This is a genomic window from Spirosoma horti (genome assembly GCF_054776595.1).
Genome location: NZ_BAAHBQ010000016.1, coordinates 1 through 57,671, shown reverse-complemented (window position 1 = coordinate 57,671; position 57,671 = coordinate 1). Strand labels below are relative to the sequence as shown.

Genomic DNA, 57,671 nt, shown 5'->3' with positions numbered 1-57,671 from the left:
GATTTTCTTCGCCTACGGCTCGCTGCTCTATGCCCTCGACGCCCGAACGGGGAAACCGCTGCCCAGTTTTGGGAAAGGCGGAAAAATCAACCTGAAAGAGGGCCTGGCCCGCCCCGGAGCCGACGAGTATGTGGTGAGTAACACGCCGGGTGTCGTGTATAAAAATCTGCTCATCATGGGCCACCGCGTGTCGGAGATCGCCCCGGCCCTGCCCGGCGACGTGCGCGCCTACGACCTGCATACGGGGCGGATCGTCTGGACCTTCCACACCATTCCACACCCCGGCGAGTACGGGGCCGACACCTGGCCGAAAGACGGATACCGCAACTTCGGCGGAGCCAACAACTGGATGGGCATGGCCATCGACCGGCAGCGCGGCATTGTGTATGTGCCCACAGGAACGGCGGCATTCGATTTATACGGCAGCACCCGGCCCGGCCAGAACCTGTTCGGCAATAGCCTCATCGCCCTCGATGCAGCCACGGGCAAGCGACGCTGGCATTTTCAGACGATTCACCACGACATCTGGGACCGCGACATTCCGGCCCCGCCCAATTTATTCACCGTCGTTCATGGCGGAAAAAAGGTGGATGCCGTTTCGGTTTTATCCAAACAAGGGTTCCTGTTTGTCTTCGACCGGGTCACGGGGAAGCCGCTGTTCCCCATTGAAGAACGACCCATGCCCGCATCTACCGTTCCGGGGGAGAAAGCCTGGCCTACCCAGCCGATTCCCCTCAAACCCGCTCCTTTTACCCGGCAATCGTTTTCGGAAAGCGATATTAACGACTTTGTCACCGACCGCGACACGGTGCTGGCCCAGCTCCGGCGCTGGCAATCAGGGAAGGAGTTCATTCCACTCCCGCTGAGTCCTAACCGTACCGTGTTTTTCCCCGGCACCGACGGGGGCGCGCAGTGGGGCGGAGCCGCCGTGGACGAAGCTGGTATTATGTATGTTCCCGCCAAACAAATACCGGTCACTATGGGGCTGGTTCCGACACCCGCCGGTTCGGCGTCAGCTCAGGCCGTCGATCGCACTGGCAGCCAGCTCTACCAAACCCACTGTGCGTCCTGCCACGGTCAAAACCGGGAAGGCAGTCACGACGGAACCTATCCGACTCTGATGGGCATTTCTCAAAAACGCAACCCCACATCCGTGGCCCAGGTGCTGGCCAAAGGCCAGGGCATGATGCCTGCCTTCACCCACCTGAAAGAAACTGAGCGCAAGGCCATCGTGGATTTTCTGTTCGGCAAAACTACCTCCGTCGCCAGCAACGCGGGTCTGAACACGGCACCCTACCACCATACCGGGTTTACCCGCTGGTATGACCGGTCCGGGTATCCTGTGAGCCGCCCACCCTGGGGCACGCTGACGGCGATCGACCTGAATACGGGCGAACACCGCTGGCAAGTCCCGCTGGGCGAATACCCCGAACTGGTGGCGAAGGGAATCCCTCCGACGGGTACCGACAATTATGGCGCCCCGGCCGTTACGGCGGGCGGACTGCTCTTCATCGCTTCCTCCCGCGACGAGCTGATCCGGGCTTTCGACCGAAAAACGGGCCGTGAACTCTGGCGCGCCAAACTGCCCGCTGCGGGCTATGCATCGCCGAGTACCTACGCCGTTAATGGCAAGCAGTACGTGGTGATTGCCTGCGGGGGTGGCAAACTCAAAACAAAATCGGGCGATCGGTACGTGGCGTTTGCGTTGCCATAAACCGCTTCTTCGTCGTTCATAGGTTGTCTACCGTTTCATGAGAAACAGGAATCGGCCAGCTAGGGTTGGGCGCTACCCAACCCTCTTTTATCGGCCTATCCTACTTACTTTATTCCAGGGAGCTGTTTCCCTAAGATGGTATGGCGAACCATCCTGAATACGTGCTGCTTCGATTATAATTGGAGGTTTCAAGAGACGGATCTCATCTTAACTTGTTGCTCTTGTCGGGCTGGTTGCGATACGGGAGTCGAGTTCGTATTGCGGTGGCAACCCCAGGTAAGCGCGGAGGGTCTTTCCCTCGTGGCCGTCGTGGAAGAGGCCGCGTTCGCGCAGGACCGGGACGACGCGATCGACGAAGTCGGCGATCCCAGTGTGGAAGTTGTCGAATTTCGTCATGAAGCCGTCCGTTGCCCCGGCCTGGAACCAGCTACGCTGAGGAATGAATGATCGAGTTGGGCTAGCCCTCTCAACCGATGAAATTCGCTGATCGTTTTTATGCGTTGTATCGGCCGTTGTTGTATAGGATAAATTCAGGGCCTATTTTTCGTGTTGTTCTCAGCTTGACTGGTCATCTCGTCGGTACACGGGTTAAGCGTTCCCAATTGGCGAAAGAAAATTTTTCCTTGTCTTCCTGGCTTAAGTTGGTTGCTTCGACAAAGGTACGGGCCTCCCGGCCAGGCCGGTATTGGTAGGGATAATCAGTCGAAAAAAGGATACGGTCGATTCCGATAATGTCAACTGATCGTTGCAGGTACGAGGGACTGAACATGCCACTAGCCGTTACATACAAATTCTGGCGAATGTAATCAATAAACGGTTTGTCAAGCTTGGTGACTCGGTTCAGGGAAGCCAACCGTTCGGTGTAGAACAAAATCACTTCTCCCCAGTGGCCGAGGATGATTTGCAGATTAGGAAACCGGTCAAAGACCCCGGCTAATACTAACCGAACAAATTGGATACCCGCTTCGTAATGCCACCCAAGCCCAAACGTTGAAAAGGCCAGGTCCGTCAGCTCGTCAAATCCTGAATAGTAAACATCCCTGGCGGCTTTCTGTGGAATTTGGGGATGGATGAACAAGGGAACGCCGAGCGTTTGAGCGCATTCAAAGAGTTCCCAATAATCGGGATGGTCCAGATTTTTCTCTCGAGTTCGTCCGCACACCATCGCTCCTTTTAAGCCAAGATGCTTCACCGAACGGGTTAATTCGTTGGCGGCTTCTTTTGGCACGGCCATCGGCAAGGCGGCCAACCCTTGAAATCGTTCGGGCGTCTTTCTGACAATTTCCGCCACATAATCATTCGTCAATTTGGCGAGAGCTACACTATCAGGGCCTAGATTGTGTAAACTCGGACTGGTGAGCGAAAGTACCTGCACGTCAACGCCGGTTTCGTTCATCAATCGAAGACGCGTGTCGCCGATTTCATTTAAACGATTGCCGATCTCGCCGATATGTAATTTGTGAGTTGGGTCGTTGGGATCAGCAACGTTTTTCCACTCATCCTCGACGGCTTTAGTCAGAAAATGTTCTTCGATGGCGATTAGCTTCATGTTACATGGTCTTTTTTAGGAGCACAAAATTCGTTTCCATTTAAATAACAACTGTAGCCGAACACCAGCTTATTATAGTCGAAAAGAAAATGTGTGCTCTGAATAGAGCCACAAGATCCAGCACCAAACGACTTGCCGAGTTGTACCACTGGACAATGAACAGAATAGTAGGCAACTATTGTAAACGGCAGATGCTCACCAAACCCTCCTCAAAGTGAGATGAGGAGGGTATTTATGGTGCCTTCAATGAAACGGGCACTTCACAAGTATTTGGCCTAAGGTGGTATGCTTTGGCTAACAGAGTATATAGCTCCGCTATATCGACACTTGAGCAATTGTTTTTGAACTGAAACCATTTTCCTCACTTGACTGCCGAAGTATCTTTTTAGCTTTTTTACTGTCCTTTAGGTAAGCATCGAAAAAGGCTAATGTGTAGTGACACAAAGCCCAGTAACTATCCGTTTGATAGGAAGTAGTCGGCTTGATCGAAGCGTAGAAGGCCCAATAGGACGTGAACTCCGCATGGTCCAGTTTTTTAAGCCGGTATAAGTGCTTGTTAGTTGTTGCCAATGAACGAAAAAACGGGAAAGTAGACCAGTCCTCGTTTTGATTACTTAGATATAAGTAAGGCACAACTAATTTGGCCGGGTTGAAATCGCGTACGGTTTTGATAAAATCGTAATCCTGGTACTCGGTGCTGCCATCCCAGCAGGCCAATGCTTTTACAGTCGGATTGCGCATTTGATAGATGACATTAGCCATACCTCCCCAACTGAATCCAAACGTACCGATTCTAGACGTATCAACACTAGGGAGCCGGAAAGCCTGCGCCATGACGTATTCCATGTCCCTAACCTGAGCCATGATACCAGCGGTATCTTTGGTCATTGTTTGCCCTTGCTGACCGGCTGACGCGACGGAAATGATCACATAACCGTGGCTGGCTAAGTACTCACAGGCAATATGGTTTTGATTAGCTGGTTTGCTTAGCGAAGGCGCATAGATAATAACTGGAAACCGCCGATTGATAGGCGCTGCGTTATAAATCGCTTTGGTCGGTGCCTGTAATATATCCCATACGTTTATGGAAAGATTTTTCATGAACGTGGTGGCGTACTGGCGATAGCCCCCCACCATATTGGTACAAGACGCACTGACCTGGGCTGAATCGGCTAGAATAGACCCCTCGCGTTGAGTTTCTAACTCGATATACGTCCTATAGGACATGGGCTTATCGCTTGCTGCTTTCTGAGCAGGGTACCAAACATGCATAGATAAGGGTCGGTATGGTATGCCCCTGTCAGGCTTATAGCTTCGAATGCTATCATAGTGGAGCTCCGTTTTAAATCCAATCGGATAGGGTCCATAGTGGCCATTCTCAATTTGCCATTTAACCGGCTTAGAGATTGACCAGGAGATGATCAGACAGAATCCCAAGTACAGTACCTTGCCCATATAGAGGTTGTTTTTGGGGCAATATAACTATTTAATTAGTTATTAAACTAAAGATATAGTTATTAGTAACAATAATGGCATTCCGGGCTGTAAAAGTCATTAAATAGAAACTTGAAACGTGCTGAGTGCGAAGCCACCTTCGGATGCCCGCACGCTCTGATTGCGATGGACTTTAATTAATTCTCAGAGGGTATTTTGAAAAAGAATAATCTCATGAAAATACTCCTAAGTGAGAATAACAGTGGTTGATGGATTGTCTCAGATCATGGGTCCCTCTTGTCCTGTTTTTAGCGGATGGAGAAATTTCAACACGTATCTCTTCACTAACCACATGGTATTTCCTGAAATGAACTAGTAAAACGACACCAACAGTTAATTGAACCCTGCCCTGAATTGCAGCGGTGTCTGCTCGGTTTTGGCCTTGAACAATTTACTGAAGGATTGGGGATATTCGAACCCAAGGACGTAGGCGATTTCACTGACCGTTAAACTCGTAGTCGTCAATTTTTCTTTGGCCTCTTCGATAAGCTGCTCATGGATCAATTGTTGGGTCGTGCTACCCGTTAGTTGCTTCAAACAATCACTCAAGTATTTGGGCGATAGATGCAAGGCGTCTGCTACATAGTGAGCCGTGGGCAGGCCTTTGGGCTCTTCGGATTTGAAATAGTCGTAGAGTAACTGCTCAACCTTGTCGACGAGCTCGCTGCCGACGGCCTTTCGGGTGATAAATTGCCGGTTATAATAGCGATTACAATACGTCAGCAACAACTCAAGGCTAGCCATCCATACCTCCTGGCTGAACTGATCAATAGGCCGAATCGATTCTTTCTCCAGTTGGCCAAAAATGTGTTCGATTTCGCACTGCTCTTCTTCGGAGAGGATCAACGCTTCGTTGACGGCGTAGTCGAAATAACCATAGGTTTTTATTTTACTGCTCAGCGGAAACGTCCGCAGAAAATCGGGATGGACCGAGAGCTGCCACCCTTTTTTGGCCGGGGTAAAATCTTTATCCAGAAAGCTTACCTGCTTGGGGGCAAAGCAGGACATGACCCCTTCGTCAAAGTCAAATTGGCTTTGCCCATACTGGATCTTGCAAGGGCATTCTGTCTTTAGGGTTATCTGGTAGAAGTCTGTGATCAGCCGGGTACGTTGTTCGATCTTGATTTGGGGAACATCCTCGAACCTGATCAAGCTGATGAGCGGATGCTTCGATTTGGGGAGCTGCAATAACTGATGGAGCTGTGCGATCGATTGGATATGAACGGTTTCCGTCGTTTTCATGTCGGCAAGTTAGGGTTGCAACGCTAGTTTTTTACGATAGGAGCGGGCGATAGCACTGGTAATCATGGCATTTGGCAATAAGGCCAGCAGGCGGGATCCAAATCGGTTTCTGCTTCCCGATACATGAAAGGCTTTTTTTGCCGCCAGCGCGTTTACCAGTTCATCGGCAACATCTTCGGGCATTTGAACGGCAGCGGTATCATAATCAGCGCTGAGCCCAACCCCCTTCTCATTATTGATACCCGCTGCTTGATTAAAATTAGTCTTCGTCAATCCCGGTGAAAAAAGCATAACCTGGACATTGTAGGGTTTACATTCTTGAGTTAGTGCTTCGGTAAACGAACGGACAAACATTTTACTGGCCGCATAGGTGGCCATGTAAGGAACCGGCATAAAGGCCGCCATCGAAGCCACATTGATGATTGTGCCTTGCTGACGGGCTCTCATCGGTTGCAGGAAAAGATGCGTCATGGCGAGCAACGAAGCATTGTTGAGCTGCAGTAAGTCCAATTCCGATTGCAGCAACAGTTGGGCGAATTCACCTCCGGAGCCAATGCCTGCATTATTGATCAATAGATCAATTTCCCAGTTTTGCTTTTGAGTTTGTTCATAGATTTGGAAGGGTGCATTTGGCTGGGTTAGATCGGCCGCAATAAAGGGAGCCTGGATCTGGTATTGCGCTTGCAGTTGCTGGCTGATCTGGGCCAATTTCTCTTCATTGCGGGCCACCAGCACAAGGTTATGTTTATTTTGAGCCAGTTTTCTAACCAGGGCCTCGCCGATCCCGCCGGATGCTCCTGTGACTAGTGTGTATTTCATGTTGTGTTTTGCATCAAATTTGAGACGCAAAGTTCGATAGATATGCACCAGCCGACCGGAATCAAAAGTCGGTTGGTTGTATCCTAAAGTCGGGAAGAAATGGGGCGCGAAACGTCAATACTTATTTAGCCAGTTATCATACGACCAACGAGTACTAAAAAATTAAATGTTTTACAGAAGGCTTATTTTTTAGGTCTATCTATTTCAATCCGTCGCGTAGGCTATGTCGTGTACCTGCTAATATGACAATGCGACAAGTCTGTATAAGGCAGTACCGGCTATCAAGCCAAGCAATGCCCCGACTAAGACCTCCCATAAAGTATGCCTCCTTAACACCAGCCTGGAGCCGCCAATGAAGAGAGAGAAAACCCCCATCAGTAAGCCTAAAGGTTGATTGATACTATAGATCGCCCAAGTCAGAAAAAAGGAGAGCGATGTATGTAAAGACGCTTTGACATACCGGTTCACCCCATACGAACTGATCACCAACAGCAAAACGCAGGCTGTTCCATAGCAAAAAGGGCGGGGCTGATGAGTGGCAAACAGAAGGCCTGTCAACAGGGATATGGCCCCAATCAAGACGGGATAAAATTGAGCACGTTGCCGTTGATCGGACACATCAAAATTAGTGTATTGACCTCGCTTAACCTTTCGGTAATTATACCATGAGATCGGTAACACCACCCCACCCAATAGCCATGTGGAGATGATCATGGCATTCCTGATGGGTAACTGTAGGAACGTTACATAGAGGGCAAATAAAGTAATTGTAAGAAGGGGATGCCCCAGCATGGAGATTGCCTTTGATGCGCTAATGATAAAGGGGGAAACAGGTTTCATAAGTAAGCATCCGACGACTCAACAGGAGGAGGTAGTTTTTTGATCTTAAGCTGCTCTTCAAGTTCTTATGTTATCTAATCACCTATCGGATAGCCAATCTACAAAAACTTTAGTTTCAAGAATGAGATATCACAAATCGCTTCCTCCTGAGCCAAAAAGACGTTCAGGTATCTGCTTCTTATACAGAATGATTGAGCTGAAAGAGGACGTTGTAAAGCAGTACCCTTTGCTTCTGGCAATGCCGATCTGCTTAATCTTCAATGGGAGCGGCCAACGCTTCAGGAAACCCATGGGCGGCCAGCCGTTCGCACATGGCAATAGTCAGCGCAGTATCCAGGTAGGCATGTAAATACACCACTTTGCCCCAGCGCATTTTTATCACATGCACACCCTCATTCACATAATCTGAGCCATCGGCGGGGGTAGCCCGGTCAATCCACTCGACCGCAATGGTCGTGTTCCAGGGCCAGCCACTCACGGCTACATTCTGAATCTCGAAAGCCAGGCCAGGCGACAGACGAAACAGGCGTTGAAACCATTGGCGCATGGCGCCGATACTATGCCGGGTGCCACCCAGCGCGTGATGACCGCTGAACGTATGCGTGATGGCCGGTGAAATACTCTTGAGCACCTCTTCATAGTTGCCCCGATTCAGGTGCTCAAAACTCTGAAGGGCCAGCTTTTTCACGATTGAATGATACATGATTTCAGGCAGTTAGGGGGTGAAGAGGTAAGGACCGAGCAGCGGTTTTCCGACGCAGCAGGTGGCCTTTCCACAGCCAGAGGCCGGTTAGGCCCAAGCCGGGTATAACCACGATCTGCATCAGGAGGGTAAACCAGGCAAGGTGGTGCCACGGAGCGTATACATAGGTGCCGATAGCGGCTGCACAGAGCAGGTGAATCCACCGGGTCAGTTTGCGGAGTTGGGGAGTTTTCATGGGTTTGTGTCAGTTTCTTAAATGACTGATACAAAGATAAAAGGCCCCCGGAGCCCATGCATTGATGTATGGTAAGAAGCGAAATTGCCTATTTTTTCAGGCGGGCAACCTGTTGTTTAACCCGGCTTAAACTCTCTGGCGTTACACCTAAGTAGGTGGCAATCAAGTGCTGAGGCACTCGCTGGAGCAAGGCTGGCTCCTCCTGTAACAAGGCTAGATACCGGGTTTCCAGGTTGTGAAACTGAAAGTGACTCATCCGCCGATCCATCATCAGGTACGCATATTCGGCCATTAACCGACCGAATTTTTGCATTTGCGGGTACCGTTCGTATAAATCGTAAATGTCAGATCGGTAGAACGTTGTTACCTGGCAGTCGTCAATACATTCGAGGTAATAGTGAGAGGGTAAATCGGTTTTGAAACTGGCAAAGTCAGTTGCAAAGGCAAATGAATCGGGGAAGAAAAAGAAATACGTAATGTCTACCCCTTCCTGAATACGATACGACCGTATCGCGCCCTGGTGAATAAACTGCATCCGGTCGCAGACCTGGCCAGGTTCCAGCAGAATGCGTTTCTTTTCGTAGGTGGTTGGGTGAGCAATGGCGAGCACAGCCTCCCATACCTCATCAGAAAGGGGAACTAACTGGTTAAATGCCATCCGCATAGCAACCCAATCCTGCTGCATAATCCGTTAAGGTCCTACCTGCCGTTGATCTTATAGCCCAATTTATCAATCATTTCCCGAAATCAGAATTCTATAGCCAATACACTGCTTAGTTTTCCGAAAATGGCTCGATTGTTTTTTGAACTCGGAAGGCGTTTGATACCGCTACCTATGTGACTGATAGCCTCGAACAGATAGTAAAAAATCAGTGTCTTAAAAACCTCTTTCTGCAAGATTCAGCGGGCTTTCCACATGGCGATCCGGATTACCACTTTACATGCTGTGACACTTCAGCCTATAGGTATACTGATTTTCGAGTTCATCGACCGCCTTTAAGCGTTTTCAACTCAACGTAAAGAGGGCCATCTCCGATACGGCTGGCATAAGGAATTGGGCGAACATCAAATGCACAAGCCGTGGAGACCTTGACGCTACCTTCCGACCAGGCGTTGATAAACAATTTGCTTACCGCTGGGTTAAAATCCGGAGCTATACCAAGCAAAAACTCATAACTCGTTAATAAAATCAATAATGAAAATAGGAATCATTGGGGCCGGCTTCATCGGCAGTGCCCTGGCCCTTCGGCTCACTAGCCTCGGCCATTCAGTGGCTATTGCCAACTCGCGTGGCCCTGAAACGCTGGGTGAGGTGGCCCAAAAAACCGGCGCTACTCCCGTTACGTCCCATGAAGCGGCTCGCTACGGCGAAATCATCGTGGTGACCATTCCACTGAAAAACATTCCCGATCTACCCAAAGACTTGTTCGATGGCGTACCCGCTGAGGTGCCCGTCATTGATACCAGCAACTACTACCCTATGTTGCGGGATGGACACATCTCTGAACTTGAGCAGGGCGATCTGACCGAAAGCGAATGGGTACAGCAGCACCTGGGCCGGCCTGTGGTCAAGGTGTTCAACAATATCCTGGCCGACCACCTTGAAAAATTGGGACAGCCCGTCGGCTCACCCGATCGTATTGGGTTGCCAGTGGCTGGCGATGACCCGGCTGCCAAGCAAAAAGTAATGGCTCTGGTGGAGGAACTGGGCTTCGATGCCGTGGATGATGGTCGTCTGCATGAATCGTGGCGGCAACAGCCCGGCACACCCTGCTACGCAGCCGACCTATCGGCCAAGGAGCTACGGCAGCAGTTGGAAAGCCTGGGTACAGAGCGCACCCAGCAGCAACACGCGCAGTTTTTGGCCAACCACGCTGCTCTGGAAAAGCAAATGAAAGCTCAGGGCATCAAGCTGGACTAGCTTCTAACCCGCTCCCCTTAACACAAATAAGTGCTTGTAGGCGTATACCGACTTACATAAAAAGCCGCACTCAGTTCCTACTGGTGCGGCTTTTCAATGACACGATTTTGGGCTACAGGAAAGGATAAAGGGAATGAAAATCCAGTTTTGCGTTTTGTTTACATCTTGGATCGTGCCAGTCGCAATCGGACGATTAACTAAACGAGTTGAATAGAAAACCCTTCGTAAGTTTAAACGGCTGTCCACCTAAATCAGTCGCCTACGGAGGCTGATTAATTCAAAGAAGCCAACGTAATTGGCAACTACCTGGCCTTTATAAAAGACACATTTTGGTCTTAGTTTAGTCTTCAAAGAAATTAAAAGGCCGCTTTACGACTGATTTAATCCGTTACCTGAGACCTGCTCTACATAAGCAGAGTCGGCATTAGTTGGTATGGGGACCAACTCGATGGGGCGGATTCGCCAAAAAAACTACCATTAAACTCCTTCCCTTCTGTAAATCTACCAAGGGCCCTTGAGTGACCAGCTCATATCAATATCCGATTCTCCCCAAGGTGATCGACTGTACTTTTGACCCACTCATGGAGCCATCTTTCATGGACTGGTAATGGAATCAACTCCCCCTTCGTAATGACCAGCTTTCCTGATTCCGATAACGATCCAGCTTCTACTGGGATGAAATACAGACGATCTATTCTCAGGTAGTGATTCCTACTGCTTGGTTCTACTCCTCATCTGCTGGATAATCTAATCGCTGAGGTTTTGCATTTTTTTCATCCTGCGTGCCCCTCCATAAACTGTGTAGCCGTTTTGTGCCAAATAAATGATCGTTGTCTTGCCAGTTCCTGTCGAAGCGCCAGTTACTGAGACTGCTCTTTATGTCTATAAATCGGTAGAATGCCTGGATACATTTCATTCAAATGAATGAATGTTTAGTGTTTCTTTTTATCACTTTATATATACTTTTACCCTAAAATCGGTCGATTACGCTGAGCGAATAAATTTGTACAAAGGAATCTAGCCGTAAACGCTTCTTGGCTTTTAAACAAAGGTCTGATTGTCTTGCTGAGGTATCACAAGCATCCACTTAAGCAGAGGATTGATTGAACCTGCAAATAGGCTGTTTACTTACCTTTTCAGAAAAATACGTTGAATGCGCTTTCTTTGTTTGGTATTCTGGTTACAGCCTTTTTTTAGCCTCGCTCAACTTAAGGGCTGGCAGGAAATTACCATATCCGAAGGCTTGTCGCAAGGCATGATCTATGATCTCAAACAAGATCATAAGGGCTTCATCTGGGCAGCTACCAAAGACGGTCTGAATCGCTATGACGGCTATAATTTCACCGTTTTTACACACAATGCCTATAACAAGTACAGCCTGTCATCTAATGCCTGTTCCACCTTACTGGTTGATCGTCATGGGCGCTTGTGGGTAGGAACCTTGAACCGGGGACTCAATCTATATGATGAGCGAACGCAACGGTTCTACCCGATCGATATGAGTGATCCGGCCTATCCCGATGCAGGAAATTATGAGATTAACCTGTTGGCAGAAGATCCGGAAGGCAACATCTGGGTAGGTACCAGCCAGAATAAACTGGTTAAAATAACCTTGTCTGATTCGCTACGGAACGGTTTTCCCCAGCAGGCTGATGCTACGCCCCAGGTTCGATTTAGCCGATTTTCATTTCCGTTACATGGCGTAAGCGGTGGTAGTGCCCCAACGCGGATTAGCTTTCATGGTAATGGCCAGGCGGTGGTGAGTGCGGCCAGAGAGCTATACACACTGAATTGGCGGAAGCCGCAACCTGCCAGCTATTCGCAAATCAAACGCTTTGGGGCATTGGCCACACTGTTTGAGGCAACACCAGATGGGCAACAACCTGACTACTGGTTTGGATTCAGTGCGGATACACTCGTTGGCTGGCAACAGACGAAACGAAAGGTGATCAGGATGCCACCGACAAAAAACGACAATGTATATCTGGATAAACTTGATGACCATACTGTAGCTGTGGCAACGCCAGACTTTTTGTGGCTTTTGTCGCCTGCTCAACTCTATGCACAGGATAACCTGTCGGCCCGCAATGCGTTTGCCATTATGCCGCCGAATCTGTTTGCCATTACCAAACTCCTCATTGACCGAACGGGCAATATCTGGGTAGGTACGGCAGGCTATGGTCTGCGTAAATTTAGTCCCCGTATCAAGCAATTTAAAGCTTACCTGCCCAACCTCTCTCTCTCGTACTTATTTCAGGATAAACAGGGGCAGACTTATGTGCGGAGCCAGTTCGACTTTGGACGGCTAGATCGCTCCACCAATCGCCGAATTCCTATTCTACAGAAAAGCGGCATACCGGTAGAGGACCGGCCAGCTTACATCATTCAGGATCATAAGGGGTTTTTCTGGGCATCTATGGCTAACGATCAGGCCGATCCTCCGGCTCATCGACTCGTTAAGTTTTCCACGAATTGGCAACAAATCAAGACCTACTTGCTGCCGCCTGGCATTGCCTTCGGTTTATACGGGAACCAAACCCGGGAAGACAAAGCCGGCCATCTCTGGATCGGGGCGATGCATGGGAAGCTCGTAAAGTTCGACCCGGCGACAGAAACCTTTACCGTTTTTTCTTACCAGCGTTTGCTGCCCAGGCAGGCCGCCGAAACAGAGACCTACTCCCTGTATTTCGATGGGGCCGGTACGGGCTGGATTGGTACACAGAGTGGTCTTATCCGGGTCGATCATCTGCAGTCAACGCCGTCTTTTACGATTTATAAAAACGATAGTACTAAACCTGAAAGCCTGAGCAACGATTTTGTGTCAAGCACGATCGACGATCCTGATCGGCCAGACAACTACCTTTGGATCAGTACGAAAGGGGGCGGGCTGGATCGGCTCGATAAACAAACAGGGCAGTTCCGGCATTTCACCGAAGCCCAGGGTCTGCCCAACAAAGTGGTCTATGGTATTCTGACAGATGAGTTTAAAAATCTCTGGATAAGTACCAATCGGGGCCTGGCTCAGTTTAATCCCCGCACATTCAGGTTTCGTAAGTATACCAAAGCGGATGGGCTTCAGGATGACGAATTTAATACGGGTTCGTTTCTTAAAACTGTATCTGGCGAGCTGCTCTTTGGGGGAGTAAACGGGTTGACAGCGTTTCAGCCCAGAGACGTAGTGACTACGGCTGCCAGATCGGCTCCTCAGGTTCATATCATTGGGCTGAAAATCAATAACGAAGCCGTTGCTGTGGGTGCCGCTAACAGCATTTTACCGGAAAGTATTGAGGATACCCGACAACTCGAGTTGTCGCATACCCAAAACTTACTGACCCTGGAATTTGCGTTGACGGACTATACTAATTCGGCTAAAAATCAATATCGATACCGGCTGGCTGGTATCGATCAGAACTGGGTAGAAGCTGGCACTAACCGCTTCGCCAACTATGCCCAATTGCCCAGTGGCACCTATACATTTGAGCTGCAAGGCTCTGCCAATGGGGAGATTTGGAGCAAAGCTGTCCAGTTGACCATTCAGATTCATCCGCCCTATTACCGTACCTGGTGGGCTTATCTACTTTATTCCTTTGTACTGCTGCTGGTTGGCTGGCAACTGTACCAGTTCCAGAAACAACGATGGTTGTTGCAGCAACAGGTAACGCTTGAGCAAAAAGAGGCCAGTCGATTAGCAGAGCTCGATGCACTTAAAACCCAGTTCTTTACCAATATTTCCCACGAATTTCGGACTCCTTTAACCTTGATCCTGAGCCCCATCATGGATCTGAAACGTAAACTGCCCACCGAACCGGTACTGGAGATCATGGAGCGTAACGGGAACCGGTTGCTGAATCTGATCAATCAGTTACTCGACTTAAGCAAGCTTGAGGCCAACCAGTTAAATCCCCAACCCGAACCGGGTGACCTGGCGGTGTTTCTATGGACACTGACCAGATCGTTTTCCTCCCTGGCTGAGAGCCGCCGGATTCAATTTTCCTTTACCCAGAACGCTGACAGTTGGTGGACCGAATTTGACCACGATCGAATCGAAAAAATAGTGACCAACCTGCTGTCAAACGCCATTAAGTTTACTCCCCCCGGCAAGCAGGTTCAGATGCGGGTTGACTATCCTCTATTGAGCGATTCGGCAGAGGTAAGGATCTCTGTTGACGATTCCGGTATTGGTATTGCTCCTGATCAGCTGCCGCACATCTTCGAGCGTTTTTATCAGCGGTCATCCGATTCGGCCGACGGACAGATGAATCGTGCCTATGAGGGTACAGGTATTGGGTTGGCCTTGGTGAAGGAACTCGTTCGGGTACTGGGCGGAGAGGTAAGCGTAACCAGTACGTTGGGGGAAGGAACAACCTTCACCATAGGGCTGCCCATGACGATCCTGGTTAAATCAGCCGGAATACCCCTGTCGGTGGATAGTAGAATAAGCCAACTCGCCCAATTGAACCTGCCAACATCAGTAAGCGACTTAGCGGTATCCACGGCGAGCGTCCAGCCTGGTACGGAAAATAGCCTGCTCATCATCGATGATAATGCCGATATCCGGATGTATGTGCGCCATATTTTTGAAAATGAGTACCAGATTATCGAAGCCATGGATGGGGTAGAAGGGCTGGAGCGGGTGACGGAGATGGTTCCTGACATTGTCATTTGTGATCTGATGATGCCCCGGCTTGATGGTTTCGGTTTTTGCCGAGCCCTGAAAACCCAGGAAGCCACCAGCCATATTCCCGTGGTGATGCTCACGGCCAAAACCACGCCTGGAGATCGGATCACGGGCTTCGAACTAGGTGCTGACGATTACCTGACCAAACCCTTCAATCAGGCTGAACTCCGTGCCCGGGTACGCAACCTGATTGAAAAGCAACAGCGGTTATTCCGGCGTGTAGTAACGGACAACTCTATTCCGCTTCCTACCAAAGGGACTGCTGAAGCGGTTAACGTTGTTTTACCGGTTAGTGAGCAGAAATTTCTCGACCGACTGTCGGTCGTAGTCCATCAGCACCTGAGTGATCCGGACTTCTCTGTCGAAATGCTTGCCGAAGGTGTCAACATGAGTCGGACACAGCTACACCGAAAACTAAAGGCAGTTACCAACCTGACCGCTACCCTGTTTATCCGCGATATTCGGCTGGCAAAAGCTGCGGAGTTGCTGCATGCCGGAGAGTACAGTGTGACTCAGGTTGCCTATGCAGTCGGGCTTGATAATCTCTCTTACTTTGCCCGCGTATTTCAGGAGCGCTACGGGGTATTACCCTCTCAGTATGGTAAATCAGCCACAGCCCTGACAAACTCACAACGCAATGGTCTTTCAAAAACAACCTGATTTCAGCTGCTTTTTCAGTAAAATGAAACGTGAGTGTTAATTATTGAAACGTGAGTGTCAGCGATTAAATGGGAATTGGCGGTACTTGCATCCGTATTTAACGAGCATTTCGTTGCCTGGATCGATCCGCGTTGGAGTAGATCGTCAGGTGGTTCGGGAGGCTGTCGTTACGTGCCCTCTAGTACCAAAATCTAACCCATATTTACTTTATGACTTCACTGTTTACGTACGTTCAGAAGCTGTATGCTACTGGACACAGTCTTTTTATTGGCCTCCTTTGTTTGTTGGGTTGCCAAACCGTCGTTCTTGGTCTGTCACGACCGACTGGCCACAGCACCATTGATGAGACGATAAAAATCAGATCCGGCGTCAACCAACCAGCTGTAGCGGTCTTCTCACCTACACGATCCGTAGCCACATCCTCGTCACCAGGTTCTGTTTCTGTAATTGACGCCAACAAGTGCTATCGGCTGGTCTCCCGACTTAGTGGAAAAGTGCTGGCCGTCAGCGGCACGGCCCAGAATGACGGCGACAAGCTGACTCAGCAAACCGATGCCACCAAACTTACCCAGGGCTGGCGCTTCACAGCCACCGACGCAGGCTACTACAACATCCAGGGGTTGTCTACCCAGAAAGGTATTCAGGTAGCCAGTGGCTCGACGGCCGATGATGCCTTGCTGGAGCAGTGGACCTATTGGGGGGGCGCTCACCAGCAGTGGCGGTTGGTGCGCAATGGTGAGGGTTATTTCAGCCTGCTCAACCGCAACTCGAACAAGGCCATCACGGTTCGGTCCGGAAGTGTGGCCGAGGGTGGGCCGATCAGTCAGATGACGCTGGGAACGGGTCCGGAACAGCAGTGGAGTATTGAGGAGCGTAGCTGTACGACCACCGCCACCGCCACCAATCAGGCGCCCGTAGCTGTGGCCACAGCTACCTCCTTAACGGGCACTTCGCCCTTGAGCGTGACCTTTACGGGCAGCAAATCCTACGACCCCGACGGTGATCCCATCACCTACGAATGGAACTTTGGCGATGGGAGTAGCTATTCTGCCGAAGCCAACCCTGTGAAGGTATTCACGGCAAAAGTCGGTAGCCAGGGAATCGGTCTGGTTCTTAACTATACGGTTCAGTTAACCGTTATCGACAGCAAGGGGCTGCGAAGTCCGGTCCAGGCTTTTTCGGTCAAGCTCAACAATAGCAACCCAACGGTTCAGATCACCAGTCCGGTCAATACCACCAAATACGCCCTCGACAAGAGTACCAGTTATACGCTGGCTGCTACCATTACCAATGCAGGTTCTACTAATTCTATCCTGTGGAAGGTAAAATTGCGCCGTGGTAACAGTGAACAGCTAGTGACAACTCGGTCGGATAACAATCCGGTCATTGATATCTCGCCGGTGGGCTGCGATGGAGTGGATACGTATTACCTGATTACACTAACCGTGACTGGCGCTGGCGGGACAGGGTCGGCCCAGGATTCGGTTAAGATTTACCCTGATTGCAACTCGCCTAAATTGACCGTTACCGGGTTGACGGCTACAACGCTCAGTAGCAGCAGTGTGCGGCTTAACTGGACGAACTCCGCCCTTCCCTTCGACAAGGTGCTGGTTGTGGGTCGCACTGGTTCGGGTCTGACGGACATTCCCCTTGAGCCTACTTATACCGCCAATACCAGCTTCACAGGCAACGGTTCTGATTTACCCGGGGGCGGCAAGGTACTCTATCAGGGCACATCGAACTCCGTGGTGGTAACTGACCTGACAGCTGGGCAACTCTATTCTTTCCGGGTATATGCCCACGCTGGCAACGGCTGGTCGGGTGGGGTGGAGGTGAATGCGACCCCGGCAGGGGTTACCGCCAACCGTCCGCCCGTGGTCGTGGCTACAACTACTTCGTTAACGGGTACATCGCCCCTGAGCGTGACATTTACGGGCGACAAATCCTATGACCCCGACGGCGATCAGCTTTTCTATGAATGGGCGTTTAGTGATGGCACGTACTTGAACATAGCCAATCCGGTGAAGACCTTCACGACACAAGTAGGACAGCATGGCTCAGGTTCTATCACGAGATTTACCGCTCAACTCACAGTAACCGATAGCAAAGGGCTGCGGAGTACCAGCCAGGTATTCAACATCTCGCTCAACGATTCACCAGGTTCTGTTTCGGTGGTTGACGCCAACAAGTGCTATCGGCTGGTTTCCCGACTTAGTGGAAAAGTGCTGGCCGTCAGCGGCACGGCCCAGAATGACGGCGACAAGCTGACTCAGCAAACTGATGCCACCAAACTTACCCAGGGCTGGCGCTTCACAGCCACCGACGCAGGTTACTACAACATCCAGGGGTTGTCCACCCAGAAAGGTATTCAGGTAGCCAGTGGCTCGACGGCCGATGATGCCTTGCTGGAGCAGTGGACCTATTGGGGGGGCGCTCACCAGCAGTGGCGGTTGGTGCGCAATGGTGAGGGTTATTTCAGCCTGCTCAACCGCAACTCGAACAAGGCCATCACGGTTCGGTCCGGAAGTGTGGCCGAGGGCGGGCCGATCAGTCAGATGACGCTGGGAACGGGTCCGGAACAGCAGTGGAGTATTGAGGAGCGTAGCTGTACGACTGGAGCCAGAGTGGGTGCTATGGAAGCGGGGGTGGCGTTCAACGTGTGGCCTAACCCGGCCAGCGACCATGTGTTAATCGATTTAAGTCCCGCCATCGGCCAGCCTATGGGTCTGCAATTAAACGATCTCATGGGCCGTGCATTCGTGCAGACGCAGTTGGAGGCCGCTCCTGCGGAGCCCTACCGCATCAACACGAGTCAATTACCTGACGGCCTGTACCTGATTCAGCTTAGGCCTGCCGGGCAAGTGCCAAGTACGGTGCGGCTGTTAATAAAGCACTAACAAATAATGTAGGCTTCAGACTAAAACCAGAGCCTGCATCATGAGTATTTTCTAAATAAAAATCAGTCCCAAGAAACTCTGTTTTTTTAAACAGAGTTTCTTGGGACTGATTTTTTAATAACTATCCACGTCAATACGTAGCTATAGCGCCTGTAAGAACGGCACAGGCTCCATTTAGCCAGGTAGTAGTTATGTGCCTTATCCAGTGCTCAGTTTAGTGGCGCATGACTGAACCAAGCAGCAATATGAGTGAAAAGAGTACTGTGTATGCTATTTACAAGGTTTTAACTAAATGAAAGCAGGTCGCTGTGTTCATAAAATGTAATTTAGCGCCTGTCAACTAACGTAACCGGCTCATGATGAAAAGTATCACTAAAATAATAACCTCCTTAGTGCTTGTTGTCAGTGCACTACTTTTGTCTGGCCAGGCGAAGGCACAGTTTCAGGCTAATGTGACGGGTAACTATCTAGCGCCAACTGAATCAGGCTCTTCTTTCTCCGATGGTGTGTGGGGGGGTGGAGTTACACTACGCTACTTCCTGAGCCCAAATTTGGCCGTTGGCGTAAACGGCCGATATTTCACCACTAAGAATTCGGCTAGTTTCGATTTAGGTCCTGGACCCGGAGTTGTTGGATCTGCCAAAGCCTCTGCGAACCTCCTCATGGTGACCGGCCAGGCCGAGTACTTTTTCTCTACGTCAGCTTTGCGACCCTATGTTGGCGTAGAAGCTGGCTTGTACAGGGCCGCTGCCCGCGCTGAAATTAGCAACGGCTACCAGACCTTAAAATTTTCAGACAGCAATAGCAATTTTGGCGTTGCCCCTAAAGTAGGCTTGCAATATGCCATTTCACCTGCCTTCGGCGTAAATGCCGATGCGGGTTATCATATCGTTTTTAGCGATGGTGAAACGGGGAAGTCGCTTTTGCTCGGAGCAGGCGTCTACTTTATGTTTAGCCAGAGATAGAAAAGCAAAAACGTGTATCATAGCTAATAGGGCAAATTTCGTCTAAAATCATCGAACCCTTCCCAACATTTACGGATCAATAAGGCCGTAATTGCCGGGAAGGGCTCGATGATTTTGGGGGCTCTACGACTTAGCGGGCTAACTTAACACCCCGGCCCGCGACTCGGCCAAAATAATAGTTGACGCCAATTTTCAGGCGGCCACCTTTACCCCGGCTAACGGTTGGGTCAATTTTATTATAAAAGCTACTTTCATACGACACCTCGGCGCCCAGCCGGTGCAGAATCCAGGCCATGACACCAATTTCCAGACCAACGCTGGTGTATTTGTATTTTGTGTCGGCAGGCGTGTTTTCCGAAAACTCGCGACCGCTGTTCAAACTGGCACCAATGAAACTACTGATGCGCGTGCGAAAGGGATAATAACGGGCGAATGCACCCACTTGTCGGGAGTGGTACTTGTTGCCCACGAGCCGGTCAGCGTCATAGCGTAAGCCAGCCGCAAAACCTGGTTGAAAGAAATAGCCAAGGCGTGTATTTATACCCAGATAAACTTGCCCGCTGGTTGCCCCCATACCAAGACCTCCACCCAGGAAAAGGTTGTTGGGTTCAAACCAACTCAGTTGATTGGCCTGCTGATAACTGATGGATTTATTGATTTCCTCGTCCATCTTTTCGCTGGCCTGGTCTGCTTTTTGCCGAACATCCCGTTTCGTTTGCTCATCAATAAGCGGCCGTCCATTTCTGCTCGAATCAGACCTATTTTGGGCTACAGCACAAAAACTTAGGCCAGTCAGTAGCGTTACAGTTGTAAGGAGTTTCTTCATCATCGTTGAGTTAATACCATAAAAAACATCGTTGTATTAACCACGAAGCCTGGATAAGGTTTGTCGATGATGGAGACTGCGTGAAAATGGACCAAAAAATAACACCTTCCCAAAACGGAAAAGGCGTTATAAGAAAGCGACAAATGATGAGCCCTTTATTTTTGTAACTGCTCGATCAGAGAGCCGATCTGCTCAGCGGATACGGCGGGAAAATTGGCGATCCGAATCTGTGAATCTTTAAACTTTCCATAGCCACTGCCAACGATCATGTTTGCTGATTTGGCGGCCGAAATAACATCGGCCGATGACAAGGGCTTATCGTCCGATCCAACATTGGCCACGATGACCGTTTGGGAACGATGGCGTTCCTGCTTGACAAAAGAGCTGTAATTTGCCGAACTGTCCAGAAATTTATACAACATCCGGGCTTTCTCTTCGGTCTGCTTGCGGATGGTGTCGATGCCGATCCGGTTAAAGTCTTCAGCGATTTTGCCGAGTATATAAATGTACAAAACGTTCGGTGTAGCGGGTGTCTCAAACGTTTTATAATGCTTCCACAGCATGGGAAGTGTGTTGTGCGCTCCAATAGTCATCGCATCGTTTTTTTGTAAACGTTCGGCTTTGGCCAGACAAGCCTGGTTGGCAATCCAGACACCCAGACCGGCGGGCATGCCAAACGCCTTCTGAACGGAGAAAAACGCCGAGTCGATCAAACTGAAGTCCAGGTCCGGAAAAGGAGCCGACGAAACAGTATCGACACAAAAAAGCTTCTTGGGGTATTTGCGCTTGAGTTTATGCATCTCGGCAGGCCGCATCTGTACGCCCGACGAGGTTTCGTTATGCGTGAGGCAGACTAGCTCGGCATAAGCAGGGACCTCGATTTCAGCCGCGTCGAACCCTTCACCGAATGGCTTTTCCAGAATGTGGGCGTGCTTGTTGAGGGCATTGGCGTAGTCATAAAATTTTTGCGAGAACGAGCCATTGACCAAATGAAAGCTCTCATGTTCAACACAGTTCAGCAATACACGTTCCCACACTTCCGAAGCTGAGCCCGTAAAGAAAATACCGTGTGTAGCGGGAATGGTCAGCAGCGTACGCAGTTGCTCATCAGCAAACTTATAAATGTCCCGAAACCGCTGACTCCGGTGCGAAATAGAGCCGATCTGTTCATCCATTGCCTGTTGCAGATGCTGGTAGAACGTCGGGTAGAGTTCGGCCGGGCCGGGCGTGAAGTACGTGTTTTTCATAGGTCAATGGTTGAATGATAAAATGATTGACTGATTGAATAGTAGCCTTCCCATAACTATTCAATCAGTCAATCACTTTATCATTCACTCTTTAGTACAATAGTCTAAACTTGATTGTGTTATCAATGTCCTTTAATTCTTCGACGACCTCGTCGGCATACTCCTTTGCCACATCTGTGATGACGTAGCCAATTTTTTCATTCGTTTTGAGGTACTGCCCGTGAATATTGATGTGGTATTTGGCGAAAATAGTATTCATTTTGGCCAGAATACCCGGAACATTGGCGTGAATGTGCAGCAATCGGTGTGCCCCTTTCAACAAAGGAAGTTGTAGTTCGGGGAAGTTTACACTGCCATAAGTGCTGCCATTGTTGATGTATTCGAGTAGCTTGCTCGGCACGAAATTACCAATGTTGGCCTGGGCTTCTTCGGTGCTGCCGCCGATGTGGGGCGTCAGAATTACGTTTGGCAGATTACGGAGGGCACTCGCAAACTCCTCGTTGTTGGTTTTTGGTTCCTGCGGAAATACGTCAACGCCCGCACCCGCAATTTTTCCCCGTTCGATGGCATCGACCAGGGCTGGAATATCGACAATATGACCACGGGAGAGATTAAGGAAGATAACGCCATTCTTCATCAGCCCAAATTCACGATAGCTGATCAGGTTTTTGTTTTCTTTACGCCCGTCGGTATGCAGGCTAATGATGTCGGCAATGGCCAGTAGTTCGTCCAGCGTTTTGCATTTCCGGGCATTCCCCAGGGCTAGTTTATCCACGACATCGTAAAAATAAACTTCCATGCCCAACGCTTCTGCCACGACCGATAGTTGCGTACCGATGTTGCCATAGCCCACAAGCCCGAGTTTCTTGCCGCGTACTTCGAAGCTGTTTTTTGCCGATTTATCCCAGCCTCCCTGGTGCATCATGTTGCTCTTCGGTACGATGCTCCGGATCAGCATGATAATCTCGCCAATGGCCAGCTCAACCACCGAACGGGTGTTGCTGTAAGGCGCATTGAAAACCGCAATGCCTTTGTCGGTGCAGGCATCCAGATCAATCTGGTTGGTGCCGATGCAAAACGCGCCAACGGTCATTAACTTGTTGGCATGTTCCAGGACGCGCGCCGTCACATTCGTTTTCGACCGAATGCCCAGGATCGATACATCGCGGATGGCTTCTATCAATTCGTCTTCATCCAGCGCACCTTTCCGGATTTCGACATTAAACCCTTCCTGCTCAAATAATTGAACGGCGATCGGGTGTACATTTTCGAGTAGCAGGACTTTAATTCGGCTTTTCGGGTAGGATTGGCTGCGGCTCAGGTTGTTATGGTACAGAAATTCATCGAGCGAAGGGGCGATGTGGTCGGCTTTCTCTACCACCCGAGGGCGCATTACGTTCTCTGTGAACGCATAAAACCGGTTGGCCAGTCCCGACGCTTTGATTTCATAGTCTGTGTATCCGTCACCAATCACATAGACTTCTCCATCGAGTTGCAGATTCCGAATAACCTGTGATTTACCTCCATTGGCCGATAATGGATTTTCGACGTCGAACCCGACAATCGCCCCGGTCTCATCGAACACGAACGTATTGGCAAATACATTCTCTGCCCGAATGCCCAGCGACGTAACAATCGGTACAATGAATTCCTTAAACCCGTTCGAAACGATATAAATCATTTCGGCATTCTCGGTCAGAAATTGCCTGTTGCGTTGAAACGAATCGGAGATCTTGCCCATTAGGGTTTCAACGAGCGCAGGTAACTGGCTTTTGTGGGCTTTGAGCAGATTGAGCCGAAGGGTCAGCGAATCTGTAAAGGAAATCTCACCCGACATGCCCCGGTCGGTAATGGCCTTGATTTCGTTCAGCACATCATTGCGGTCGGGGCGGCCCGTCAGTGAGATTTCACCCAGCACGTCGAGCGCTTCGACCTTGGTAAAGGTGCTGTCAAAATCAATGATGTAATAGGTTTGTTCGAGTGGTTTGGTGAGCATGATTGACAGTCCTAGTCGGAGTCTTTATTTAATTGTGATAATAGCTGTTCAAGTTTGATGCGAAGTAGCGGGATATCCTTTTGAATAACTACCCAGATTATGTCATAGTCAATTCCAAAATATTCATGAACAATAACATTGCGAATACCGGTTAATACACGCCATTCTATCTCTGAAAAACGATTCTTAGTTTCCTCTGCAACATGATTAGACGCTTCGCCAATTATTTCAATGAGTCTAGTTAAGGCAAGTTGTAATTTGCGATCCTGCAAGTATTCTTCATAAACCGTATTGCTGACGAATTCCTGAATCTCAATAATAGCGTTAAGCATATGCTGTACCCGTGCCTCTTCATTGATCCGCCTTTTCATAAATCAACATTTTGTCCTGATCAATGTATGGCTTGATATAAGGGGAAAGGCCATTTGCCGAGATAAGGTCCACGGGCATGTGAAGAATATCCTCTAATTGAAGTTTCATCCGAACGAAGTCAAATAGAGAAACCGTTGGCTCCAATTCAACCAGTATATCGACATCACTTCCATTGGTTGATTCGCCACGGGCCTGAGAACCAAATAAGTACGCTTTTCTAACAGGTTGTGAACCAAAATACTGCTGTATAACGGATTGCTGTATTATCATGATGCGTCCTGTTAAATTTAATTCGTCAAAAACTGCAAAGCTCGCTCTTCCGACCAGTACGTGCCCTGAATTCCGCCGGTTTGGGGTGGAAATCCACAGTGGCCGCCCTGCTCAGGGAACTCCATCCAGACCGTAGGGAGTTCCCGACCCAAAGCTTCCGGGAAACATTCGGGGGAAAGAAACGGGTCATTTTTGGCATTCACGATCAAGGTTGGAATGGTAATCGCTGGTATGAATTGCAGCGAACTACTCCGCGTATAATAGTCCGTTACGTCCCGAAAGCCATTCATTGGGGCCGTGAACAGATTATCGAACTCCCGGATACTCCGCGCCTTGCTTACGGTCTGTGTTGGAAAAACGCCCGGCATGGCGGCTGCTTTTTCCAGGACTTTCCGTTTCAGGGTTCGGTTGAACCGGTGATTGTAGATCAGGCTATCCCACTGTTCGAGCCGTCGGGCAGAACCCATCAGATCGACCGGAACCGAGAAAACGACGGCTTTTTTGATGGCCGGGTTTAGGGCGGCTCCGCTGCGCTCGCCAATGTATTTCAGCGTGACGTTGCCGCCCGCACTGAACCCCATGAGGTAACTGGTCTGATAGCCCTTCGATAGGGCATGTTGAATGATGAAGTGTAGATCGCCGGTTTCGCCGATATGATAGAATCGCTTCTGGCGGTTCATCTCGCCACTGCAGGACCGATAATGCCAGGCCAGACAATCGAATCCATGTTGTGTCAGATGCCGCACCATGCCGGCCAGATACTGGCTGGTTGAACTCCCCTCAAGCCCATGCGTAAGAATGACCAGCGGTTTTGGCGTTGATATGTCATCGGCATAGCACCAGTCGAGATCCAGAAAATCATCATCCGGTGTTTCGATGCGTTCGCGAACGTAGGAAACCGCTACCTTGCGAAAGAGCGAGGGAATGATGGTTTGCAGGTGGCCATTCCACAGCCGGATTGGCGGCTTATAACTCGATTGGGCAATCAGCGGCATTACCGAACGCGGGCGATTGAAGCCGCAAAGGTAAAGCTTCTGACGTTAGAAGCTCAAAAAACCTTAAAAAACATAGGCTTACCTTCATATATCATAAATGATCAAGCGACAAAAACCCATTTTCTATAGGCAATCAATGAGCAGCTCGAGTCAATCGCTGTTGTCAATCGCCAGATACTAAGACACCGACAAGCAAGCCGTGATTTGAAATTACGCCAATACAAACACCTTCCCGAAGAGTATCTGGAGCAGTTGCCTGACTCCATGAGACTTGACGTTGTTGACCATGGATAAAACCAAAAGAGATCGCTTCCAGAAGCGATCTCTTTTAGAAAGTGACGTTGATTTACAACGCCAATTCCTTTTCGGATACAATCGTTAGCACTTCGGTATCGTTCAGGCGAACGGCCAGACCCAGTGTTTTGGGGACTTCGTAATGAAAGTAAAACTTCATGGTGTGAATTTTACCTTCGTAGAAAGTTAGGTCGTCGCCTTGAGGATTCCGGGTTACCAGCGCTTGTTTGGCAACAACCGCCTGTTTCAACCACTGCCAGGCGACCACCACAATCCCGAACAGCTCCAGAAACAGCGTCGCGTCGGATAAGTAGCGCTCAATGTTCCCTTCTTGCACGTGAGGAAGCAGGCTCATCATCACCTCCTGTACCCGGTTGAGTTCGGCCGCTAGTTGGTCGGCGTAGGGCGTCAATTCGTCAAATGTGCTGGCTTCGGCAATTACCCTGTTCATTTCGGCAAAGAGCAGTTGGGGTGCTTTCCCACCTTTCATGGTCATTTTCCGTCCCAGCAAATCCTGCGCCTGAATACCCGTCGTGCCTTCGTAGATTGGCGTAATGCGAATATCACGGTACAGTTGTTCGACTGGGAAGTCTTCCGTGTAGCCATATCCGCCAAAGGTTTGTAAACTTTGACTAACCGACTGCACACCCATGTCGGAAGGGTAGGATTTCGCCACCGGCATTAATAAATCGAGCAGTAAAAACGCATTTTCTTTCTCATCGCCTTCGGCTACTTCGCTAATGTCATAGAGACGGGCTGCCTCCAGAAGTAACGCGAGCGAGCCTTCTGTAACGGCTTTCTGAAACAACAACATTCGCCGAACGTCGGGGTGGTTGATGATTGGCGTCTGGGGAGCATCTAACTGGGTTTTCGCATTCAACCGTCTGCTCTGTGGGCGTTCTTTGGCGTAGGCTAATGCTGCATAGTAGGCCGCTGTAGCAATGCCGGTTGCCGTCATGCCCACCCCAATTCGGGCTTCGTTCATCATCTGGAACATATACGACAGGCCCTTGTGCGGCTCGCCAACGAGGTAGCCGATGGTATTGTCGTTCGAGCCCATGGTGAGGTGCATGGCCGGTACGCCTTTTTGCCCCATTTTATGATAAAGGCCCGTTGACACAACGTCGTTGTCGACGAAGCGTCCCTGTTCGTCGGGCCGGTATTTCGGGACGACAAACAATGAAATGCCTTTTGTGCCACTGGGAGCTCCATCAATCCGCGCCAGCATTAGGTGAATGACGTTGTCAGCCGCATCATGATCGCCCGCCGAGATAAACACTTTCTGTCCCCTGATGCGATACGCTGCCATGCCAGCCTGGCCGTCAGATAGGAGCGTAGCCGAGGTTGTCACATCGGAGAGCGATGATCCTGCCTGTGGTTCGGTAAGCGCCATGGTTCCCTGCCAGGTGCCACCCAGCAGGTTTGGTACGTAAAAGTCACTTAATTCTGGAGAGCCAAACGAGGTGATGAGGTGAGCCGCTCCCGCCGTAAGCCCCGTATACATCATGCCGTTATTGGCGGCCATCAGGGTAAAGGTCACGCAGGAATTGATCAATTTTGGCAATTGCTGCCCGCCGTGCTCGAAGGAAAAACCGGCCCCGATCAGGCCGGCATCGCCCATGGCTTTCAGGTATTCCTTAATTTTTGGATGAACCCTAACCTGCCCGTTTTTAAGCTCCGGCTGATTTCTATCGACATCCTTCAGGTAGGGATACATGAGCGTATCGGCAATGTAGGTGGCCGAATCGAGCACAAGGTTGAAGGTTTCGCGGTCGTGGGCACTGAAGTAGTCGTATTTGGTCAGTTCATCCGCTTTGAAGACTTCGTGTACCAAAAATTGAAGGTTACGTTTGCTAAAATAAATTGTTGCCATGCGGGCGGTACGTATGCTTAGAGGGTTACTACGGATAAACGATGCGCTTATGAGGACGGTCGATAGCAGAAAAGCGGCACATTAATCAAAAACGAATGTGCCGCTTACTACGTATAAAAATACCAAACTTTGCTTGCACTCTTTACCTATATCTCAAAAAACTATCGTTTACTTTGTGTCGTATAGACAGTGACACGTTTAACATAAATCCAATCATTAACACATGAAAAATCTAATTGCAGTTTTTACATTGCTTTTTGCCATGGTATCGTGGGTGCAGGCGCAAGATAACAAAGCCCCCGCAAGTCCTAAAATAACGGCTGAAAGCCCAGATAAAAACATTAAGGTCGTGTATGGCCAGCCGTCCAAAAAAGGCCGGGTTATTTTTGGCGCCGATGGCTCGAACAGCCTCGAAAAATATGGTAAAGTGTGGCGGACAGGGGCCAATGAAGCAACCGAAGTGACGTTTAAAAGCGACGTAATGTTCGGCGGTAAGATGGTTAAAGCGGGTACGTATACGCTTTTCACCATCCCTGGTGAGAAAGAATGGAGCGTTATTCTGAACAGCACGCTGGGCCAATGGGGCGCGTATGATTATGAAAAAATTAAAGGTACCGATGTCGCTATGGTCAAGGTGCCTGTTTCGATGACTAAATCACCCATCGAAAAACTAACGATTACTCCAGCCAACAACAGCATTGCTATTGCCTGGGATAACATGACAGTTTCGGTACCCGTGACGAAACACGGTTGAGATAATGGTCCAGAGATCGAAAAAATCTTCGCTCCCTCGATTAAAAAACCCAGTCTAAACGACTGGGTTTTTTTCTTATAAGAAGCGTCTAAACAAGGTAATACTACTTATTTGGCCTCTCTTTCGAACGTAACGGGTCAGATTAGGGTCATAAACCTGTCAATAAGCGACCGTTTACGAATTAAATTGTTTGTAAGTGGTTAACAAACAAATGCTTATCGCGTTATTTGTAAAACGCTCTAACCGATACCCGATGATGAAACGCTACTTCCTGTATGTACTACTCGGATTCGCCGTCTTGCCTGCCTATGGGCAGGGTATTACGGACTATTATCGGTTACCCGAGCGCCGTCAGCAATATGACCGGCTCCTTGCCCGATATGGCGGGCCTTACATCAAAAGTCGCTGGTATGCGTCGCTGGATGGCTTCATTCGGACCGACCGGGCCAAACTCGATAATTCATTCGATGGCCTCATTCAGAGCGATGTCGTGGGTAAGGCAGGCTGGGGAGCGGTTGTTGGCTGGGTATATCGGGAGCGGTGGGCTGTCGAAGCAGGCTATGCCCAGATGCCCATCCATACACAGGTATCCGTTATTAATGCCAGTTATCCCCTGGTATTTCGTTACAACAGCAAGCAGAATGCGTTTGTCCTGCGCGGTAAACGGCTCATTGTATCAACCAGTAAGCCCTGGCTACGGTCGGGTTTCTGGTTAAGCGGGGGCATGTGGATCGTGCCAAATAGTGGGCAGCAGGAAGGCCGGTTTTCCCTCATCGGTTACCGATATGACGGTCATCGGGAAACGCCGGACACCCTTCGTCTAGCCAGTCAAACGAAGGCCAACACCAGAATGACCGCTATGGCCGAACTAGGAGCTGAATACAACATCCGGCTCAGCAACGCCATTGACCTGGGGTTCTCGGTGCGAAAATTCTGGGGATTGAGCAACGCGCTTACGACCGACGTAACGTATGCCGTTAATTACCCAACCTCACAAAGTGGACAACCGAATGCAGGTAGTCTTACATCGGTGCAAAAAGCCCAATTGCTGGGTGATGGCAGTGGCATGAGTTATGGCGTTACCTTGCGCTATACGTTCGCCACCCGGCGGCAGTTGTCCAATGCGCTCGAAGTGCGTGGGAAAGCCCCGCACATTCGTTGACATCAGGGTATCCAAACGCTTCGATTGGCTTCCGCAAACTGCCGGAACGTGCGTGGAGAGCGGTTCAGTAGCCGTTCGGTTTCCTGTGTGAGTGCCGCTGCTTTCCCTAATTTCGCTACACTGTAGAGTGCAACCATGACCATGGTGAAGCCCAGCGGTATAGTTTCCTTTTGCCATTTCTGCCAGATAAATCGTAGAATGGATGGATTCTGGTAGGTGATTTTTCGACCTAACACATCCGTTAAAACCTGAGCTATTTCAAAATAAGTCAGGGCTTCGGAGCCGGTCAGCTCATAACTTCGATACATAAATTCACTCGTCTGGCTTGTTAATGCCAGAGCTGCCACTTCGCCAATGTCCTGAACATCAATAAAGCTGGTACGGCCATTGCCCGCCGGAACAAAAATTTCGTTTCTAAATCGAATCTCGTCACGGTGAGTTGTGCTCAGATTCTGCATGAAAAAACTCGGTCGTAGAAATGTGTAGGGTAAACCAGCCTCGACAATCAGCTTTTCAATTTTATGGTGCGGTGTTACCGGATTATTCTCGACACCCTGGAGCGACAGAAAGACAACCTGCCGGATTCCCGCACGGTACATAGCACTAATGAATGGTCTGAAAAATTTGTCTACATCGGCCAGTTGAGGTGGCCGTATTAGCAGCACACGGCTAATCCCTTTCAGAGCCGGATCGAACGAAGCCGGATCGGCAAAATCGAGGTAAACGACCTCATCCGCCAAACCATTTAAGGTCTTGGTTAATTTAGTCCGATCACGCTGCCCGGAAACAAGGCTGAATAGTTTTCTGTTAGGGCGTTTGCTCAGTTCATGTAGGGCTTCCTGCCCAACATTTCCACTGACTCCCGTGAGTAATATCCGCTCAACCGCTGTAGCTGCCATGAAGATTTGCTGATTAATAAGGATAAAAGTAAATTTTTGCCTTTTGTGTTAATAATCATTCAGAAGCCACGAATAACTACATAATTAACGATTGACTACGTATGAAATGCTTTACATGGGGAATGTTATTGGCGAGTCTACTCACTTTTCAGACGGCCTTTGCCGATGTGCGTTTGCCTGCTGTTTTTGGCTCGCACATGGTCTTGCAGCGTCGAAAACCCGTGCCGGTATGGGGTTGGGCGGAAGCTGGTGAGAAGGTTACCGTAACGCTTAACAATCAAACAAAAACGACTAAAGCCGACAAAGCCGGTAAATGGCGTGTCACACTCGATGCGATGGAAGCGGGTGGACCGTATCAATTGCTGGTGAAAGGAAAAAGCAACACCGTTACGTTCGACGACGTGCTGGCGGGCGAAGTATGGATCTGTTCCGGGCAGTCGAATATGGAATGGCCGCTGGGGGCAGCCGCAAATGCCAAAACAGAAATTCCGGTGGCGAACTACCCAAACATCCGCCAACTCCTGGTCAAGAAAGACATAAGCTTAACGCCCAAAGATAATATCGAAGGCAACTGGAGTGTATGTACCCCCACAACGGCTCCCCAGTTTACGGCAGTTGGGTACTTTTTTGCGAAGCAATTACAAAAAGAACTTAACGTGCCCATCGGCCTGATCAACACATCCTGGGGCGGTACGCATTCCGAAACCTGGACGAGTCGCGAAGCCATGAACCAGAACGAGGAACTCCGGGTAGTTGCGAACAAACTACCCGCCAGCAGCGAGGAGGTAACCCAACGCGGAGCCGCCCGTACACAGGCATTAATAAAAACACAGCAGGGAAATCTGCCAACAGCCGCCGACGAGCAAACCTGGGCGAGTACTACGCTGAACGATAGTGATTGGAAAACCATGAACATGCCCGGCGATTGGGAGTGGGGCGGGCTACCCACGCTGGATGGAGTCGTCTGGTTCAGGCAGGATGTTGTCATTCCGGAAGGAGTCAACAGTCAGAAAATGGTGCTTTATATAGACTCCGTTGCCGACAATGACTCCACCTTTGTGAACGGGCAGTTGATAGGCAACACAAAAGGCGGGAAAGCCCGCGCTTATGCCGTGCCCGATGGTTTACTGAAACCCGGCCGGAATGTGGTTGCGATTCGCGTTACCGATACCGGTGGGAGCGGGGGCCTGATGGGTCGCCCTGAAGAGCTAAAACTCGCCGGCAATAACCTGACCATTCCACTGGCAGGTAAATGGAAACACCGGGTAGCCAACGTGTTTGCTTCGTCGTATAAGCCGGGGCCAAATACCTTCGCTACGCAATTATTCAATGCCATGATAAACCCGTTGATACCCTATGCCGTTGAGGGGGCCATCTGGTATCAGGGCGAGTCGAACGCAGGGCGCGCGTATCAATATCGCAAAACGTTTCCGTTGATGATTCAGGATTGGCGGCAGCATTGGGGATATGATTTTCCATTTCTGTTTGTGCAACTGGCCAGTTATAATGCAGCCAACGGCGATAGTCGGCATGGCAGTACGTGGGCTGAACTCCGTGAAGCCCAAACCATGACTCTTCAGTTACCCAATACGGGGATGGCCGTTACGTCAGATATTGGTGAGCGGACAGATATTCACCCAAAAAACAAACTGGATGTTGGAAATCGGCTGGCCGCCGAAGCGATGCGGGTTGCTTACAGTAAAAGCGGTGAGCCTGGCAATGAAGCATCTCGCGGACCTCAATTCAATAAAATGACCGTTGAGAATAATCGCGCTATACTAACCTTTTCAAACGTGGGCAGTGGTTTGGTCGCCAAGGATAAATACGGCTATTTGAGAGGCTTTGACGTAGCGGGCGCTGATCAGAAGTTCTATTATGCTAAAGCCGAGATTCAGGGAAATTCGGTCATCGTTCACGCTGATTCGGTAGCGGTACCAGTCGCCGTTCGCTATGGGTGGGCCGACGATAATGGCGATGTGAATTTGTTCAATAAGGAGAACTTTCCGGCTATACCCTTCCGTACGGATACATGGAAAGGAATTACGGAAGCCGCCAGATTTGGCGAACAATAACGGACGACTTTGATTAAAAACGGACAATGCGTATGTTGGCTCTCAGCATACGCATTGTCCGTTTCTACCGTAACTTATCTTATTATTTATGCATCAACACGTCTCCAGTTGGCTGGCTAGTCTATCGCTGATGATTGCGTTTGGCGCTCAGGCTCAAACGACAATTACCACATCGGGGTCGAACACGGCGCAGACTATTCGCATTTACGACCCTTTCCTGACCCGGTATAGTAAAATCGAAGGATCACCGTATATACCGGCAGATTCGGTGCAAAACGGCTGGCTGGTTATCAATAATAAGCGGGTAATAACCAAACTACGTTACAACAGTCAGACCGGAGAAGTCGAATATATCCAACAGGATAAGGTCGTCACGCCTGTCAATCCAGTCACGGAGTTTTTTATTGCCAGTGCAGACACCCTTCATTTCCGGAAAGGATTTCCAGCGGTAAATGCTTGGTCGGCAAATGATTTCTACCAGGTTTTGTTCGACGGGCGCACGCAAAAACTAGTGAAGCACATTAAAGCTGAGTTGAAGACCAACACGGATACCATGCAGAATGATTTTGGAAAGGAGCGTTTTGAGAAGCGGGAAGCGTATTTTATCTGGATCGCTACGGAACAACCACCGATCGAAAATTATTTCCTAAAATTAGCGGAGGGGCAAATGAAATCAGTCGTGGCCAGCCGAAAGTCTGTGGTGGCCGCCCTGCCCGAAAAAACGGCCATCATTGACCGTTATCTGACAGAGCAAAAAGTAAAGTTGAAATCCTGGTCAGAGCTGATCGGGATGCTTCGGTATTTGGAGACGCAGTAATATGAACCGGGATTTGCCGCATGAGATCGATTCATTTAATTGTCAACCTGACCTCTGTAGAAACAAATCAGATTAATCATATAGATCACACAAATCCCGGTTCTGAATTAGTTTTTGCTTTCCTGTTTCCGCATGGGCATGCTGTCTATTGTTTGAAAGAGGTCTTTAGCAGCAACAGGCTTTGAATAGGTCTGCTTAATGCCTCCATCTTTTCCGATCAGCCAGGCGACAAAGCCATCAGATGGATTCAGCTTGAAGTCATGCATGAGAAACTGGCGGTCGGGTTCCATCACCAACGACGCTACGAGTACGATCACGTCTAAATCGCGTTCGGCCACACCGTCTCGCACTTCATTCAGCGCTTCCTGCTGCTCAATTGTATAATGCTGTGCATCATCGCGTCCATACACCAGTAACACGCGCCGATGATCTTTCTTTTCGGTCAATATCGCTTTAAGCGATTTCTGCTGATTCGCTACACTTTCCATAGTAAGGGTAAGTCCTGTAAGGAGGATTGTCAAAGATATCAACCAAAAGCGTCTCATAGTGTTTGCTGTCTTACGGCCACAAAGCCATTTCGTCTATAAGCTTTGACCTATTTTCTGTCCACCCGTTTACAGGTCCTCCAGTCGCTCCAGCATCAAAATTGAGCCTTGCGGCACAATAACATACCGTTCACCTTCATAGTCCAGCTCAATAGCATTACGTTGTAAGTAAAGCGCTACATCGCCTTCCTGCGCCTGTAAAGGCATATATTTTACCTTCTCTTCTGTTTCTTTCCAGGGCTCTTCCTCAACCGCTGCCGGAATTGGATAACCGGGCCCTACTTTAATAACGTATCCTGACTGAACCTGTTCTTTTTCCTGCACCGTGGGTGGTAAGTACAAGCCACTGTTGGTCCGGTCAGATGGGTCTTTTGGTTTGATCAGTACCCGGTCGCCCACAACGATCAGGCGTTTCAGTTTATTATCGGCGGTGATTCCAAGCATAGGTGTAAGTCGTTAATCTATTGTCGTCAGCGAGTCGTCAAAAATCGGGCAAATGTGGCGTATAAGCCAAAATGTCAGCCGGAGTGCCTACTGAACGTCACTCAGGGTACCGGATCATAGCCATGACCACCCCACGGATGGCAGCTGCCAATTCGTTTCAGGCCCAGCCAGCCACCCCGCAAAGCGCCATATTTGCGAATGGCCTCCACCGTATATTGTGAACAGGTGGGCGTGTATCGGCAGGCATTGGGGAAGTAAGGTGACACAATGGCCTGGTATCCCCGAACGAGTCCGATTAAAATTAACTTCATCATAAACCGCTGAACACGAAAACGGCCAAAAACTTTCCCGCAATCCCTATCTTTGCCCAATATCGGTAATCGGTTTTGAGTTTACGGTTTATGGCAGGCTGAAGCACGACGTGCTGGCACCGATCGAATTCCCATAACCGTAAACGTAGAACCGTAAACCTGAAACTTATTCATTGTATGCTTCAATACGTTATTTGGGAAGTTAATCCCGAAATTTTTCACATTGGCTCGTTTTCGGTGCGGTGGTACGGTCTGCTGTTCGCGCTGGGTTTTCTGATTGGAATGCAGATTATGAGCTATATTTTCAAGAAGGAACACAAACCCGTTGCCGATACCGATAGCCTGCTTATTTACATGGTTGTGTCCACGATTGTGGGTGCCCGGCTGGGTCATTTCTTGTTTTATGAACCGGAAGTTCTGCTTCATCACCCACTCACGGTTATTACCCCCCCTTTCGCGGGTCTGGCCAGCCACGGAGCTACGATCGGTATTCTAATCGGCTTGTGGTTATATTCCCGCCGGAAAGAAAGTCGACTGACAAACCAGACGTTTCTGTGGGTAACGGATCGGATCGTAATCGTGGTTGCCCTGGCAGGGGCCTGTATTCGTTTCGGTAATCTGATGAACTCCGAAATCGTTGGCCGTCCAACGGATGTGCCCTGGGCGTTCGTATTTATGAATAACAATGAATACGCCAAAATTCCCCGCCACCCCGCTCAATTGTATGAGTCGCTTTCCTGTCTGGTCCTGTTTTTTATTCTGTTATGGTTCTGGAACCGCGTAAAAGAGAGAACGCCACGCGGAAGTATGCTGGGGATTTTCTTGATCTGGATTTTTGGGCTGCGGTTCTTTTATGAATATCTGAAAGAAAATCAGGTGCCATTTGAAGATAGTTTGCCCCTGAATGTTGGGCAAATTCTAAGTATTCCGGCGGTATTGATGGGCGTTTATTTTCTGGTGCGCAGTTATCGGACACCGATTCCATTGTCTGTATCGGAAGAATCAAAAGCAATCGAATCCTGACGTTAGAGTAGTTCACTGCCTTGTTTACCGACGAACGTAAGCCTCTGCATAGGTCCTCTGCTTGCTGGTAAATAGTATGGTGAACCGTTAATGTGCCCCATAAAAAGACGGGAACCCGGAAAATGCTGTATTTTTGAAGGTCGCTTATTTCAATCATACACTTCATTCTGTGAGCCCGTCTTTTTTTATGTCACGTCAATTTCTGCCCGCTCTGCTGGCAGGCCTGGTCGCTTATAGCGCGCAGGCACAAGTACCCGGCCGTCAGATGCACTGGTCTGCCGATGGCAATGCACTGGCCACGGTAGAGCAGGGGCAAATCGTTAAAACAGACATTCGAACCGGCCGAAAAACAACGCTTTTAAGTAAAGATCAGTTGCGTCGGCCCGGCAGCGATCAGCCCATGCCCGTTGCGGATTTTTCCTTTACTGCCGATAGCGCCAATAGTCTGATTTTTACGAACACCGCTCGTGTCTGGCGCTATAACACCAAAGGCGATTATTATCTGATCAACCGGGCGACTGGGCAGGTCCGGAAACTGGGCCAGTCGGGTAGTAACAAGCGCCCGGCACAGTCGCTGATGTATGCCAAATTATCGCCGGATGGACGTAGCGTCGGCTACGTGAATGAGCATAACCTGTTCGTTGAGGATGTCGCCACCGGCAAGATTACCCAGCTCACTACGGATGGAACGCGCAAACGCATCAACGGCACGTTCGACTGGGCATACGAAGAGGAGTTCGGTTGCCGGGATGGGTTTCGCTGGAGTCCCGACAGCAAGCAGATTGCCTATTGGCAGGTCGATGCCACCAAGATTCGGGATTATCTGATGCTCAACACTACCGACTCCATCTATTCGCATGTGGTGCCGGTAGAATATCCGAAAGTAGGGGAAAGCCCTTCGCCAACCCGTATCGGTGTTGTTTCTGTATCGGGTGGCCGGGATGCCGTACCACCAACGACCTGGCTCAACATTCCCGGCGACTCACAGCAGCATTATCTGATCCGGCTGGAATGGCTCCCCACTGGCGGAAGTGTGATTGTGCAACAACTGAATCGGAAACAGAACGAGAGCAAACTCTTCGTTTGCAATCCGTCAACTCAATCCGTTAACCCCATTTACTCCGAAACCGACAAAGCCTGGATCGACGGGAAAGCACGCTGGAGCCGCGATGATCCAAGTGGCTGGGAATGGCTCGAGAATGGGAAATCCTTCGTTTGGGTATCGGAGAAAGATGGCTGGCGGCATCTGTACCGCGTGGGCGTGGACGGTAAAAAAGAAATCAACCTGACACCAGGTTCGTATGACATTGCCACGATCAGTCATATCGATGAGCCCGCCAATCAACTCTATTTCATTGCCTCGCCCGATAATACCAACCAGCGGTATTTGTATCGTACACGGTTGGACGGGAAAGGCAAAGCGGAACGGGTAACGCCCGCTGGTCTGGCCGGGACCCACGGCTACACCATTTCGCCCAATGGCCGATTGGCCCAGCATACCTTCACCAATTACCAGACTCCTCCGTCGCGCGAGTGGGTGAGCCTGCCCGATCACAAAGCCGTCAATGAGTCGGAGAGCATTGCGGCCCGAACAAAACCCGTTGCCAAATCGAATGTCAGTTTCTTTAAGCTCACGACCGAAGAGGGCGTAACGCTCGATGGCTGGATGGCCAAACCGACGGATTTTGACAGCACCAAAAAATACCCGATCGTCTTTTACGTGTATGGCGAACCGGCCGGTAGTACCGTAAACGATGATTTTTCCATCGGGCAAAATCGGCTGTTTCAGGGCGGCATGGATAAGGCAGGGTATATCTACGTAGCGCTCGATAACCGCGGAACGCCCAATCTGAAGGGAGCTGCCTGGCGCAAGTCGATCTATCGGCAGATCGGTCGGATCAACATTCGCGATCAGGCAATGGGTGCCCGGAAGTTGTTTTCGCAACATGCCTACATCGATACCAGCCGGGTGGCCGTCTGGGGCTGGAGCGGGGGCGGGTCAACGACACTGCATCTGCTGTTTCAATATCCGGATATTTACAAAACGGGTATTGCCATTGCCGCCGTTGGTAACCAGTTATTCTACGACAATATTTACCAGGAACGGTACATGGGGATCCCACAGGAAAACCGGGAGGATTTCGTAGCGGGCTCGCCAATCACGTATGCAAAGAACCTGAAAGGCAACTTGCTCTATATTCACGGTACTGGCGACGATAATGTGCATTACGACAACGCCGAAGTGCTGATCAACGAGTTGGTCAGATACAACAAGCAATTTCAGGTGATGCCGTACCCGAATCGTTCGCACGGGATCAACGAGGGGCCGGGAACATCGTTACACCTGCAAACGCTCTACACAAATTACCTGCTGAACCATTGCCCGCCGGGTCCACGCTAACCGTCCGATATTCCATGAATCGACTCTTGTCTTTCCTTTTACTGCTGGCGCTGCCCATTCTCGCTCAGGCTCAGAAACACGGATTTACGCACGATGACACCCTTCGCGGGTCGATCACACCCGAACGGGCGTGGTGGGATCTGGCCTTTTACCACCTGACCGTTCGCGTGCAACCGACCGACAGCACCCTGAGTGGGTCAACCCTCATTCGGTATCGGGTGCTTAAGCCAGGCCAGACGCTACAGGTCGATTTACAGCGTCCATTGCGGGTATTGCGCGTGGAGCAGGATGGTAAAACGCTTGCTGTTCGGCAGGATGGCAATGCGTATTTTGTGACGTTGACGAAGCCACAAAAGCCTGGCCAGACGGAAGCCGTAACGGTGCATTATGCCGGGAAACCGCGCGTAGCAAAACGGCCGCCCTGGGATGGAGGACTTGTATGGTCGCGGGATAAAAGCGGGAACTGGTTCATCGCCACCGCCTGTCAGGGGCTGGGTGCCAGTGCCTGGTGGCCTTGTAAAGACCATATGTACGACGAACCGGACTCAATGGCCATCAGCGTAACTGTTCCGGAAGACCTGATGGATGTTTCGAATGGCCGACTGCGCCGGGTGACGACGAATCCCGATCACACCCGCACCTTCGACTGGTACGTCGTTAATCCGATCAACAATTACGGTGTCAACCTGAATATTGGCCGCTATGAACATTGGTCGGAGGAGTACGCAGGCGAAAAAGGTCCACTTGCACTGAATTATTATGCGTTGGCGGATCACGTCGACTCCGCCAAAACGCAATTTAAGCAGGTGCCTAAAATGCTGAAGGCATTTGAACACTGGTTTGGGCCATACCCGTTTTACGAAGACGGGTATAAGTTAGTCGAAACGCCCTATCTGGGCATGGAGCACCAAAGTTCAGTAACCTACGGCAACCATTTCCGGAATGGCTATCTGGGTCGCGATCTTTCCCATACGGGCTGGGGCCTGCTCTGGGATTTCATCATCGTTCATGAGTCGGGGCACGAGTGGTTTGCCAACAACATCACCTACAAGGATGTGGCCGATATGTGGATTCATGAGAGCTTCACCAATTACTCCGAATGCCTCTTTACGGAGTACTATTATGGCAAAGAGGCTGGTGCTCAGTATGTCATCGGGTGCCGGGCTAACATCCGGAATGATAGCCCAATTATTGGCATCTATAACGTAAACCACGAAGGATCGGCAGATATGTACTACAAGGGAGGCAATATGCTGCACACGATCCGGCAATTGGTGGGCAATGATTCAACCTGGCGTCAGGTCCTGCGCGGATTGAATAAAACGTTCTATCACCAAACGGTTACGAGCAACCAGATTGAACAATACATGAGTCAGCAAACGGGTTTGGAACTGAAGCCTGTGTTTGACCAGTATTTACGGAATACCAAAATCCCGATACTCGAATATCGTCCGGTAGCCAGTGGATTTCAGTATCGCTGGACAAACTGCGTGGCTGGTTTTGACATGTCAGTTCGCGTATGTGTTGGCGAATCAGGGCCTTATTATACGCTACAGCCAACGGCTCGGTGGAAAACACTGGCCGCAAAAAACGAAACTGCTCTCACCGTCGATGCTAATTATTACGTGCTCAGTAAACGAGTAGACTGATGTTCTTCCATGACGTTTAATCAAAAGATTAGCCGGCGAATGGCTGGAAAATGTACCTTATCGGTGTTTATTCATTTAGGCCCTTCTTACTATTATAACGATTATGCGAACAAACTTAACCCTGCTTTGGGCTGCATTACTGCCAGCCATGTTGCTGGCCGGATGTGGAAGTAACAAAGACGAAGAGAAAAAAGACGAAGAGTCCGTATCAACGCTGGGGGCTATGTCGGCCATGAAAGAGATGGCTGCCCAGGCCGAAGAAATGCAGAAAAACGGGCCCGTTGAAACGGTTGATTTCCGTTCGCTAAAGGAACTGTTACCCGCTGATGCGGATGGTTTGCCCCGAAAAGAAGCAACTGGTGAAAAAAATGGAACGGCTGGCTTCACGATATCGACGGCAAATAGCAAGTATGCCAATACAGATGATACCGAAAGTATCGAACTCTCGATCATTGATGGAGGAGGTTCGGCTATGACGATGGGACTGGCCGCCTGGTCGATGCTGGAAATGGATAAAGAAACCGGAGATGGCTACGAAAAAACCAGTAAAATTGGTGATAACAAATCCTATGAAAAGTATGATAACGGCGACAAAAGTGGCGAAGTGGCTATATTAGTCAAGAAACGGTTTGTTGTGTCGGCCAAAGGTCGGGGTGTAAGCATGGACAAAATTAAAGCTGCTCTGAACGATATTGATCTGGACAAATTGGGTAGTCTGAAATAAACAGACCCAGGATGATACGTTCAGAAGCCGTATCATCCTGGGTCTATACTCAACTCAGTTACTCGAACTGAGTATAGAGCGACTTCCGGTCGACCTTGTCGGGCAAGGGACCTTGTCGCGTTAGTTTCATTTTGGCCAGAGCAGCGCCAACGTGGGCGCAGTTGGCGGGTGCATAGCCATCCAGATAGGCCGTCAGAAAACCAGCCCAGTACGCGTCGCCTGCTCCGGTAACATCAACAACGTCGATCTTTTTGCCGGGTATCCGGGCCTGCTTCGCACCGTTATCATACGACACCAGGCTACCGTTAGGGCCGAGTGTCAGACAGATAAGCGCTGCCCCCATTTCGTGGAAATCGCCCAAAATGCGTTCCGGTGTCTGGGGTTCGCCATAAAGCCGTTCGGCATCATCTTCGCTGATTTTTACCAGTGCACCCGCAGCGCAGTAGTCTCGTAAAACGCGCCATGCCTGCTGGCGGTCGGGCCATATGCTCGGTGCGTAATTAGTGTCAATAGTAACCTGGCAACCAGCAGCCCGTGCCCGCCTAGCTGCATCCACAATCGTATCCTGTGCCGGTTGTCGGCTCAAAGCAAAGCAGGTCGTGTGAAATAGCTGAACCTGGGCCAGTAAAGAATCCGGTAATTGCTCCGGTTTAATCTGGCAATCGGCATGGCGGTAGGCGACAAAGTCGGGTGTGCCGGCTGTGCGCGAAACCATCACAATACTGCTTGGCTCCCATGGGTCGGAGGTGATGAATTGGGTGTCCACCCCCGATTCCGCGATTTGTCGGGTCAGATAGGTGCCGATGTTATCGCTGCCAACGCAAGCTACCAATGCCGTCGGGTTACCCAAACGAGCCATGTTCGAAGCCATATTCGCCGGGCTACCGCCCTGGTATCGACGAAAATCCTGGGCGTCGAGTAAGCTATTGGACACATGGTGACCGATCAAATCGGCTAATAGTTCGCCAACAGAAAGGAGGGCGTAGGGTCGCGGTGGAGTCGTCATAGTAGAAAGAGCCTTCTGACCAGAAAAAAACGGCGTAACGAGTAAAACCGAGGCCTCCGGCAAATCAGAAATTCAAAGAAAGGGAAAAGTTAATTAATTCCCACCCGGCTCAATCGGGAAGGCGGCTTCTTCGCTTTGCTTTGTTTCTTTAACCAGAAAGCAGGCACCGGCCGCCAGTAAGAGACAGACACCGGCTAAGGCAAGTGCGTTCCGAGGGTCATTTTTCAGCAAAGTTGGGTAGAAGAGTTGCACAGTCAGGTTGTTGACAATCTGCGGTACCACGATAAAGCCATTGAAAATTCCCATATAAACACCCATTCGTTCGGCCGGCACAGAGCTGGAAAGCAACACATACGGCATGGACAAAATAGAACCCCACGCCAGCCCCACCATGGTCATACCGATAAAAAAGGCGTATTTATCATTCGACAGCAGCATGGACAGGAAACCCAGCCCGCCAATGGTCAAGAAAACAGCATGCGTAGCCCGACGGCCAATGCGGTTGGCAATGGCGGGTAAGAAGAAGGAAATCGTAAAGCAGCCCACATTGAACATCGCAAAGCAAATGTTGCCCCATTCCGTACCTTCCTGAAAACCCGGCGACTCAGGTGTGGGTGCATTGAAGGCATGACGAGCTACCGCCAGCGTTAAATACTGCCACATGAGCGGCAGGGCAAACCAGGTAAAGAACTTAACCCACCACAACTGCTTCATGGTAGACGGCATTTCTTTAATGGCCTGAAAGATTTCGGCAAATGCCCCGCCAATACCCCGGCTCTCCGTTTTAACGCGTTTAAATTCTTCCAGGTCTTCGGGAGGGTACTCATCCGTCGTATAGATTGTCCATAAAACGGCGAGTAATACGGCCAAACCACCAATGTAGAATGGGTATTTAATGCTGTTGGGAATAACGCCAGCCGCTACGACAGCCGTTGTGGTGAGGCCCAGAAGCCTGAAAATGGTTGGCATCAGGTTAGCCATGGTCTGGCCGAAACCAACAAAGAAGCTTTGTACGGCAAAGCCTAAATCGCGTTGCTGATCATTGAGTTTGTCGCCAATGAACGCCCGAAATGGCTCCTGGGTAATATTCAGACCCGTGTCTAGAATCCACATCAAGCTGGCCGCCATCCACAACGCCGATGAGTTAGGCATTAAAAATAACGCTAGACTGGTAACGAGCGCACCAATCAGGAAAAACGGTTTCCGACGCCCCCATCGTTTAGACCAGGTGCGGTCACTGATCGAGCCAATGATCGGTTGAACGATCAGACCGGTTATTGGACCGGCCAGCCATAGAATTGGGATATTGGCCTCGTCTGCCTGCAAGTACCGGAAAATAGGACTCATATTGGCCTGTTGCAGACCAAACCCGTATTGAATGCCTAAAAAGCCGAAGCTCATGTTCCAGATTTGCCAGAAACTTAGAGTAGGTTTAACGGTGGCGGTGGGTTTCTTTATGTTTCCAGTCTGCATGGATTGTCGTATATTTATCAGTTGGTGCCTAGGCTGAAGAATGGCCAACAATAATACATACTGATTTGCAGGATACGGAGATATACTTGTCTTATTTTTTCGAAAAGCCGTACTTTTGAGAATGATTCCGAAAAGGTGGCCGCTCCTCATTACGGTACTTACATTTTTTAGTTTAACCTCTTTATCCGCCTTTGCATCGGGGTCGGCCGACTCGACGCAGAAAGTCATTGTTCGATCCATTACCCTAAAAGGAAATTACCGTACCCGCGATCGAATCATTCTTCGGGAAATGACGATTCACATGGGAGACTCCATTCGGCTGAGCGATTTGCCGGGTCGGATAGCCTGGGATCAGCGCAATATTAACAATACGACCCTCTTCATTACGGTAGACGCAACCACCCAGATGACGGCGCCAGTTGATTTGACACAACTTGCCCAGGTCGATTTAACCATCACGATGAAAGAACGGTGGTACTTCATCGCGTATCCTGTTTTTGACCTGGCCGACCGTAACCTGAATGAATGGTGGTATGACCGGGGCCGTGATTTCCGTCGGGTTATTTATGGGGGTCACCTGAGCTACCGCAACGTAACGGGCAATAATGACCGGCTGCAGGTCGTCATTGAACGGGGTTTTTTACAGCGGACGATTCTCTCTTACTCAAAGCCCTACATTGATCTGGCTCAGAAAATAGGTCTGCGCGTTGATGTGGGCTACATAACCAATAAGGAAATTCCCTACCGTACCCAATATGATAAGTGGGTATATGTGAAATCGGAAGATGTGCTTCGCGAACGAGCTTATGCGGCCGTAACCCTGACACATCGGCGGGGGCTCTATCATTACCACACCTTGGATACGCGGTATACCCGAAATACAATTGCTGATACGATTGCGCGGCTCAACCCGGATTATTTTCTGGATGGGCAGACGGAACAGCACTTTCTGTCAGCATCCTATAACTACCGGTACGATCGGCGCGATAACGTCGTCTATCCATTACAGGGTACACTCATTTCGGCAGGCATCGGCGTGTCGGGATTGTTGCCAAAAGACAATTTTCATTTTCTGGACTTATCGGTTTCGGCCACCCGCTACTGGTCGCTGGGGGGGCGGTTCTACCTGGCGGGTAACCTGCGCGCCCGCTCAAACTGGCCCACTCGACAGCCTTATGTTAGTCTGCGCGGATTAGGCAGCTCCAGTGATATGGTGCGCGGTTATGAGCTGTATGTGATTGACGGGCAACGGACCTTTATCTGGCGAAATAGCCTTCGTTATCAACTGTTTAATGTTCGCAAGCAGCTTAACTGGCTCCATGTGCGGCAGTTCAACACCGTACCTATTTCAGCGTATCTGACGGTCTTCGGCGATGCGGGCTATGTGAGCAGCACCTATGCGGAGCAGTACCAAAGTCGGTTAGCCAATAAACTGCTGGCTGGAACGGGCATGAGTCTGGATGTTGTGTCATTTTATAATCTGGTCATGCGGTTTAGCGGTACGATCAACGCACAGGGTAAGGCTGGTTTCTTCTTCAACCTGGCGCAGGAGCTGTAACACTCCACTCATCAAATCCCCTGCACAATTTACGGCTTAGGTAACCAATCATCCGAATCTGGTTCGCTGAAATGCCAGTTTCCCGTACATTTGACGAGTCAATTCGACTTACTTTTTCCTACGCCGATGTAGACGCACCGTCTTCATTCTCCGACTCTATGCCGGATCGATTTTTTCCATAACACATCATTTCTTAACCACTTAAATCCGTTTTATCGATGGAAATTTTACCTATGGTATCAACCTGGTCCTGGTTGATCGTGCTCATTGTGCTGGTCGTACTTTACAAATTAGTACTCCGCTTTTTGTTCGGGATGGTTATCGTTCCCGAAGACCGAATTGGTCTGGTGACCAAAAAATACGTACTCGTCGGAACGGATCGGGAGTTGCCCGATGGTCGGATCATTGCCACAAAAGGAGAGGCCGGGTATCAAGCCCAAACGCTGGCTCCTGGCTTGTACTGGTGGCTTTGGCCCTGGCAATATGGCATTACCATGCAGCCTTTTACAGTTATCCCCGAAGGCCGTATTGGCCTTGTCCTGTCCAATGATGGTGCTGAGTTACCAACGGGTAATATCCTCGCCCGACGTGTAGAGTCCGACAATTTTCAGGATACCGAGCGGTTTCTAAGCAGCGGAGGACAAAAAGGTCGCCAAACGTCTGTGCTGACGCCAGGAACCTACCGGATCAATCCGTTCGCCTTTACGGTTACGATTGCCGACATGACCGTTATTAAAGAAAATATGGTCGGTATTATTACCACGCTGGATGGCGATCCTTTGCAACCCGGTCAGATTGCCGGCCGGAATGTGGAAGGCCATAATAATTTTCAGAACATCGATTTCTTCCTGCAACATGGAGGAAACCGGGGGCTGCAACCGCAGGTCGTGCTGGCCGGTTCGTACTACATTAATCCGTGGGCGGTTCAGATTGAAGAGATACCCATGACCGAAGTGCCAATTGGCCATGTGGGTGTTGTGATTTCCTACATTGGGGAAGATGGTGAAGACCTGACCGGGGCTGCCTTTAAGCATGGTAACATTGTTCGGAAGGGCTTCCGTGGGGTCTGGATGGAGCCGCTGGGACCGGGGAAATACCCAATGAATACATTTACCATGAAAGTGGAAGTGGTGCCAACCACAAACCTCGTGCTCAACTGGGCCAATGCCCGTACGGAAGCCCATGCGCTGGATCGTAACTTATCAACCATTACAGTACGCTCGAAAGACGGATTCCCATTCAATCTCGACGTGGCACAGATTATTCACATTCCCTCGGTTGAAGCACCGAAAGTGATTGCCCGTTTTGGCAGCATGACCAACCTTGTTTCGCAGGTACTGGAGCCAACCATTGGCAACTACTTCCGGAACTCGGCTCAGGATTCAGATGTGATTGCGTTTTTGAGCACCCGGAAAGAACGGCAGGAGGCCGCCCGTGAACATATTCGGGCCGTGCTGGAAGTCTACAACGTTAACGCCGTGGATACCCTGATCGGCGATATTGTGCCGCCCGATAGCCTGATGAAAACGCTGACGGACCGGAAGATTGCGCAGGAGGAAGAAAAGACCTACGAAACGCAACGGATGGCCCAGGAAAAACGGCAGGGTATGGAACGTGAAACGGCTTTGGCCGATATTCAGCGGGAGGTCGTAAAGGCGCAGCAAAGCGTGGAAATTGCCCAGCGTACCGCCGATGCAGCCGTCAAAAAATCAGAAGGGGAGGCCCGCAGTCTGAAATTGCAGGTGGGCGCTGAATCGGAGGCTACTAAAATTCGGGCCGAGGCCAATGCTGAAGCGCGTCGTCGTCAGGCGGCAGCCGATGCCGAAGCGACCAAGCTAACCGCCGATGCTGAAGCTGAACGTATTGCCAAAACCGGTTCGGCCGAAGCCGAGAAAATTCTGGCCATTGGCCGGTCAACGGCCGAAGCGTATGAATTACAGGTCAAAGCGATGGGTGAAGAGAACTTTACCCGGTTCAAGATCACCGAAGAGATTGGGAAAGGGCAGATTCGAGTTATTCCCGACATTGTTATCAATGGGGCCGGTAGCGGTACGGAAGGGTCAATGAACGGCCTGATGGGTCTGAAGTTACTGGAACAGATTGAAGAGCGGAAGACGGGACAGACAACGAAAATCGTTGATGTAACAGTGCCCGTCGAGGGCAAGGTGATCGATAAAAAATAAGTCAAGTAACGCACACCAAGGGGTTGAACGGGCGTAGTGACAGAGCGCATTATGGCCACCCGTGAATTCGTCAAGTAAACGCCTTTTACTGACAAATTCGCGGGTGGTCATGCTGCTTTCACGCCCGGTTACAATACCTTTGTTCAGCCCAAAAGCTTCACCTCCAGGATTGATTATGGCCACTACCACGCCCAAAAAAGAAGTGTCGAAGAAGCCTTCCTCCAGTTTGCTGAGCTTACTGAAGCCATATACCCGGCTGATCTTATTGCTGATTCTGTTTGCGTTAATCAGTAATGGTGTAAACCTGGCCCTGCCAATGCTGATTTCGCACGGTATCGATGATTATTCAGCGGGCAAGTTTGTGCTGAAAACAATGGTCATTGAGTTTCTGGTGGCGGCCTTCCTGATTTTCCTCTTTACCTATTTGCAGAGTGTTGTTCAGACGTATGCCTCCGAACGCGTAGCGCGGGATTTACGCACCCAACTGGCGGCCAAAATCTCCCGCCAGAGCTTTGCCTATATCCAACAGACCAACCCGTCCCGGTTATTGACCAACCTGACTTCAGACATTGATTCGGTCAAGATGTTTGTTTCGCAGGCAATTGTATCCATTGTATCGTCACTTTGCATCATTTTGGGCGCCAGTGTTTTACTGATCAGTATCAATGGATTGCTGGCCCTGGCGGTGCTCACCATCGTACCGATTATCGGGATCACGTTTTATCTGGTTTTGAAGAAAGTCAGGGTTTTGTTCAAGCGGAGCCGGGAAGTAATCGACTGGCTCAACAAAGTCATTAATGAAAGTATTCTAGGCTCGGCTATTATTCGGGTGCTCAACTCGCAGCAACTTGAATATGACAAATTTCTGGCCGCTAATACCGATGCAAAGGACTTAGGGCTGGCCATTTTGCGGTTATTTGCCGGTCTGATTCCGGTTATCAGTTTCACCGCTAATATCGCCATGTTGACCATTCTGGTACTGGGCGGGCATTTCGTTATTACGGGTAGTATGTCGCTGGGAGATTTTGCCGCTTTCAACAGCTACCTAGCGCTGCTGATCTTTCCCATTATCGTTATTGGGTTTATGAGTAATGTCATTGCGCAGGCATCGGCTTCGTATGAGCGTGTGAGTGAGGTCTTGCAGGCGGCCGAAACCAGCAGCACCGGCACACTCGATGTTCCTTTAAAAGGGAATATCGAACTCCGGGATGTATCGGTCTATTATGGAGAAAATCCTGCGTTGAAAGACATTTCCTTCACCATAAAAGCAGGGAGCCGAACGGCCATTGTAGGGCCAACGGCGGCTGGCAAGAGCCAACTGCTGTATCTATTGACTGGGCTCATCAAACCGAACGCGGGGACAGTAGATTACGATGGTAAACCGATTGCCGGTTATGACGAAGAGTCATTCCACCAACAAGTTGGATTCGTCTTTCAGGATAGCATTATCTTTAACTTAAGCATTCGTGAAAACATTGCTTTCAGTGATACCGTAACCGATGAATCGCTGGAAAAAGCCATTGATACAGCCGAATTGCGCAGCTTTGTTGCTGGCTTGCCAGAGAAACTTCAGACCATTGTTTCGGAGCGGGGAGGTAGCCTGTCGGGCGGGCAAAAGCAGCGAATTATGCTTGCCCGAGCGCTGGCTCTTAACCCGCGCGTATTACTTCTCGACGATTTCACGGCACGCGTGGACACCAGCACCGAACAGAAAATTCTGGCGAATGTGCAGCAGAATTATCCGAATCTGACGCTGCTTTCAGTAACCCAGAAAATTGCGCCCGTTGAAGATTACGACCAGATTATTTTGCTTATGGAAGGGGAAGTGGTTGCCAAAGGAACTCACCCGGACCTGATGAAAACGAGTCCCGAATACGTTCAGATTTATCAATCCCAACGCAGCACGAGCCAGTATGAATTACGATCTTAATCAGGCCACGGGGCAGAAAGAAGAAAAAAACGCTACCTATAAAGCACTTCGAAAGCTACTGGCACTCATCAACGATGAACAACGAATTCTACTATTGGCCTTTGTCGCTATCCTGGTCAATTCGGCGTTAACGCTGGTTGGACCCATGCTGATTGGCTACACCATTGACAAGTATGTTCAGACAAAGCAGTACGATGGCGTATTGCGTAATGCCGGTATTTTGCTGGGTATTTACGCCATTGCGTTCGTTACCAACTACGTGCAAACCCGCCTGATGGGGGGCGTTGGGCAGCGGACACTCTTTAAACTTCGGAATGCGGTATTTAATAAGTTACAGGAATTACCGGTTGCGTTCTTCAATCAGAATAAAGCAGGCGACTTGATTTCCCGCATTAATAACGATACGGATAAGCTGAATCAGTTTTTTTCGCAGTCGTTGATGCAGTTCGTCGGTAGTATTTTTATCATGACCGGTGCGGGCCTGTTTCTGCTGTTTATCAATCTGCCACTCGGCGCAGCGGCCTTGTCGCCTGCCATTCTGATGTGGGGTTTTACGAAGGCAACATCGGCCTGGGTGAAGCGGAAGAATGCGGCTAACCTGAAAAGCGTGGGTAATTTAAGCGCCGAAATTCAGGAGAGTCTGAACAACTTTAAGGTGATTATTGCCTTCAACCGACGGGATTATTTCCGAAAACGGTTTGATGAAGTCAATCAGCAAAGTTACCGAACGTCCATCGGCGCTGGTCTGGCCAATAACGTGTTTACGCCCGTCATTGGCCTGGCGGCTAACTTCGGCCAGTTGATTGTGCTGGGCTTTGGCATTTACTTAATCTCAACTGGTCACTTCACCATTGGTTTGCTGATTAGCTTTCTGTCGTACGTGACTAATTTTTATAACCCGCTTCGGCAACTGGCCGCCTTGTGGGCTAACTTTCAGGTAGCGCTAGCGGGCTGGGACCGTATTTCGCATATGCTGGCCTTGCAAACCGATCTGACCACTGTTGAAAACCCAACGACGACAGCTTCAACAGCACTTTTGTCGTTTCAGAATGTATCGTTTAGTTATCCGGACGGAACGGAGGTATTGCGCAACATCAATTTTGATCTGGCCCCTGGTAAGACTTATGCACTGGTTGGCCCAACCGGGGGTGGAAAAACGACGACAGCTTCCTTGATTGCCCGTTTATATGACCCAACCAGTGGTACGGTTCTGCTGGAAGGAAAAGACATTCGATCCTATAGCCCTCAGGAACGGACACGTAAGATCGGCTTTATTCTTCAGGAGCCTTTTCTATTCACGGGTACCGTTCGGGATAATATTCTGTATGGCAATGAAGCGTATCAGAACCATTCGAACGAGCAACTGGCCGACGTTATTCGGGAGGCAAATCTGGATGGTTTACTGGAACGGTTCGATGAAGGACTCGACACAAACGTTCAAACAAGTGGCGACGCCATCAGTTTAGGCCAGAAACAACTCATTGCTTTTATGCGAGCGGTTCTGCGTAATCCAGACTTACTGATCCTCGATGAAGCTACGGCCAATATCGACACGGTTACAGAGCAATTGCTGGACGATATTCTGCAAAAACTGCCGACAAAAACAACGCGTATTATTATTGCTCACCGGTTGAATACCATTGAAAGTGCGGATGAAATCTTCTTTATCAACTCGGGTCAGGTAACGCAGGCCGGTTCGCTCAATGATGCGGTCGATATGTTGCTGGACGGGAAGCGAGTGAGCTAATGATGGGGAAAGTTGGCCTCTACGCGTACCTTTGCCAGCAGTTTAACGCTTGAAAATATATGAAACAAATAGGTCTACTAACCATATTAGTACTACTCTCTTATTATCAACAGGCTTGTCGGGGTCGTCAACAGGCTAGTTCGCAAACGGCTGATTCGGCAAACGTAACATCCAGCCCTGAGGCAGCATCGGCTCCTGCCATAACTGGTCATTTGGCCGAACTTGGCCTGACCCTCGATAGTCATTGGCGCGGCATTAACCTTGGCGACGATTTCACAAAAGTAAAAGCCACCGAAAAAGGAGAGCCGTTCGAAAGCGATGCCGATCACATTGGTTACACAATTGAATTGCCGAATCTCGAATCGGCCGACATACTCTATTATCAAACGGCAAAGAACGTGTCGGCTATTGATATCGATTTGTTTCTAAACAGTCGTCAATCGGTCACGAATTACCAAAAAGAATTGGGAGCCTACTTTTCAAGTCGCTATGGATCACCCAAGCCCAGTGCGGGCGGGACAGAATGGACGGGACAGAAAGGCGAAACCGTCTTGTTAAAAGACGTTTCGAAGGGAAAAGACTTTGGTTTGACGATTAAGATTAGCCCGGCAACAGGGGCAACGACTGCCTCATCGAAATAAATCGGGCCTACCTTTCCAACGGTTAAAACCCCAGGAAAAGGGGGCTTTAACCGTTGGAAAGGTCATTTGCCGTGCGGTATGCCTCTATTTGTAATATCCCCACACTTCTCTGGGAGCGGCCGCCGATTTAGCAACAACGAAGGGAACCGTGACCTCTTCCAGAAGGATACGATTCTGGTAGCGGTTATCAGGCAGCCGATTTATGGGAACATGCGGTCCCGATTTTTCTCTCGAATTGGTAAACGTGAAAGCAATCGGTAGCGCATACGCCCCACGAAAGTTCGGGTCAACATTAGAAAGTGTTTCCAGCGCTCGTTTGACTTCAAAGATAAATCCGAAGCCAATATTGTCCGGGCTAAGAATCACCACATGCTTAATTATACCCAGCGAATCAACATCGAATCCTGCATAGACTCGCCCATAGATTCCCTGATTTCCAACCCAGGCTGGATAGTTGATTTTACGCTCAAGATTTTTTCTAAAGACTTCCTCTTTACTGAGATGACCGGCATTTTCCCGGGCTACGGTCACTAATGAATCATAGGCGTTTATCATATCAACGACATCCGTAGTGGTCAGCTGTCGGGAGGGAATTTTAGCGTCAAGGGCGGCCGATTGATCGGCGAAAACATCCAAGAGTGACTTCTTGGACAGAGTAATGAGTCTAGGGGTGGCATCGCCCTTCTGAATATAATACTTTGTTAGGACTCGATACGTACCTCTGACATTTAAATCCTTGTAGTGCCTGATACTAATTTCTTCGGCACTATTCAGGGGCTCTAATTGGCTGCTCAGGCTCCTGAGCAGCTTTGTGGATCCGTTATGAATGACCGAGAAATAGACCTGGTAATCCATCCCTGCCACATCTCCCCGTTTTCGAAGATACTCGGTACCATTGAAACTGAACATTTCTGGCGTTATGGTCTTCATCGTCGAATCTCCTTTAAATCGACACAACACTTCATTTGTATTGATATTATAAGCGAGCTGACAGGAAATTGCTTTGCCAGACATGTCTAATCGGACTTGGCCCTTCTGCCAGACAGGATAGGTAAGAAAAGGGCTACCTAAATAGGTGGTTTTTTGATAGGTACCTGTCTGGCCCGGGCTGTACGTATCTATCGATGTGAAAACCACCCCATCTTTCTCGTGATAAACAAAAATTTGTCCCTGACTGGTCAGGCAAGGTATTGACAATGTACAGAGCAGCAAAATGAGCCGGATCATAACGGAAAGTTGATTGGTGGAAGATGTGGGTTTATAAACCTAAATAACGTATTAAATCAATAATATAGCAAAATAAGACAATATCCTATCGTGCATAAAATTCAGTAGAAATGGTTAGTATATAAAGCACAAAAGCCCCAACCAACTGGCCGGGGCTTTTGTATAAGAAGAATGTCAGGCTATATCTGGTGCATCCAGCCAAAGGTATCCTCTATCTTACCTGTGCGCAGGTCGGAAAGGTAATTCTTGATACGAACAGCGAAGGATTCTTCAGGAGCGAATTCAGGAAGCATATAATCTTTCCCATTATAACCGATGAGCGAATAAGGCGAGGACCCTACTGCTGTGCCAGCTCCGAAGGCTTCGGTTAACCGGCCCGTCTCGATAGCCCCAATGACTTCATCGATGGAAACAAGACGTTCTTCAACCTCAATTCCCCAACCACGGGCAATTTTCAGGATCGAATCGCGGGTAACGCCTTTTAAAATCGAATCAGACGTCGCGGGGGTCACTAACTTACCATCGATTATGAACATGATATTCATAGTACCCGATTCCTCAATGTATTTATGCTCGCGGGCATCCGTCCAGATTAGCTGGTCGTAGCCTTGTTGTTGGGCCAGCATCGTTGGATACAGCGAACCACCGTAATTACCCGCACATTTGGCATAGCCAACACCACCCGGTGCCGAGCGAATATACTCCGTTTCGACTTTAAGCTTTGGGGGATTTGTGTAATAAGCACCTACGGGACAGGTGAAAATGCAGAAACGATATGTTTTCGAAGGGGCTACGCCAAGGAACGTATCCGTGGCAAACATATACGGGCGTACGTATAGTGAGCTTTCGGGAGTGCCCGGTACCCAGTCGGCATCGACGCGCAACAGTGCTTCAAGGCCACCAATGAACACCTCTTCGGGGAGCGTAGCCATACACATACGGCGGGCCGACTCATTCATCCGTTCGAAGTTTGCGTAAGGGCGGAACAGGAATATCTCGTTGGTCTCATTTTTGAATGCTTTCATGCCTTCAAAAATAGACTGGCCATAATGCAGCGACGACAGAGCAGGGCTTAGCGTGAAATTGTCGAACGGCATAATCATCTGATTTTGCCACTGACCATCTACAAAATCGGCCACAAACATGTGATCCGAGAAATGTTTTCCGAAAGGCAGGTGATTGAAATCTACCTCCTGAATGCGGGAGCGTTCCGCTTTCCGCAATTCAATTTGTAATACGTCCGTCGTCATAACAGCTTATGGTTAATGCGTTAGCCCGCTTGTGAACCGGCTGAGGCAAAGCTAAAAAATTAGATTGAGTAAGTTAGTTGTCAAGACAACTTTTTTTTCTTTGTCAGTTTTAGGCACGAGGAATGACAAAGAAAATGTTAGGTCCTCGGCTGCCAGGTTACCTCTTCCGAGTTCAATTCCTGTGCCATTTTCCGGCTCAGAACAAAGAGGTAGTCAGACAGACGATTTATATATTGTAAGACCAGCTCGTCGACGCCGGTACCCGCCTGGGCGGTGGTATCGTTGAGAGCAATGATCAACCGTTCGGCCCGGCGGCAAACCGTTCGGGCAAGGTGGCAGAACGACACGGCTTGATGACCACCGGGCAAAACGAAGGCCCGTAATTCGGGCAGTTCGGTATCCATGGTGTCCATCGCTTCTTCCAGCAAATGAACATCGTCTGGCGTGATAACGGGCATGGCCCGCTTAGGTGCTTTTTCAGGATCAGTGGCCAGTTCGGACCCAACGGTGAACAGACGGTCCTGGATCTCTTTCAACAGCTCTCTTCGGTGGCTGTTAACGGGCTGATCACGAACCAGTCCAATCCATGAATTTAGTTCATCCACGGTACCATAGGCATCGATCCGTAAATTAGCTTTGCTCACCCGACGGCCGCCAATCAACGCTGTTTGCCCCTTATCGCCTGTTTTTGTGTAAATCTTCATCGTATTACTAAAACCAAAATGCTCAACAAGTGGCTAAGCTAACGGATTTACCGCGTTCGAGCCTTACCTTTGCGCCCTGATTTAAAAAGCTATTCGGTATGGCCAATTAAATTGTAGGGAGTAGCAGGCTTTATCAACTGCTTAGTTGCTCATTCATTCCGCTTTGGTGCGGGGCGGCTCGTGCCGTCCGATTTCGCTTATTTACATGAAAGTAAGTACTTTTTTCGTCCGTATCTGGCGCATGGTGTCTATTGGCGGATTCTTATTCGCTCTGTTCAGCAGTTATATTTCGTATCCGGATGCGGTTACCGTTCGCTTTGATGAATTGAACCATCCTATTCAGACGCTCGACCGGGAGGTGATCTTTTACCTGGCCATTGGTATTTTTATCATCAATAATACGGTACTGAACCTCATTAGCCGGTTATTCCTCAAAGTTCCGACGGCCCAGATTCCTATACCGAACCATGCTGCCTGGGCGGCTAATCGCCCGCAATTGAATAAGGTTTTTAAAAACTGGTTCAATGCACTTACGGCTTCTGTCAATACGATTTTGGGACTGGGTTTGCTGGTATTATCGTTTCTTAACCGATCGGATCGCCCTATTCGGGCCATCGAGTATGCCTGGCTACTACCGCTTAGTACGGCCATTATTCTTGTCGTGCTGGTTTCGTTGCCAATCCGTTTGTCCATGAAACCCGGTGACGATGAGTGAACTGAATGAATTGTTACTGAGTCAATTTCAGTACGATCTTCCTGACGACCGTATTGCGCGCTTCCCATTAGCCCAGCGTGATGCATCGAAATTGCTTGTTTATCAGCGTGGGCAAATTAGCCATCAACAGTTTTCGGATTTGCCTGCGCTATTGCCCGACAATAGTTTTCTGGTTTTTAACAACACGAAAGTTATTCCGGCACGGCTGCATTTCACCAAGCCAACGGGAGCCATCATTGAGTTATTCCTACTGAGCCCCTTCCCCGCCGAGCAACCAATCTCCTTGGCTATGGAAGCCACAGGGGCAGCAGTTTGGCAGGTTATGGTTGGCAATCGCAAGCGCTGGCGACCGAACGAGTCGCTGGAAGCCCTTCTGTCGACACCCCTTGGTAACGTTACGCTAACCGCAATCTGGCACGATCATGATCAGTCGGCTGTTCAGCTTAGCTGGCAACCGGCAGCATTTACTTTTGCGCAAATCGTCCAGTATGCGGGTGAAATACCATTGCCGCCTTACCTGAAGCGAGACGCAATCGACGCTGACAGAGACACCTATCAAACGATTTATTCAAAACAGGAGGGGGCCGTAGCTGCGCCTACGGCTGGACTGCATTTCACGCCTGCCATATTCGATGCCATACGTAAACGGGCGATTGAGTATGATTACCTGACGTTGCACGTGGGTGCCGGTACCTTTCAGCCTATTAAAACAGAGGATGTGCGGCAACATCACATGCATACGGAACAGGTCGTTTATACGGAGCAAACCATTCGACACTTGCTTGACCATGAGGACACCATTATTGCCGTAGGGACAACGTCCATGCGGGCGCTGGAAAGTTTGTACTGGATGGGTACTAAACTGATTCGAAACGAATCTGATCCATTTCGACTGGACCAGCAGTATGCTTATCAAATTCCGGTGTCTCAACAACCGAGCGTAGCTGATTCTATGAATGCCATTCTGACTTACTTAAAGAAGTCGAAAATGGAATCCGTTGTCGCGCAGACGGGTATTTACATCACTCCCGGTTATCAGGTTAAACTGTGTAGAGGAATTATAACGAATTTCCATCAGCCCGGCTCAACGTTGATTTTGCTGATTTCTACCCTGATTGGCGAGGATTGGAAGCGAGTCTATGCGGAAGCACTTGAAAATGACTACCGGTTTCTGAGTTACGGCGATTCGTCCCTTCTTTTGCCATAAAATTTTACTTTTACGAACTTTAAGAGCGAAATCGGACCGCCGAAGCCGAGTGAATGAGGGGTTTCTATCACCTCATTAAAGCGCTCTTTCACTCATTCGCTCTTTCACTCTTTACAAACATGAATTTCATTGAAGAACTCCGTTGGCGCGGCATGTTAAATGACATGACGCCCGGCACAGAAGAACAACTCCAGAAAGAAATGACCGCGGGCTATATTGGGTTCGACCCCACGGCGGCATCGCTTCATATTGGGAATCTGGCTACCATAATGCTTCTGGTGCACCTGCAACGGGCCGGACACAAGCCATTCGCGCTGGTTGGAGGTGCTACCGGCATGATTGGCGACCCATCGGGAAAAGCCTCCGAACGGGAATTCCTGTCTGAAGAGACATTACGCCGTAACCAGGAAGGCATCCGTCAACAACTGACCAAATTTCTTGACTTCGATTGTGGAGCCAACTCCGCCGAAATGGTCAATAACTACGACTGGTTCAAAGAAATTTCCTTCCTGGGTTTTCTGCGGGAAGCTGGCAAACACATTAGCGTCAATTACATGATGGCTAAGGATTCCGTGAAAAAGCGGCTCGAAACGGGCATTTCATTCACGGAGTTCTCTTACCAGTTATTGCAGGGGTATGATTTCTACTGGCTTTACAAGAACAAGCAAGTACGCTTGCAGATGGGTGGCTCCGATCAATGGGGGAATATAACGACAGGAACGGAACTGATCCGTCGTAAAGAGGGTCGGGAAGAATACCAGGCGTTTGCCTTAACGACGCCATTAGTGACGAAAGCGGATGGAACAAAGTTTGGTAAATCTGAAAGTGGTAACGTTTGGCTGGACCCTGCGCTGACATCGCCTTATCAATTCTACCAATTCTGGTTGAACACCACCGACGCGGATTGTCCTCGTTTGATACGGGTATTCACACTTCTATCTAAAGATGAAATTGAGGAACTAGAACGTGAGCATACTGAAGCACCCCATCTTCGTATTTTACAGAAAGCCATTGCCAAAGAGGTAACGATCCGAATACATTCTCAGGCGGGGTATGACTTGGCCGTAAAAGCGTCGGAGGTGCTTTTCGGGAAAGCTACGCTTGACACATTACGATCTATTCAGATCAATGAGTTCGATATTATCTTTGATGGGGTACCACAAACCGAAATATCGGCTGAAGAACTAGCCAGTAGCAAAGACATTACAGACTTGCTATCGGTAGCCAGTAGAGGAGAAATATATGCATCGAAGGGAGAAGCACGGCGGGCAATTACGCAAAATGCGGTCAGCATTAATAAGATCAAAGTCGCCGATCCAACTGCATCGGTTGATTTAGAATGGCTTCAAGAGCGTTATTTAGTCGTGTCGAAAGGCAAGAAAAACCATTTGCTGAAAAAAGTTTAAACATTTTTCGAGCTATAACTGGCTGAGAGTCGGGGCCTTGCCGAAGATCTTTTGGGAAGGCCCTAATTATTTTCAGACAGGGTCTTGACATGGGGGCAAAATCCCCCTACCTTTGCACTCCCAAACATCGGGAATGAGTCGAAAACACAAGCGAAAGCCACTGGCTATCAACTCATTAAGTGCAACACCCTGAAAATCAATCGCAAAATTTATTTTCAGATTTACTTGACAAA

45 protein-coding genes and 1 pseudogene (1 of these 46 running past the window's edge) are annotated in these 57,671 nt (G+C 49.5%); 21 read left to right on the top strand and 25 right to left on the bottom strand.

Annotated features, from left to right (window positions below; genetic code table 11):
* A protein-coding gene (locus ACYVAM_RS31295) for an outer membrane protein assembly factor BamB family protein (RefSeq protein WP_461074094.1) crosses the window boundary here: on the top strand, positions 1–1,714 show its 3' portion. The gene continues 392 nt to the left of window position 1, outside the view; the window shows 1,714 of its 2,106 coding nt (coding positions 393–2,106); its start codon lies off the left edge, out of view; its stop codon occupies positions 1,712–1,714.
* A 207-nt stretch (positions 1,715–1,921) separates the two neighbouring features.
* Here the strand turns inward: ACYVAM_RS31295 and ACYVAM_RS31290 are convergent, their stop codons facing one another.
* The 9 genes from ACYVAM_RS31290 to ACYVAM_RS31250 all read right to left on the bottom strand — a co-directional run bounded on the left by ACYVAM_RS31290 (position 1,922) and on the right by ACYVAM_RS31250 (position 9,281).
* Positions 1,922–2,110: a hypothetical protein gene (locus tag ACYVAM_RS31290; RefSeq protein WP_461074093.1), complete on the bottom strand. Its 189-nt coding sequence runs from the start codon at positions 2,108–2,110 to the stop codon at positions 1,922–1,924.
* Between the two features lie 172 nt (positions 2,111–2,282).
* Positions 2,283–3,263 (bottom strand): amidohydrolase family protein, encoded by a 981-nt coding sequence (locus tag ACYVAM_RS31285; protein WP_461074092.1) that lies wholly within the window; start codon positions 3,261–3,263, stop codon positions 2,283–2,285.
* Between the two features lie 315 nt (positions 3,264–3,578).
* A complete protein-coding gene (locus ACYVAM_RS31280; RefSeq protein ID WP_461074091.1) occupies positions 3,579–4,535 on the bottom strand; it encodes a poly(ethylene terephthalate) hydrolase family protein in 957 nt (318 codons plus the stop codon).
* A gap of 555 nt (positions 4,536–5,090) precedes the next feature.
* Positions 5,091–5,999, bottom strand: coding sequence for a helix-turn-helix domain-containing protein (locus ACYVAM_RS31275; protein ID WP_461074090.1), 909 nt, complete (start codon positions 5,997–5,999; stop codon positions 5,091–5,093).
* A gap of 9 nt (positions 6,000–6,008) precedes the next feature.
* A complete protein-coding gene (locus tag ACYVAM_RS31270) occupies positions 6,009–6,818 on the bottom strand; it encodes an SDR family NAD(P)-dependent oxidoreductase (protein WP_461074089.1) in 810 nt (269 codons plus the stop codon).
* Positions 6,819–7,055: 237 nt separating this feature from the next.
* Positions 7,056–7,658 carry a phosphatase PAP2 family protein gene (locus tag ACYVAM_RS31265; protein WP_461074088.1) on the bottom strand — a complete coding sequence of 201 codons (603 nt, stop codon included), beginning with the start codon at positions 7,656–7,658 and terminating at the stop codon, positions 7,056–7,058.
* A 250-nt stretch (positions 7,659–7,908) separates the two neighbouring features.
* Positions 7,909–8,361: a nuclear transport factor 2 family protein gene (locus ACYVAM_RS31260; RefSeq protein WP_461074087.1), complete on the bottom strand. Its 453-nt coding sequence runs from the start codon at positions 8,359–8,361 to the stop codon at positions 7,909–7,911.
* Positions 8,362–8,365: 4 nt separating this feature from the next.
* Complete coding sequence (locus tag ACYVAM_RS31255; RefSeq protein WP_461074086.1) at positions 8,366–8,596, bottom strand: hypothetical protein; 231 nt, start codon at positions 8,594–8,596, stop codon at positions 8,366–8,368.
* A gap of 88 nt (positions 8,597–8,684) precedes the next feature.
* Positions 8,685–9,281: a Crp/Fnr family transcriptional regulator gene (locus ACYVAM_RS31250; RefSeq protein WP_461074085.1), complete on the bottom strand. Its 597-nt coding sequence runs from the start codon at positions 9,279–9,281 to the stop codon at positions 8,685–8,687.
* Between the two features lie 492 nt (positions 9,282–9,773).
* Here ACYVAM_RS31250 and ACYVAM_RS31245 point away from each other — a divergent pair.
* The 4 genes and pseudogenes from ACYVAM_RS31245 to ACYVAM_RS31230 all read left to right on the top strand — a co-directional run.
* Positions 9,774–10,517: pseudogene (locus ACYVAM_RS31245) on the top strand (NADPH-dependent F420 reductase); the annotation flags it as partial.
* Positions 10,518–11,670: 1,153 nt separating this feature from the next.
* On the top strand, positions 11,671–15,855 hold the full coding sequence (locus ACYVAM_RS31240; RefSeq protein WP_461074084.1) for a hybrid sensor histidine kinase/response regulator transcription factor: 4,185 nt from the start codon (positions 11,671–11,673) through the stop codon (positions 15,853–15,855).
* A 209-nt stretch (positions 15,856–16,064) separates the two neighbouring features.
* Entirely contained in the window at positions 16,065–18,752 is a 2,688-nt protein-coding gene (locus ACYVAM_RS31235; RefSeq protein WP_461074083.1) for an RICIN domain-containing protein, read from the top strand.
* Positions 18,753–19,108: 356 nt separating this feature from the next.
* Positions 19,109–19,717 carry an OmpW family outer membrane protein gene (locus ACYVAM_RS31230; protein ID WP_461074082.1) on the top strand — a complete coding sequence of 203 codons (609 nt, stop codon included), beginning with the start codon at positions 19,109–19,111 and terminating at the stop codon, positions 19,715–19,717.
* Positions 19,718–19,847: 130 nt separating this feature from the next.
* Here ACYVAM_RS31230 and ACYVAM_RS31225 read toward each other — a convergent pair whose 3' ends face one another.
* The 7 genes from ACYVAM_RS31225 to ACYVAM_RS31195 form a co-directional block, all read right to left on the bottom strand.
* Complete coding sequence (locus tag ACYVAM_RS31225; RefSeq protein ID WP_461074081.1) at positions 19,848–20,546, bottom strand: hypothetical protein; 699 nt, start codon at positions 20,544–20,546, stop codon at positions 19,848–19,850.
* A gap of 152 nt (positions 20,547–20,698) precedes the next feature.
* A complete protein-coding gene (locus tag ACYVAM_RS31220) occupies positions 20,699–21,790 on the bottom strand; it encodes an aminotransferase class V-fold PLP-dependent enzyme (RefSeq protein WP_461074080.1) in 1,092 nt (363 codons plus the stop codon).
* A 91-nt stretch (positions 21,791–21,881) separates the two neighbouring features.
* A complete protein-coding gene (serA, locus tag ACYVAM_RS31215) occupies positions 21,882–23,786 on the bottom strand; it encodes a phosphoglycerate dehydrogenase (protein WP_461074079.1) in 1,905 nt (634 codons plus the stop codon).
* Positions 23,787–23,797: 11 nt separating this feature from the next.
* Positions 23,798–24,157, bottom strand: coding sequence for a HepT-like ribonuclease domain-containing protein (locus tag ACYVAM_RS31210; RefSeq protein WP_461074078.1), 360 nt, complete (start codon positions 24,155–24,157; stop codon positions 23,798–23,800).
* Entirely contained in the window at positions 24,138–24,428 is a 291-nt protein-coding gene (locus tag ACYVAM_RS31205) for a nucleotidyltransferase family protein (RefSeq protein ID WP_461074077.1), read from the bottom strand. The genes ACYVAM_RS31210 and ACYVAM_RS31205 overlap by 20 nt, the downstream gene beginning before the upstream one ends.
* A 17-nt stretch (positions 24,429–24,445) precedes the next feature.
* Positions 24,446–25,423, bottom strand: a complete 978-nt coding sequence (locus tag ACYVAM_RS31200; protein WP_461074076.1) for a YheT family hydrolase — start codon at positions 25,421–25,423, stop codon at positions 24,446–24,448.
* A 346-nt stretch (positions 25,424–25,769) separates the two neighbouring features.
* Positions 25,770–27,590 carry an acyl-CoA dehydrogenase gene (locus ACYVAM_RS31195; RefSeq protein ID WP_461074075.1) on the bottom strand — a complete coding sequence of 607 codons (1,821 nt, stop codon included), beginning with the start codon at positions 27,588–27,590 and terminating at the stop codon, positions 25,770–25,772.
* 223 nt (positions 27,591–27,813) lie between these two features.
* Between ACYVAM_RS31195 and ACYVAM_RS31190 the strand changes: the two genes are divergently transcribed.
* Complete coding sequence (locus tag ACYVAM_RS31190; RefSeq protein ID WP_461074074.1) at positions 27,814–28,344, top strand: DUF2911 domain-containing protein; 531 nt, start codon at positions 27,814–27,816, stop codon at positions 28,342–28,344.
* Between the two features lie 253 nt (positions 28,345–28,597).
* A complete protein-coding gene (locus tag ACYVAM_RS31185) occupies positions 28,598–29,506 on the top strand; it encodes a hypothetical protein (RefSeq protein WP_461074073.1) in 909 nt (302 codons plus the stop codon).
* Between the two features lie 2 nt (positions 29,507–29,508).
* Here ACYVAM_RS31185 and ACYVAM_RS31180 read toward each other — a convergent pair whose 3' ends face one another.
* A complete protein-coding gene (locus ACYVAM_RS31180; protein ID WP_461074072.1) occupies positions 29,509–30,405 on the bottom strand; it encodes an SDR family oxidoreductase in 897 nt (298 codons plus the stop codon).
* 101 nt (positions 30,406–30,506) lie between these two features.
* Between ACYVAM_RS31180 and ACYVAM_RS31175 the strand changes: the two genes are divergently transcribed.
* Together ACYVAM_RS31175 and ACYVAM_RS31170 are read left to right on the top strand one after the other, a co-directional pair.
* Positions 30,507–32,477 (top strand): sialate O-acetylesterase, encoded by a 1,971-nt coding sequence (locus ACYVAM_RS31175; protein ID WP_461074071.1) that lies wholly within the window; start codon positions 30,507–30,509, stop codon positions 32,475–32,477.
* A gap of 88 nt (positions 32,478–32,565) precedes the next feature.
* The gene (locus ACYVAM_RS31170) at positions 32,566–33,294 is read left to right on the top strand and encodes a hypothetical protein (protein WP_461074070.1); all 729 of its coding nucleotides are present in this window, start codon (positions 32,566–32,568) and stop codon (positions 33,292–33,294) included.
* Positions 33,295–33,401: 107 nt separating this feature from the next.
* Here the strand turns inward: ACYVAM_RS31170 and ACYVAM_RS31165 are convergent, their stop codons facing one another.
* The 3 genes from ACYVAM_RS31165 to yidD all read right to left on the bottom strand — a co-directional run bounded on the left by ACYVAM_RS31165 (position 33,402) and on the right by yidD (position 34,594).
* Positions 33,402–33,782 (bottom strand): DUF4174 domain-containing protein, encoded by a 381-nt coding sequence (locus tag ACYVAM_RS31165; protein WP_461074069.1) that lies wholly within the window; start codon positions 33,780–33,782, stop codon positions 33,402–33,404.
* Between the two features lie 126 nt (positions 33,783–33,908).
* Positions 33,909–34,283, bottom strand: coding sequence for a co-chaperone GroES (locus ACYVAM_RS31160; RefSeq protein ID WP_461074068.1), 375 nt, complete (start codon positions 34,281–34,283; stop codon positions 33,909–33,911).
* Positions 34,284–34,384: 101 nt separating this feature from the next.
* Positions 34,385–34,594: a membrane protein insertion efficiency factor YidD gene (gene yidD / locus ACYVAM_RS31155; RefSeq protein ID WP_046579734.1), complete on the bottom strand. Its 210-nt coding sequence runs from the start codon at positions 34,592–34,594 to the stop codon at positions 34,385–34,387.
* A gap of 177 nt (positions 34,595–34,771) precedes the next feature.
* Between yidD and lgt the strand changes: the two genes are divergently transcribed.
* The 4 genes from lgt to ACYVAM_RS31135 all read left to right on the top strand — a co-directional run bounded on the left by lgt (position 34,772) and on the right by ACYVAM_RS31135 (position 40,391).
* A complete protein-coding gene (gene lgt, locus ACYVAM_RS31150; RefSeq protein WP_461074067.1) occupies positions 34,772–35,617 on the top strand; it encodes a prolipoprotein diacylglyceryl transferase in 846 nt (281 codons plus the stop codon).
* Between the two features lie 265 nt (positions 35,618–35,882).
* Complete coding sequence (locus ACYVAM_RS31145; protein ID WP_461074095.1) at positions 35,883–38,018, top strand: S9 family peptidase; 2,136 nt, start codon at positions 35,883–35,885, stop codon at positions 38,016–38,018.
* Between the two features lie 14 nt (positions 38,019–38,032).
* Positions 38,033–39,667, top strand: coding sequence for a M1 family metallopeptidase (locus ACYVAM_RS31140; protein WP_461074066.1), 1,635 nt, complete (start codon positions 38,033–38,035; stop codon positions 39,665–39,667).
* Between the two features lie 103 nt (positions 39,668–39,770).
* Positions 39,771–40,391, top strand: a complete 621-nt coding sequence (locus ACYVAM_RS31135) for a transposase (protein ID WP_461074065.1) — start codon at positions 39,771–39,773, stop codon at positions 40,389–40,391.
* 58 nt (positions 40,392–40,449) lie between these two features.
* On the opposite strand, the gene ACYVAM_RS31130 is transcribed toward ACYVAM_RS31135, so the two are convergent.
* Together ACYVAM_RS31130 and ACYVAM_RS31125 are read right to left on the bottom strand one after the other, a co-directional pair.
* On the bottom strand, positions 40,450–41,397 hold the full coding sequence (locus ACYVAM_RS31130; protein WP_461074064.1) for a carbohydrate kinase family protein: 948 nt from the start codon (positions 41,395–41,397) through the stop codon (positions 40,450–40,452).
* 93 nt (positions 41,398–41,490) lie between these two features.
* Complete coding sequence (locus ACYVAM_RS31125) at positions 41,491–42,870, bottom strand: MFS transporter (RefSeq protein WP_461074063.1); 1,380 nt, start codon at positions 42,868–42,870, stop codon at positions 41,491–41,493.
* A 121-nt stretch (positions 42,871–42,991) separates the two neighbouring features.
* Here ACYVAM_RS31125 and ACYVAM_RS31120 point away from each other — a divergent pair, with 121 nt between their 5' ends.
* From ACYVAM_RS31120 to ACYVAM_RS31100, 5 genes are all read left to right on the top strand, one after another.
* Complete coding sequence (locus ACYVAM_RS31120) at positions 42,992–44,428, top strand: BamA/TamA family outer membrane protein (protein WP_461074062.1); 1,437 nt, start codon at positions 42,992–42,994, stop codon at positions 44,426–44,428.
* Positions 44,429–44,646: 218 nt separating this feature from the next.
* Positions 44,647–46,611, top strand: coding sequence for an SPFH domain-containing protein (locus ACYVAM_RS31115; protein ID WP_461074061.1), 1,965 nt, complete (start codon positions 44,647–44,649; stop codon positions 46,609–46,611).
* A gap of 175 nt (positions 46,612–46,786) precedes the next feature.
* On the top strand, positions 46,787–48,541 hold the full coding sequence (locus tag ACYVAM_RS31110) for an ABC transporter ATP-binding protein (protein ID WP_461074060.1): 1,755 nt from the start codon (positions 46,787–46,789) through the stop codon (positions 48,539–48,541).
* Entirely contained in the window at positions 48,525–50,288 is a 1,764-nt protein-coding gene (locus tag ACYVAM_RS31105; RefSeq protein ID WP_461074059.1) for an ABC transporter ATP-binding protein, read from the top strand. Before ACYVAM_RS31110 ends, ACYVAM_RS31105 begins: the two co-directional genes overlap by 17 nt.
* Positions 50,289–50,347: 59 nt before the next feature.
* Positions 50,348–50,929, top strand: coding sequence for a hypothetical protein (locus tag ACYVAM_RS31100; RefSeq protein ID WP_461074058.1), 582 nt, complete (start codon positions 50,348–50,350; stop codon positions 50,927–50,929).
* A gap of 84 nt (positions 50,930–51,013) precedes the next feature.
* Here the strand turns inward: ACYVAM_RS31100 and ACYVAM_RS31095 are convergent, their stop codons facing one another.
* The 3 genes from ACYVAM_RS31095 to ACYVAM_RS31085 form a co-directional block, all read right to left on the bottom strand.
* Entirely contained in the window at positions 51,014–52,156 is a 1,143-nt protein-coding gene (locus ACYVAM_RS31095; protein WP_461074057.1) for a hypothetical protein, read from the bottom strand.
* A gap of 179 nt (positions 52,157–52,335) precedes the next feature.
* Positions 52,336–53,406 carry a branched-chain amino acid aminotransferase gene (locus tag ACYVAM_RS31090; protein ID WP_461074056.1) on the bottom strand — a complete coding sequence of 357 codons (1,071 nt, stop codon included), beginning with the start codon at positions 53,404–53,406 and terminating at the stop codon, positions 52,336–52,338.
* Between the two features lie 137 nt (positions 53,407–53,543).
* Complete coding sequence (locus ACYVAM_RS31085; protein WP_461074055.1) at positions 53,544–54,110, bottom strand: cob(I)yrinic acid a,c-diamide adenosyltransferase; 567 nt, start codon at positions 54,108–54,110, stop codon at positions 53,544–53,546.
* Between the two features lie 205 nt (positions 54,111–54,315).
* On the opposite strand from ACYVAM_RS31085, the gene ACYVAM_RS31080 reads away from it, so the two are divergent.
* From ACYVAM_RS31080 to tyrS, 3 genes are all read left to right on the top strand, one after another.
* Entirely contained in the window at positions 54,316–54,825 is a 510-nt protein-coding gene (locus ACYVAM_RS31080) for a hypothetical protein (protein ID WP_461074054.1), read from the top strand.
* A complete protein-coding gene (locus ACYVAM_RS31075; RefSeq protein ID WP_461074053.1) occupies positions 54,818–56,032 on the top strand; it encodes an S-adenosylmethionine:tRNA ribosyltransferase-isomerase in 1,215 nt (404 codons plus the stop codon). Before ACYVAM_RS31080 ends, ACYVAM_RS31075 begins: the two co-directional genes overlap by 8 nt.
* Before the next feature lie 119 nt (positions 56,033–56,151).
* Positions 56,152–57,438 (top strand): tyrosine--tRNA ligase, encoded by a 1,287-nt coding sequence (gene tyrS, locus ACYVAM_RS31070; protein ID WP_461074052.1) that lies wholly within the window; start codon positions 56,152–56,154, stop codon positions 57,436–57,438.
* The last annotated feature ends 233 nt before the right edge of the window (positions 57,439–57,671 follow it).

Coding starts and splice junctions, on each gene's coding strand:
- ACYVAM_RS31180 (WP_461074072.1), bottom strand. CDS start 30,405: ATGGCAGCTACAGCGGTTGAGCGGATATTACTCACGGGAGTCAGTGGA.
- ACYVAM_RS31235 (WP_461074083.1), top strand. CDS start 16,065: ATGACTTCACTGTTTACGTACGTTCAGAAGCTGTATGCTACTGGACAC.
- ACYVAM_RS31125 (WP_461074063.1), bottom strand. CDS start 42,870: ATGCAGACTGGAAACATAAAGAAACCCACCGCCACCGTTAAACCTACT.
- ACYVAM_RS31075 (WP_461074053.1), top strand. CDS start 54,818: ATGAGTGAACTGAATGAATTGTTACTGAGTCAATTTCAGTACGATCTT.
- ACYVAM_RS31255 (WP_461074086.1), bottom strand. CDS start 8,596: ATGAAAACTCCCCAACTCCGCAAACTGACCCGGTGGATTCACCTGCTC.
- ACYVAM_RS31095 (WP_461074057.1), bottom strand. CDS start 52,156: ATGATCCGGCTCATTTTGCTGCTCTGTACATTGTCAATACCTTGCCTG.
- ACYVAM_RS31250 (WP_461074085.1), bottom strand. CDS start 9,281: ATGCAGCAGGATTGGGTTGCTATGCGGATGGCATTTAACCAGTTAGTT.
- ACYVAM_RS31270 (WP_461074089.1), bottom strand. CDS start 6,818: ATGAAATACACACTAGTCACAGGAGCATCCGGCGGGATCGGCGAGGCC.
- ACYVAM_RS31165 (WP_461074069.1), bottom strand. CDS start 33,782: ATGGAAAGTGTAGCGAATCAGCAGAAATCGCTTAAAGCGATATTGACC.
- serA (WP_461074079.1), bottom strand. CDS start 23,786: ATGCTCACCAAACCACTCGAACAAACCTATTACATCATTGATTTTGAC.
- ACYVAM_RS31080 (WP_461074054.1), top strand. CDS start 54,316: ATGAAAGTAAGTACTTTTTTCGTCCGTATCTGGCGCATGGTGTCTATT.
- ACYVAM_RS31090 (WP_461074056.1), bottom strand. CDS start 53,406: ATGACGACGGACGTATTACAAATTGAATTGCGGAAAGCGGAACGCTCC.
- ACYVAM_RS31160 (WP_461074068.1), bottom strand. CDS start 34,283: ATGCTTGGAATCACCGCCGATAATAAACTGAAACGCCTGATCGTTGTG.
- tyrS (WP_461074052.1), top strand. CDS start 56,152: ATGAATTTCATTGAAGAACTCCGTTGGCGCGGCATGTTAAATGACATG.
- ACYVAM_RS31145 (WP_461074095.1), top strand. CDS start 35,883: ATGCACTGGTCTGCCGATGGCAATGCACTGGCCACGGTAGAGCAGGGG.
- ACYVAM_RS31120 (WP_461074062.1), top strand. CDS start 42,992: ATGATTCCGAAAAGGTGGCCGCTCCTCATTACGGTACTTACATTTTTT.
- ACYVAM_RS31210 (WP_461074078.1), bottom strand. CDS start 24,157: ATGAAAAGGCGGATCAATGAAGAGGCACGGGTACAGCATATGCTTAAC.
- ACYVAM_RS31170 (WP_461074070.1), top strand. CDS start 32,566: ATGCATCAACACGTCTCCAGTTGGCTGGCTAGTCTATCGCTGATGATT.
- ACYVAM_RS31190 (WP_461074074.1), top strand. CDS start 27,814: ATGAAAAATCTAATTGCAGTTTTTACATTGCTTTTTGCCATGGTATCG.
- ACYVAM_RS31280 (WP_461074091.1), bottom strand. CDS start 4,535: ATGCATGTTTGGTACCCTGCTCAGAAAGCAGCAAGCGATAAGCCCATG.
- ACYVAM_RS31225 (WP_461074081.1), bottom strand. CDS start 20,546: ATGATGAAGAAACTCCTTACAACTGTAACGCTACTGACTGGCCTAAGT.
- ACYVAM_RS31260 (WP_461074087.1), bottom strand. CDS start 8,361: ATGTATCATTCAATCGTGAAAAAGCTGGCCCTTCAGAGTTTTGAGCAC.
- ACYVAM_RS31140 (WP_461074066.1), top strand. CDS start 38,033: ATGAATCGACTCTTGTCTTTCCTTTTACTGCTGGCGCTGCCCATTCTC.
- ACYVAM_RS31130 (WP_461074064.1), bottom strand. CDS start 41,397: ATGACGACTCCACCGCGACCCTACGCCCTCCTTTCTGTTGGCGAACTA.
- ACYVAM_RS31195 (WP_461074075.1), bottom strand. CDS start 27,590: ATGGCAACAATTTATTTTAGCAAACGTAACCTTCAATTTTTGGTACAC.
- ACYVAM_RS31265 (WP_461074088.1), bottom strand. CDS start 7,658: ATGAAACCTGTTTCCCCCTTTATCATTAGCGCATCAAAGGCAATCTCC.
- ACYVAM_RS31240 (WP_461074084.1), top strand. CDS start 11,671: ATGCGCTTTCTTTGTTTGGTATTCTGGTTACAGCCTTTTTTTAGCCTC.
- ACYVAM_RS31230 (WP_461074082.1), top strand. CDS start 19,109: ATGATGAAAAGTATCACTAAAATAATAACCTCCTTAGTGCTTGTTGTC.
- yidD (WP_046579734.1), bottom strand. CDS start 34,594: ATGAAGTTAATTTTAATCGGACTCGTTCGGGGATACCAGGCCATTGTG.
- ACYVAM_RS31275 (WP_461074090.1), bottom strand. CDS start 5,999: ATGAAAACGACGGAAACCGTTCATATCCAATCGATCGCACAGCTCCAT.
- ACYVAM_RS31185 (WP_461074073.1), top strand. CDS start 28,598: ATGATGAAACGCTACTTCCTGTATGTACTACTCGGATTCGCCGTCTTG.
- ACYVAM_RS31220 (WP_461074080.1), bottom strand. CDS start 21,790: ATGAAAAACACGTACTTCACGCCCGGCCCGGCCGAACTCTACCCGACG.
- lgt (WP_461074067.1), top strand. CDS start 34,772: ATGCTTCAATACGTTATTTGGGAAGTTAATCCCGAAATTTTTCACATT.
- ACYVAM_RS31285 (WP_461074092.1), bottom strand. CDS start 3,263: ATGAAGCTAATCGCCATCGAAGAACATTTTCTGACTAAAGCCGTCGAG.
- ACYVAM_RS31085 (WP_461074055.1), bottom strand. CDS start 54,110: ATGAAGATTTACACAAAAACAGGCGATAAGGGGCAAACAGCGTTGATT.
- ACYVAM_RS31115 (WP_461074061.1), top strand. CDS start 44,647: ATGGAAATTTTACCTATGGTATCAACCTGGTCCTGGTTGATCGTGCTC.
- ACYVAM_RS31175 (WP_461074071.1), top strand. CDS start 30,507: ATGAAATGCTTTACATGGGGAATGTTATTGGCGAGTCTACTCACTTTT.
- ACYVAM_RS31105 (WP_461074059.1), top strand. CDS start 48,525: ATGAATTACGATCTTAATCAGGCCACGGGGCAGAAAGAAGAAAAAAAC.
- ACYVAM_RS31135 (WP_461074065.1), top strand. CDS start 39,771: ATGCGAACAAACTTAACCCTGCTTTGGGCTGCATTACTGCCAGCCATG.
- ACYVAM_RS31100 (WP_461074058.1), top strand. CDS start 50,348: ATGAAACAAATAGGTCTACTAACCATATTAGTACTACTCTCTTATTAT.
- ACYVAM_RS31200 (WP_461074076.1), bottom strand. CDS start 25,423: ATGCCGCTGATTGCCCAATCGAGTTATAAGCCGCCAATCCGGCTGTGG.
- ACYVAM_RS31205 (WP_461074077.1), bottom strand. CDS start 24,428: ATGATAATACAGCAATCCGTTATACAGCAGTATTTTGGTTCACAACCT.
- ACYVAM_RS31110 (WP_461074060.1), top strand. CDS start 46,787: ATGGCCACTACCACGCCCAAAAAAGAAGTGTCGAAGAAGCCTTCCTCC.
- ACYVAM_RS31290 (WP_461074093.1), bottom strand. CDS start 2,110: ATGACGAAATTCGACAACTTCCACACTGGGATCGCCGACTTCGTCGAT.